56 protein-coding genes, 1 rRNA gene, 1 pseudogene and 1 riboswitch (1 of these 59 running past the window's edge) are annotated in these 57,671 nt (G+C 39.2%); of the genes and pseudogenes, 46 read left to right on the forward strand and 12 right to left on the reverse strand.

All coding sequences use genetic code 11. The features are described from left to right. Positions 1–156 precede the first annotated feature (156 nt). The 4 genes from rrf to gntK (G8761_RS02500) all read left to right on the forward strand — a co-directional run bounded on the left by rrf (position 157) and on the right by gntK (G8761_RS02500) (position 5,780). Positions 157–273, forward strand: a 5S ribosomal RNA gene (rrf, locus tag G8761_RS02485). A 476-nt stretch (positions 274–749) separates the two neighbouring features. Then, the gene (locus G8761_RS02490; protein WP_166023353.1) at positions 750–1,799 is read left to right on the forward strand and encodes a Gfo/Idh/MocA family protein; all 1,050 of its coding nucleotides are present in this window, start codon (positions 750–752) and stop codon (positions 1,797–1,799) included. A gap of 798 nt (positions 1,800–2,597) precedes the next feature. Beyond that, positions 2,598–3,917 carry a GntP family permease gene (locus G8761_RS02495; protein WP_207789070.1) on the forward strand — a complete coding sequence of 440 codons (1,320 nt, stop codon included), beginning with the start codon at positions 2,598–2,600 and terminating at the stop codon, positions 3,915–3,917. A 318-nt stretch (positions 3,918–4,235) separates the two neighbouring features. Continuing rightward, on the forward strand, positions 4,236–5,780 hold the full coding sequence (gene gntK / locus G8761_RS02500; protein WP_338000912.1) for a gluconokinase: 1,545 nt from the start codon (positions 4,236–4,238) through the stop codon (positions 5,778–5,780). A 55-nt stretch (positions 5,781–5,835) separates the two neighbouring features. Here gntK (G8761_RS02500) and G8761_RS02505 read toward each other — a convergent pair whose 3' ends face one another. Then, positions 5,836–6,627 (reverse strand): MurR/RpiR family transcriptional regulator, encoded by a 792-nt coding sequence (locus tag G8761_RS02505; RefSeq protein ID WP_166023355.1) that lies wholly within the window; start codon positions 6,625–6,627, stop codon positions 5,836–5,838. Between the two features lie 170 nt (positions 6,628–6,797). Between G8761_RS02505 and gntK (G8761_RS02510) the strand changes: the two genes are divergently transcribed. Continuing rightward, positions 6,798–8,336 carry a gluconokinase gene (gene gntK / locus G8761_RS02510; protein ID WP_166023356.1) on the forward strand — a complete coding sequence of 513 codons (1,539 nt, stop codon included), beginning with the start codon at positions 6,798–6,800 and terminating at the stop codon, positions 8,334–8,336. A gap of 31 nt (positions 8,337–8,367) precedes the next feature. On the opposite strand, the gene G8761_RS02515 is transcribed toward gntK (G8761_RS02510), so the two are convergent. After that, entirely contained in the window at positions 8,368–9,066 is a 699-nt protein-coding gene (locus tag G8761_RS02515; protein ID WP_338000914.1) for a DUF421 domain-containing protein, read from the reverse strand. A 727-nt stretch (positions 9,067–9,793) separates the two neighbouring features. Here G8761_RS02515 and G8761_RS02520 point away from each other — a divergent pair. From G8761_RS02520 to G8761_RS27795, 6 genes and pseudogenes are all read left to right on the forward strand, one after another. Next, the gene (locus tag G8761_RS02520) at positions 9,794–10,690 is read left to right on the forward strand and encodes a helix-turn-helix domain-containing protein (protein WP_166023358.1); all 897 of its coding nucleotides are present in this window, start codon (positions 9,794–9,796) and stop codon (positions 10,688–10,690) included. Positions 10,691–10,728: 38 nt separating this feature from the next. Further along, positions 10,729–11,097 (forward strand): hypothetical protein, encoded by a 369-nt coding sequence (locus G8761_RS02525; RefSeq protein ID WP_166023359.1) that lies wholly within the window; start codon positions 10,729–10,731, stop codon positions 11,095–11,097. Between the two features lie 140 nt (positions 11,098–11,237). Further along, entirely contained in the window at positions 11,238–11,612 is a 375-nt protein-coding gene (locus tag G8761_RS02530) for a hypothetical protein (protein ID WP_166023360.1), read from the forward strand. Positions 11,613–11,796: 184 nt separating this feature from the next. Next, on the forward strand, positions 11,797–13,026 hold the full coding sequence (locus tag G8761_RS02535) for an MFS transporter (RefSeq protein WP_166023361.1): 1,230 nt from the start codon (positions 11,797–11,799) through the stop codon (positions 13,024–13,026). Positions 13,027–13,073: 47 nt separating this feature from the next. After that, positions 13,074–13,322: a DUF488 domain-containing protein gene (locus G8761_RS02540; RefSeq protein WP_338000906.1), complete on the forward strand. Its 249-nt coding sequence runs from the start codon at positions 13,074–13,076 to the stop codon at positions 13,320–13,322. Between the two features lie 35 nt (positions 13,323–13,357). Further along, positions 13,358–13,441 (forward strand): annotated as a pseudogene (locus G8761_RS27795) (DUF488 domain-containing protein); the annotation flags it as partial. A 311-nt stretch (positions 13,442–13,752) separates the two neighbouring features. Here the strand turns inward: G8761_RS27795 and G8761_RS02545 are convergent. After that, entirely contained in the window at positions 13,753–14,223 is a 471-nt protein-coding gene (locus tag G8761_RS02545; protein ID WP_166023362.1) for a VOC family protein, read from the reverse strand. A 280-nt stretch (positions 14,224–14,503) separates the two neighbouring features. On the opposite strand from G8761_RS02545, the gene katA reads away from it, so the two are divergent. Continuing rightward, on the forward strand, positions 14,504–15,961 hold the full coding sequence (katA, locus tag G8761_RS02550; protein ID WP_166023363.1) for a catalase KatA: 1,458 nt from the start codon (positions 14,504–14,506) through the stop codon (positions 15,959–15,961). An 80-nt stretch (positions 15,962–16,041) separates the two neighbouring features. Here katA and G8761_RS02555 read toward each other — a convergent pair whose 3' ends face one another. Beyond that, positions 16,042–17,313 carry a dicarboxylate/amino acid:cation symporter gene (locus G8761_RS02555; RefSeq protein WP_166023365.1) on the reverse strand — a complete coding sequence of 424 codons (1,272 nt, stop codon included), beginning with the start codon at positions 17,311–17,313 and terminating at the stop codon, positions 16,042–16,044. A 166-nt stretch (positions 17,314–17,479) separates the two neighbouring features. Between G8761_RS02555 and G8761_RS02560 the strand changes: the two genes are divergently transcribed. Continuing rightward, positions 17,480–17,659, forward strand: a complete 180-nt coding sequence (locus G8761_RS02560; protein WP_166023367.1) for a hypothetical protein — start codon at positions 17,480–17,482, stop codon at positions 17,657–17,659. A 77-nt stretch (positions 17,660–17,736) separates the two neighbouring features. On the opposite strand, the gene G8761_RS02565 is transcribed toward G8761_RS02560, so the two are convergent. After that, entirely contained in the window at positions 17,737–18,780 is a 1,044-nt protein-coding gene (locus tag G8761_RS02565) for a DctP family TRAP transporter solute-binding subunit (RefSeq protein ID WP_166023369.1), read from the reverse strand. A 191-nt stretch (positions 18,781–18,971) separates the two neighbouring features. Here G8761_RS02565 and G8761_RS02570 point away from each other — a divergent pair, with 191 nt between their 5' ends. The 13 genes from G8761_RS02570 (at position 18,972) to purD (ending at position 33,029) form a co-directional block, all read left to right on the forward strand. Further along, positions 18,972–20,561 (forward strand): ATP-binding protein, encoded by a 1,590-nt coding sequence (locus tag G8761_RS02570; protein WP_166024171.1) that lies wholly within the window; start codon positions 18,972–18,974, stop codon positions 20,559–20,561. Continuing rightward, entirely contained in the window at positions 20,554–21,231 is a 678-nt protein-coding gene (locus G8761_RS02575) for a response regulator (protein WP_166023371.1), read from the forward strand. The genes G8761_RS02570 and G8761_RS02575 overlap by 8 nt, the downstream gene beginning before the upstream one ends. 136 nt (positions 21,232–21,367) lie before the next feature. Further along, a riboswitch (purine riboswitch) is annotated at positions 21,368–21,469 on the forward strand. Between the two features lie 232 nt (positions 21,470–21,701). Continuing rightward, entirely contained in the window at positions 21,702–22,166 is a 465-nt protein-coding gene (gene purE, locus G8761_RS02580; protein WP_166024173.1) for a 5-(carboxyamino)imidazole ribonucleotide mutase, read from the forward strand. After that, a complete protein-coding gene (gene purK / locus G8761_RS02585; RefSeq protein ID WP_166023373.1) occupies positions 22,159–23,316 on the forward strand; it encodes a 5-(carboxyamino)imidazole ribonucleotide synthase in 1,158 nt (385 codons plus the stop codon). Before purE ends, purK begins: the two co-directional genes overlap by 8 nt. Beyond that, positions 23,313–24,032, forward strand: a complete 720-nt coding sequence (gene purC, locus G8761_RS02590) for a phosphoribosylaminoimidazolesuccinocarboxamide synthase (RefSeq protein WP_166023375.1) — start codon at positions 23,313–23,315, stop codon at positions 24,030–24,032. Before purK ends, purC begins: the two co-directional genes overlap by 4 nt. Beyond that, positions 24,025–24,279: a phosphoribosylformylglycinamidine synthase subunit PurS gene (gene purS, locus G8761_RS02595; protein ID WP_166023377.1), complete on the forward strand. Its 255-nt coding sequence runs from the start codon at positions 24,025–24,027 to the stop codon at positions 24,277–24,279. Before purC ends, purS begins: the two co-directional genes overlap by 8 nt. Further along, on the forward strand, positions 24,276–24,962 hold the full coding sequence (purQ, locus tag G8761_RS02600) for a phosphoribosylformylglycinamidine synthase subunit PurQ (RefSeq protein WP_166023380.1): 687 nt from the start codon (positions 24,276–24,278) through the stop codon (positions 24,960–24,962). Before purS ends, purQ begins: the two co-directional genes overlap by 4 nt. Next, complete coding sequence (purL, locus tag G8761_RS02605) at positions 24,946–27,165, forward strand: phosphoribosylformylglycinamidine synthase subunit PurL (RefSeq protein ID WP_166023382.1); 2,220 nt, start codon at positions 24,946–24,948, stop codon at positions 27,163–27,165. The genes purQ and purL overlap by 17 nt, the downstream gene beginning before the upstream one ends. Beyond that, a complete protein-coding gene (gene purF / locus G8761_RS02610; RefSeq protein WP_166023384.1) occupies positions 27,150–28,565 on the forward strand; it encodes an amidophosphoribosyltransferase in 1,416 nt (471 codons plus the stop codon). The genes purL and purF overlap by 16 nt, the downstream gene beginning before the upstream one ends. Before the next feature lie 24 nt (positions 28,566–28,589). Further along, on the forward strand, positions 28,590–29,624 hold the full coding sequence (gene purM, locus G8761_RS02615) for a phosphoribosylformylglycinamidine cyclo-ligase (RefSeq protein ID WP_166023386.1): 1,035 nt from the start codon (positions 28,590–28,592) through the stop codon (positions 29,622–29,624). After that, complete coding sequence (gene purN / locus G8761_RS02620) at positions 29,621–30,190, forward strand: phosphoribosylglycinamide formyltransferase (RefSeq protein WP_166023388.1); 570 nt, start codon at positions 29,621–29,623, stop codon at positions 30,188–30,190. Before purM ends, purN begins: the two co-directional genes overlap by 4 nt. A gap of 12 nt (positions 30,191–30,202) precedes the next feature. Further along, complete coding sequence (gene purH / locus G8761_RS02625) at positions 30,203–31,738, forward strand: bifunctional phosphoribosylaminoimidazolecarboxamide formyltransferase/IMP cyclohydrolase (protein ID WP_166024175.1); 1,536 nt, start codon at positions 30,203–30,205, stop codon at positions 31,736–31,738. Positions 31,739–31,760: 22 nt separating this feature from the next. Then, on the forward strand, positions 31,761–33,029 hold the full coding sequence (purD, locus tag G8761_RS02630) for a phosphoribosylamine--glycine ligase (RefSeq protein ID WP_166023390.1): 1,269 nt from the start codon (positions 31,761–31,763) through the stop codon (positions 33,027–33,029). A 361-nt stretch (positions 33,030–33,390) separates the two neighbouring features. On the opposite strand, the gene G8761_RS02635 is transcribed toward purD, so the two are convergent. Beyond that, entirely contained in the window at positions 33,391–34,005 is a 615-nt protein-coding gene (locus G8761_RS02635; RefSeq protein WP_166023392.1) for a YitT family protein, read from the reverse strand. 25 nt (positions 34,006–34,030) lie between these two features. After that, positions 34,031–34,309 carry a hypothetical protein gene (locus tag G8761_RS02640; protein WP_166023394.1) on the reverse strand — a complete coding sequence of 93 codons (279 nt, stop codon included), beginning with the start codon at positions 34,307–34,309 and terminating at the stop codon, positions 34,031–34,033. 335 nt (positions 34,310–34,644) lie between these two features. Between G8761_RS02640 and G8761_RS02645 the strand changes: the two genes are divergently transcribed. The 12 genes from G8761_RS02645 to G8761_RS02700 all read left to right on the forward strand — a co-directional run bounded on the left by G8761_RS02645 (position 34,645) and on the right by G8761_RS02700 (position 46,766). Then, positions 34,645–35,373, forward strand: a complete 729-nt coding sequence (locus tag G8761_RS02645; RefSeq protein WP_166023396.1) for an amino acid ABC transporter ATP-binding protein — start codon at positions 34,645–34,647, stop codon at positions 35,371–35,373. A gap of 22 nt (positions 35,374–35,395) precedes the next feature. After that, complete coding sequence (locus G8761_RS02650; protein ID WP_166023398.1) at positions 35,396–36,190, forward strand: transporter substrate-binding domain-containing protein; 795 nt, start codon at positions 35,396–35,398, stop codon at positions 36,188–36,190. 291 nt (positions 36,191–36,481) lie between these two features. Next, entirely contained in the window at positions 36,482–37,132 is a 651-nt protein-coding gene (locus tag G8761_RS02655) for an amino acid ABC transporter permease (protein ID WP_166023399.1), read from the forward strand. Positions 37,133–37,145: 13 nt separating this feature from the next. Beyond that, positions 37,146–37,796 carry an amino acid ABC transporter permease gene (locus G8761_RS02660; RefSeq protein WP_166023401.1) on the forward strand — a complete coding sequence of 217 codons (651 nt, stop codon included), beginning with the start codon at positions 37,146–37,148 and terminating at the stop codon, positions 37,794–37,796. A 217-nt stretch (positions 37,797–38,013) separates the two neighbouring features. Next, positions 38,014–38,403, forward strand: a complete 390-nt coding sequence (locus tag G8761_RS02665; RefSeq protein ID WP_166023403.1) for a VOC family protein — start codon at positions 38,014–38,016, stop codon at positions 38,401–38,403. Positions 38,404–38,659: 256 nt separating this feature from the next. Further along, positions 38,660–40,099, forward strand: coding sequence for a GntP family permease (locus G8761_RS02670; protein WP_166023405.1), 1,440 nt, complete (start codon positions 38,660–38,662; stop codon positions 40,097–40,099). 79 nt (positions 40,100–40,178) lie between these two features. Then, the gene (locus tag G8761_RS02675; protein WP_166023407.1) at positions 40,179–40,964 is read left to right on the forward strand and encodes a 3-hydroxybutyrate dehydrogenase; all 786 of its coding nucleotides are present in this window, start codon (positions 40,179–40,181) and stop codon (positions 40,962–40,964) included. A gap of 128 nt (positions 40,965–41,092) precedes the next feature. Then, the gene (locus G8761_RS02680) at positions 41,093–42,505 is read left to right on the forward strand and encodes a sigma-54 interaction domain-containing protein (RefSeq protein WP_166023409.1); all 1,413 of its coding nucleotides are present in this window, start codon (positions 41,093–41,095) and stop codon (positions 42,503–42,505) included. 123 nt (positions 42,506–42,628) lie between these two features. Continuing rightward, entirely contained in the window at positions 42,629–42,874 is a 246-nt protein-coding gene (locus G8761_RS02685; RefSeq protein ID WP_166023411.1) for a hypothetical protein, read from the forward strand. Further along, positions 42,874–44,025, forward strand: a complete 1,152-nt coding sequence (locus tag G8761_RS02690; RefSeq protein WP_166023413.1) for a GerAB/ArcD/ProY family transporter — start codon at positions 42,874–42,876, stop codon at positions 44,023–44,025. The genes G8761_RS02685 and G8761_RS02690 overlap by 1 nt, the downstream gene beginning before the upstream one ends. After that, entirely contained in the window at positions 43,985–45,562 is a 1,578-nt protein-coding gene (locus G8761_RS02695; protein WP_166023415.1) for a spore germination protein, read from the forward strand. The genes G8761_RS02690 and G8761_RS02695 overlap by 41 nt, the downstream gene beginning before the upstream one ends. Positions 45,563–45,566: 4 nt before the next feature. Then, complete coding sequence (locus G8761_RS02700) at positions 45,567–46,766, forward strand: Ger(x)C family spore germination protein (RefSeq protein WP_166023417.1); 1,200 nt, start codon at positions 45,567–45,569, stop codon at positions 46,764–46,766. A gap of 62 nt (positions 46,767–46,828) precedes the next feature. On the opposite strand, the gene G8761_RS02705 is transcribed toward G8761_RS02700, so the two are convergent. From G8761_RS02705 to G8761_RS02715, 3 genes are all read right to left on the reverse strand, one after another. After that, a complete protein-coding gene (locus G8761_RS02705) occupies positions 46,829–46,954 on the reverse strand; it encodes a 3-methyladenine DNA glycosylase (protein WP_166023419.1) in 126 nt (41 codons plus the stop codon). Between the two features lie 25 nt (positions 46,955–46,979). Continuing rightward, positions 46,980–47,207, reverse strand: coding sequence for a hypothetical protein (locus tag G8761_RS02710; RefSeq protein ID WP_166023421.1), 228 nt, complete (start codon positions 47,205–47,207; stop codon positions 46,980–46,982). A 389-nt stretch (positions 47,208–47,596) separates the two neighbouring features. Beyond that, the gene (locus G8761_RS02715) at positions 47,597–48,397 is read right to left on the reverse strand and encodes a glycerophosphodiester phosphodiesterase family protein (RefSeq protein ID WP_166023423.1); all 801 of its coding nucleotides are present in this window, start codon (positions 48,395–48,397) and stop codon (positions 47,597–47,599) included. Between the two features lie 191 nt (positions 48,398–48,588). Here G8761_RS02715 and ytvI point away from each other — a divergent pair, with 191 nt between their 5' ends. The 7 genes from ytvI (at position 48,589) to G8761_RS02750 (ending at position 54,455) form a co-directional block, all read left to right on the forward strand. Further along, on the forward strand, positions 48,589–49,620 hold the full coding sequence (gene ytvI / locus G8761_RS02720) for a sporulation integral membrane protein YtvI (RefSeq protein ID WP_166023425.1): 1,032 nt from the start codon (positions 48,589–48,591) through the stop codon (positions 49,618–49,620). Between the two features lie 254 nt (positions 49,621–49,874). Next, positions 49,875–49,982 (forward strand): YjcZ family sporulation protein, encoded by a 108-nt coding sequence (locus tag G8761_RS02725; protein WP_166023427.1) that lies wholly within the window; start codon positions 49,875–49,877, stop codon positions 49,980–49,982. A 23-nt stretch (positions 49,983–50,005) separates the two neighbouring features. Next, on the forward strand, positions 50,006–50,149 hold the full coding sequence (locus G8761_RS02730; RefSeq protein ID WP_166023429.1) for a YjcZ family sporulation protein: 144 nt from the start codon (positions 50,006–50,008) through the stop codon (positions 50,147–50,149). A gap of 199 nt (positions 50,150–50,348) precedes the next feature. Continuing rightward, positions 50,349–51,647 (forward strand): ABC transporter substrate-binding protein, encoded by a 1,299-nt coding sequence (locus G8761_RS02735; RefSeq protein ID WP_166023431.1) that lies wholly within the window; start codon positions 50,349–50,351, stop codon positions 51,645–51,647. A 63-nt stretch (positions 51,648–51,710) separates the two neighbouring features. Beyond that, positions 51,711–52,703, forward strand: coding sequence for a carbohydrate ABC transporter permease (locus tag G8761_RS02740; protein WP_166023433.1), 993 nt, complete (start codon positions 51,711–51,713; stop codon positions 52,701–52,703). Then, the gene (locus G8761_RS02745; protein WP_166023435.1) at positions 52,700–53,569 is read left to right on the forward strand and encodes a carbohydrate ABC transporter permease; all 870 of its coding nucleotides are present in this window, start codon (positions 52,700–52,702) and stop codon (positions 53,567–53,569) included. Before G8761_RS02740 ends, G8761_RS02745 begins: the two co-directional genes overlap by 4 nt. 286 nt (positions 53,570–53,855) lie before the next feature. Next, positions 53,856–54,455 carry a cell wall hydrolase gene (locus G8761_RS02750; RefSeq protein WP_166023437.1) on the forward strand — a complete coding sequence of 200 codons (600 nt, stop codon included), beginning with the start codon at positions 53,856–53,858 and terminating at the stop codon, positions 54,453–54,455. A 14-nt stretch (positions 54,456–54,469) separates the two neighbouring features. Here the strand turns inward: G8761_RS02750 and G8761_RS02755 are convergent, their stop codons facing one another. Continuing rightward, a complete protein-coding gene (locus G8761_RS02755; protein ID WP_338000907.1) occupies positions 54,470–54,907 on the reverse strand; it encodes a YkvA family protein in 438 nt (145 codons plus the stop codon). 179 nt (positions 54,908–55,086) lie between these two features. On the opposite strand from G8761_RS02755, the gene G8761_RS02760 reads away from it, so the two are divergent. After that, positions 55,087–56,796: a glycoside hydrolase family 13 protein gene (locus tag G8761_RS02760; RefSeq protein ID WP_166023441.1), complete on the forward strand. Its 1,710-nt coding sequence runs from the start codon at positions 55,087–55,089 to the stop codon at positions 56,794–56,796. A gap of 367 nt (positions 56,797–57,163) precedes the next feature. Here the strand turns inward: G8761_RS02760 and G8761_RS02765 are convergent, their stop codons facing one another. Then, a protein-coding gene (locus tag G8761_RS02765) for a polysaccharide deacetylase family protein (RefSeq protein ID WP_166023443.1) crosses the window boundary here: on the reverse strand, positions 57,164–57,671 show its 3' portion. It continues 431 nt past the right edge of the window; 508 of the gene's 939 nt are visible here — the last part of the coding sequence; its start codon lies beyond the right edge, outside the window — the gene reads right to left on this strand; its stop codon occupies positions 57,164–57,166.

Raw genomic sequence — 57,671 nt, forward strand, 5'->3', positions numbered from 1 at the left:
TCAGGTAGATAGGTCAGAGATGGAAGTGCGGTGACGCATGGAGTTGACTGATACTAATCGATCGAGGACTTAACCAAGTCAGTAATACAAGCGATATTCGGTTTACTTCTTCTTCTATACATTATCTAGTTTTGAGGGAATGAACCTCAAACATAGTCTGGCAGCAATGGCGAGAAGGTCACACCCGTTCCCATACCGAACACGGAAGTTAAGCTTCTCAGCGCCGATGGTAGTTGGGACATGCGTCCCTGTGAGAGTAGGACGTTGCCAGGCAAACGAAAGACAACCTGTATGGGTTGTCTTTTTTCATTGAAATCTAGGCTCTATAAATAATTGTTGTGGTCTAGGTACAACTTTTCGGAAAAAAAATACCCGCAACATCGTCCAACACTTTTATACTTGAATTGTCAAGAAACAAGTAGATCACAGGGGAATTTACGCTACCTCCGTCACCCATTCCCTTATCCTATGTAACACCAAATTCCTTTATCCCTCACGGCTATATGAATTTATGCTCGAAACTACTTATAGCTATTAAAACATTTCTCTTTAATACCTTTGTTGAATTATCGTAAAACCAATTGGGGTATTCTTCCTTTCAGCCCGATAAGCATCTCTCAGATTAAATGACATCTTAAAATATTGTTCCATATGCCAGCGTTATTTCATTAGTCATCACCCCAACATTTCCGCAACATATGAGGTATTATTTAACGTAAAGAAATATTAGTGTTTATTTAAAAGGAGTAATGTATATGAGTATGAGAATAGGAATTATCGGGGCGGGTGGTATTGCTGCTGGAGCCCATATCCCCAATTATCAAAACTATGGGCCGGAAGTTGAAGTGGTAGCAATCTCTAATCATAATATAGAAAAAGCAGAGGTAGTGGCAGAACAATTTTCTATTCCGCATGTGTTTGAAAATTACCAGGATATGCTTAATGAAATGAAGTTGGATGCGGTAAGTATTTGTACTCCCAATAAATTTCATGCTGAACAAACTATTGCTGCATTGTTAGCCGGATGTCATGTTCTGTGTGAAAAGCCCCCAGCAATTACTCCTGAAGAAGCAGCATTAATGGAAGCTACCTCAAAGAAAACCGGAATGATATTAGCTTATGGCTTTCATTATAGGTATTCCCCAGAGGTTCAAACATTAAAAAAATTTATTCAAGAAGATGAATTAGGAGAAATCTACGCAGGCACAGTTAAAGCTGTTCGTCGCAGGGGGATTCCGGGCTGGGGAGTATTTGCTAATAAAGAGCTTCAGGGAGGCGGGCCTCTTATTGATATAGGTGTTCACATGCTTGATAGTGCTTTGTATTTAATGGGTTACCCGGAGCCGGATACTGTTTTTGGTACAGCCTATCAAAAGCTTGGGAATCGGAAGGGAGTAGGCCTTCTTGGAGAATGGGATTGGGAGAATTTTTCTGTAGAAGATATGGCCAGAGGTATGATTACATTTAAAAATGGTTCTTCCCTATTACTCGAAACCGCATTTGCTGCCAATGTGGAAGCATCGGAAGAAATGCAGGTATCCCTATTGGGTGAAAAGGGCGGAGCAAATCTTTTTCCTTTAAAGATTTTTCAGGAAAAGCACGGGACTTTAATTGATATTCAGCCTGTTTTTCTTCCTAAGAAAAATATGTACAAAGAGGAAATCCATCATTTTATAAACGCCATATTAGAAGGAAAACAGAACCTGTCCACACCTCACCAGGGAGTGATTCTTCAAAAGATTGTTCACGCATTATATGGATCTGCTTTAAAAGGGGAAGCCGTCAAGCTGTATTTATAGAATCATCTATGACACCAAAAGATAGTTTTGGATGATTATTATCGAAAAAGTTTTTATTGGGAGGCTTTTTGCAGTTGCTGAGGAGCATGTTGCGACTGGTGTTTGTGATTTCATTATTTCAAGACTATATTCTCCAGCCGAGGAAAAAGGAAAGCATCGGCAAAAAAAGCAATGTTTTTATGTGTAGAAGGGGAAAAGGATTATTTTGGTCTGAAGATTGTGACTCTTATATTCGAAGAAAGAGGCTATGATTTAAAAATAGATAAAAATAGGGTAGAAATTATGAATGACTTGGGTACTCTGGATACTTGGCTAAATTCGAAGGGTACAGAGGATAGAAAAAATGTCCTATCATAGTTATTCATTGCAGTTCCATATTTAATGATACATGAAAGTGCCAAAATTATTGAGTACTCCGGGGAGGCTGCAGAAATTTTTCACCTAAATGAAAAAAGGCTTGGGAGTATTACTGACTCTGACAGCATGGATAAATTATTTCACTTCTCTTTGATTCAAGCCAGTTATATTTGAAAACTCATTAAAAAGCCCACTTGTTAAATACATAAGCAGTTAAACGAGAAGAATCCCAATCAAAATGGGTAAGGATTTTTTTTGGAAAAATTTTTAAGAAAAAAAATTTCACTTTTATGTTGAAGAAAGAAATTTTATTTCGTATAATAAGTATAGGGATTGAAAGTGCTTTCATTTATTGAGCCATATAAAAAGAAAATTGGTTGGGGATAATGAAAGACGTGGGCTAAGCCCATATTTGTTTTTAAAAGAGGAGGGGAAATAATAATGTCTCATTTAATCGTTACATTATTAGCTATTGTTATTGTTATCATTGGGGTTTCATGGTTTAAGTGGCATGCGTTTATCAGCTTAACAGTTGCAACATTATTCCTGGCTATTTTTTCAGGATTATCTATGGATAAGATTGTTAGCGGCATTGAAACAGGTGTCGGAGGAGCACTTGGACACTTAGTAGGCATCTTGGCACTTGGTACTATTTTAGGTAAGTTAATGGCCGAGTCTGGTGCAGGGGTTCAGGTAGCCAATTTCTTTGTACGTACCTTTGGAATCAAAAGGCTGCCTTGGGCAATGCTCCTTGCAGGATTCATTATTGGTCTTCCTGTATTTTTTGAAGTAGGAATTTTAATAGTTCTTCCATTGGTTATTTCATTACAAAAAACTTCTAAGCAGAATCTGCTTCTTATCGGTTTGCCAGCAATTGCAGGGTTATCCATTGTTCATGGATTGGTTCCTCCGCATCCTGGAGCCATTGCTGCAATTGGAATTTATAATGCAAATATGAGCAGAGTTCTTTTATACTCCCTTATTATCGCAATTCCTACGGCCATTCTTGGAGGGCCGGTATTTGCAAAATGGATCTCTAAACGCGTTATTCCAGAAGGAGAACCTGTACTTATTAAAGTTGAAGAAGTGGAAAGAAAGCTTCCTGGCACAGGAATATCTTTCTTCGTCATCCTGCTTCCTGTCATTTTAATGGTATTTTCTGCATTTGCTCCATATATTGGCCTATCGGCTGGGTTAGCAAAATTCCTTGGATTTATCGGAAGTCCATTAATCGCCTTATTAATCTCAGCTTTTGCAGCAATGTATTTCCTTGGTTTCCGTCAAGGATTGGATAAAACTCGAGTTAAAACTTTGATTGAAGAATGCTTTTTGCCAGTTGGCTCTATCATTGCCATCATCGGTGCTGGTGGCGGATTTAAACAAATCCTGATTGACAGCGGTGTTGGTACTACAATTGGAGATATGGCTCAGCATTTCTCACTGTCACCTTTAGTACTTGCGTTTATTATTGCAGGCTTAATCCGTATCGCAACTGGTTCTGCTACAGTAGCCCTAACAACTGCAGCAGGAATTGTTTCTCCAATAATTCAGCATATGACTGGTGTTAATCTTGAACTTCTTGTTATTGCTACTGGTGCCGGTTCATTAATGTTCTCACACGTTAACGATGCTGGTTTCTGGATGGTTAAAGAATATCTTGGTTTAAGCGTACCTGAAACTTTTAAAACATGGACTGTTTTGGAAACAATTCTTTCATTTGTCGCTTTCGGACTTGCTCTAGTATTAGATCTATTTGTTTAATATCATGAAAAGCTGGCTATGGGGTAATAATTATAACCCCATGCCAGTTTTTTCTTTTTGCGAAAAAAATTTTCACCATAGTATTTTTTGTGTTAAAATTATTTTCGCATAATAATTAGTAAATGAAATATTTTTTCAGAAGGATTTCAGTTAAAAGAAGATGTGTGGATATTGTTAATGCTGAGATATTCTTGGTAACTTTTTTAAAAAAGTGGCTGCTGCTTTAAAAGGAAATTTTGCTGTGTGAAAAGCACCATAGATTAATTAAAAAGTTCTAAAAGGAACATCCTATTGGTGTTGTAGGTTTAAGGAGGAAAAATTATGGGCTCAAAATATGTCATAGGTGTAGATATCGGAACTACCAGTACAAAGTCAGTTTTATTTTCTGATAAAGGAAAAGTTATTTCAAGCCATGGAATTGAATATCCGCTTTATTCTCCTACACCTGATACGGCTGTGCAAGATCCTGAAGAAATTATGAATGCAGTGGTAAAAACGATTAAAGAAGCAATAATAAAAGGCGGAGTTCCTTCTTCTGATATTGTGTGTGTTTCCTTTAGCTCTGCTATGCATAGTGTCATTGCAGTCGATCAAGAGGGAAAACCAATATCACCATGCATTACATGGGCAGATAATAGAAGTGCAAAATGGACTGAGAAAATAAGAAATGAGATGGATGGCCATAATATTTATCTTCGGACAGGTACACCTCTTCACCCGATGGCTCCGCTTTCCAAGTTATTATGGATGAAAAATGAGGAACAGGAAATTTTCTCAAAAGCCTCAAAGTTCATTTCTATTAAAGAATACGTTTTTTATAAACTGTTTGGACGATATGTAATTGATTACTCTATTGCATCAGCAACAGGAATGTTCAATTTGAAGGAATTAAAATGGGATGAGGAGGCATTAAAGGTAGCGGGAGTAACTGCTGATAAATTATCTGATCCTGTCTCTACAACCTTCAGCCTTACGGGTATAAACGCTATGTACGCGAATGAAATGAACCTGTTGGCTGACACTCCTTTTGTGGTAGGGGCTAGTGATGGGGTGCTGTCAAACCTGGGAGTCAATGCGATTGAACCAGGGTCACTTGCCGTTACAATCGGAACCAGTGGTGCAATTCGCACAGTAACGGAAAAACCGGTAACAGATCCTAAAGGACGTATTTTCTGTTACGCTTTAACAGAAAATCATTGGGTTGTAGGCGGTCCTGTTAATAATGGAGGCATGATTTTTCGTTGGGTAAAAGACCAGCTTGGAGCTTCTGAAATTGAAACGGCGAAGAGATTAGGAATGGATCCTTATGAGGTTCTCACCCAGATTGCTGCAAAGGTAAAACCAGGAGCTGATGGATTGCTGTTCCATCCTTATTTATCCGGCGAACGTGCCCCTTTATGGGATGCAAATGCGAGAGGATCCTTTTTCGGGCTAGGCCTTCACCATAAAAAAGAGCATCTTATCCGTGCTGTCCTAGAAGGTGTTATTTTTAACCTCTATACGGTCCTTCTTGCTCTTAAAGAGTTAATCGGGGAACCTAAAAAGATACAAGCTACTGGTGGCTTTGCAAGGTCTCAGTTATGGCGGCAGATGATGGCTGATATATTTAACCAGGAGTTATATGTCCCGGAAAGTTTTGAAAGCTCTTGTTTGGGAGCAGCTATTTTAGGTTTGTATAGTCTTGGACTGGTGGACTCTTTAAATGTTGTTTCTGAAATGGTAGGAGCAAGCCACTATCATAAGCCTATCCAAAAAAATGTTGAGATTTATGAGGAGCTTGCCCCTATTTATATCCATGTTTCTCGGTCGTTAAATGAAGACTACCAGAGAATAGCATCATTCCAAAAGAAATGGGTACATTAATATGTAAAGAACCTCACCTTTAATAGGTGAGGTTCTTGCGGTTAAAGAACTAGGTTCATTTATGATTTGTTTGTGATAAAACAGTCATATATAAGGCGTCCAGCAGGGTTAACAGCACAATTCTCGAAGAAAGTGAAGCAGGCTCATCTGTTCGATCAGTAAAAGAATAGAGAGCTACGTCTGTGTTTAAACTAACCGGTGATTGAGAAAAACCGGTTATGCCAATCAATGAGGCACTGGTTTTTTTTATTGTTTCAAGGATAGAGACTGTTTCTTGACTGCTTCCCGATTTTGAGACAATAACTGCCACATCATTTTTGGATAATTGAGAAGCTGTTGTTAACTGAAACTGAGTTTCAAGGAACGCTGATGCTTTTATTCCTGCACTTGAAAATCTTTGAAAGGCATCGAGTGCAAGGAAGGAAGAGGTGCCTGTTCCGAAAAATTGCACCCTATCTGCATTTAGAATCAAATCCGCAGCTTTAGAGAAAGCATTATCATCCAGACGTTCGAGAGTATTTTCAAGGGATGTTATGGTAGTTTTAAATATAGTTTGGCTAAGGTTATCATTATCATTGTTATCGTTTTGAGAGCTCACTTTCTTAGGGTCAGAACTTATTATTTCTGAAGCAAGAGAGATTTTCATGGCCTGGAACCCTTTAAAACCAATCCTTTTTGAGAAACGAAAAACAGTGGCATCTGCAAGATTTAAATCATCGGCTACTTCATTAATAGTCCGATGGATCACAATCTCCGGGTTTTCCAGTATATAATCTGCAATTTTTTTTTCTTTCTCGCTTAACTTTGGATAAATGGAACGAATAGTTCCTAAACAATTTTGTGCCATTGCTATTTCCCTTTCTAGCGTTCCTAATTGGAGTATAGCATAATTAAAGGATGAAAAAAATTTTATTGAAAACGTTTGCTGTAAGAAAATAATTTTTAATGATGTATAATTAATAAATAAGATAGATTTTGACATGGAATCGAAGAGGTTTTTCGAGGAGGCATTAGATTGTGCACACAACATATGTAATTGGTGTAGACATTGGAACAACAAGTGCAAAAGCAGTTTTATTTTCGAAGGATGGTACCGTAGTTTCCAACTATAGTATTGAATATCCGCTGCACTCGCCTACACCTGAAACAGCTGAACAGGACCCGGAAGAAATATTCAGGGCTGTTATAAATTCAATTAAAAAAGCTATACAGGGAAGCAATGTTTCCCCAGATAAAATCCAGTGTGTATCATTTAGTTCTGTGCTTCATAGTGTTATAGCAGTTGATACAGCTGGAAAACCATTGACAGAATGTATTACCTGGGCAGATAACAGGAGTTCTGAATGGGTGGAAAAAATCAAAACTGAAATGAACGGCCATGAAATTTACCTGCGTACAGGCACCCCTATTCATCCCATGTCCCCGCTCTCAAAATTAGTGTGGCTAAGGAATGATTATTCAGAAGTGTTTAACAGTACATATAAGTTTATTTCGATAAAAGAGTACATTTTTAACAAGTTATTTGGCAGGTATTTTGTTGATTACTCCCTTGCTTCTGCAACAGGATTGTTTAATATACATACATTAACCTGGGACAGTGAAGCACTGGCAATAGCAGGGATTACACCTGAAAAACTGTCTGAACCAGTACCTACCACCTACAAGATTGAAGGGCTTAAAGAAGAGTATGCAAAAGAAATGAATCTGCTTCCGTCAACTCCTTTTGTAGTAGGAGCAGGGGACGGGGTTTTATCCAATCTTGGTGTTAATGCCATTCAGCCAGGTGTTGTAGCAGTTTCCATTGGCACGAGCGGGGCAATTAGGGCTGTCGTAGACAGGCCAATGACCGATCCAAAGGGCAGGATCTTTTGCTATGCTTTAACTGAAAAGCATTGGGTCATTGGAGGGCCTGTTAATAATGGCGGCATGATCTTCAGATGGGTCCGGGATCAGCTAGGTGATACGGAGGTTTCTGCAGCTAAGAGACTAGGCAAGGACCCGTATGAGGTATTAACTGAAATCGCTGACAGGGTAACTCCTGGTTCTGACGGGCTGCTATTTCATCCTTATTTGGCTGGTGAAAGAGCTCCCTTATGGAACTTTAATGCTAGAGGATCTTTTTTCGGATTGGGTATGCATCATAAAAAGGAACATCTTATAAGAGCTGTCCTTGAGGGTGTTATATTTAACTTATATACGGTTCTTCTCGCTTTAACAGAGTTAATTGGTGAGCCGCAAAAAATTCATGCTACTGGCGGTTTTGCTAGATCTGAACTTTGGCGCCAGATGATGGCTGACATCTTTAATCATGAGGTATACATTCCGGAAAGCTTTGAAAGCTCCTGTCTCGGAGCAGCAATTCTTGGCCTTTATAGTCTTGGGGAAGTGGAATCAATAGAAGTGGTCGATAAGATGGTAGGTGCAACCTTTCATCACACTCCAAATTGTGAAAATGTCGCCATCTACCAGGACTTGACCCCGATTTATATAAGGTTATCTAGATTGCTGCAGGAAGAATACGAAAGCATTTCCGCGTTTCAAAAGAAATGGGTATAAAGGATAGAGGCTGTCGAAGCATAGACAGCCTCTATTCCTTGTCTAAAGGGGATTTAATATTATCATCATAAACATCAATGATAAGAGCCCCATTCGAAGAAATGACCGCATAAAAGATGTCCTCCATTTTCAGTTTTCTCTCCGAAAGCTCCTGTTCAAGCCAAGATTTTGTATATTGTGAATTAAAATTTTTCTCAACAGTTTTTCCATCCATGATAATTTCTAAAGGCAGGTTTTCCTGTTCAATTCTCCTTTGGTAAAAATCCTGTTTGGTCAAGGCCAGATGCTGGGGTTTTTTCATCACAGATAATTTGCCGCTTACCTCCAACAAAGCATAATCGACCTCAGAAAAATTAAAAATCCCTTGTTCTCTAAGCTGCTGGTTTAAATCGTCCAGGGAATATCTTATCTTTTTCATATTTGAGTCGAGAATTTTTCCATCTTGTATAACAACCGTTGGTTCTCCAGAAAACCATAACCGAAGTTTTCTGCTTCTTGATGAAATAATAGATGCCAATAAATACAGTAATATGAGAGTAAAGAAGGACATCAGCATTGGAGTGAAATGTAATGTAGTGTGAAAACTCATATTCGCTATAAATGACCCAATGGTTATCGATAAGGCAAAATTATAATGATTGTTATGGGAATTAACCTGTTTTCCTATCCATGTGGAAATGACCATCAAAATAATGAAAGAAACACCAGTACGAAAAATCGAATCAAACACATCTTCCAATCTTTACCCATCCTTTACAAAGAATTATCCATTCCATTATTGACCAAAAGATTAGATAATATGAAAATTAATTAAAGGGGAGAGGAATGGAAAAAGTGTTTTTGAAATTTATCCAGCCACCTCCATGCTCAGAGACACCAATGAACTGCATGCAGATGAGAAGGCCCTTCAAATCGGAGGCATGCTTAAATGTCATTCCAGATATGAATTGCAAGCGGATGAATAGGAGGCTTTAATCATTCCAGGAGGGGATTTACAGACGTAGTCCAATCCCTGATCGCGCTAAATAAATTTGTAGAATTGGGAAAAATAGAGTGAGCCATTTGCGATGGGGTATTCATGCTTGGTAAAGCTAATTTATTAATGAATAACCCCTAGAGAGTAACCCTGCTTTAATGAGGAAAATTTTTCTATGAGCCTGTTGTGTTAAATATCATAAGTACAGCTCAAAGTAATGCTTTTATTGAATTTTCTATAGAAGTCCGTAAAAGCTGGGTGATGTAAGTAATGACTCCATGAACTTTTATAGACGGCTATCTTTTAAAATGATGGAAAATTGACCTCGTGTAAAAAATTTTTCCCAACATCTTTAAAAGGATTTTGTCGATTTTGAAGGGAATACGACAGAGCAAGTTGAATAATAATGTAATACCTCTAATAAATTCAACATAACAAAATATATAGAGATAGAGTTTAAAGAGAGAGGAGCCAATAAATAATGGGGACAGAAAACATTAATTTTGGTGAAATACTGCATTCATTAAGAGTTTACAAGGGAATCGAGATTAAAGAATTAGCTCAGGGAGTATGCTCAGAAGAAGATCTTATCGAAATTGAAAAAAACAAAAAATATCCTGCCCTTGATCAAATTTATAAATTGGCAGAAAAGTTAAATGTCGAAGTAAGCGACTTTTTTGACTTTGCTTCAGCTGGTTCTGTCAATTATGTTTCAGCTGTATTTGATCTAATCGAAAAGTATAAAAGAGATAGGAATTATTCTGCTATCCATGATATCGTGTTACAGGAAAAGGAAAACCCGATATTTTCACATCCGTCTAGTAAACAGTTTTTATTATGGCATGAAGCAATTTCTGAGTATTATCTTGAGGGAGATAGTAAAGGCAATAAAGATGAAGTTATAAAAAAACTCTATGAAGCCATTGAAATCACAAATCCTTCAAGAAAAGGTTTAACAGAGAGAGAAATCGAGATATTAGTTGCGATTGCTTTAATAGAAAAAGATGCAAGCAATTTTGAGGAGTCAATTAATTTATTAAAAGAAGCCTTAGAGGATATGGATAATTTGCCAAGCATGTCTGTTCCAAGGGTTCGTTTAAGAGCTTTATTTGGCCTATCACAGGCATTATCAGGTCTAGAGAGATTTGAAGAATCCTTGACGTATAGTCAAAAGGGAATCAGCCAATGTATTAATGATGAGGTTATGTATTTATTTGGAGAATTCTTTTATCAAACTGGATTTAATTTCCTAAGCCTTGGAAAAATGAAAGAAGGGAAAGAGAACTTAGGAAAATCACTCCAAGTCTTTGAAATACAAAATCATTCAAAATATGTAGACTTTATTAAGCAAGAAATGGAAAAAGTTATTCTATTATGATAATATTTACACAATTAAAAAATTTAGGGGGATAAAATATGAAAAAACTTCTAAGAGCCTCAATTTGTGCATTTGGAATTCTTACTTCATCGGTTTCTATAGGAGCAACAGTAACATTCCATCATCAGTTATCACAATATGCTGGGATTATTAGTGACTTTCCAACCCAGCATGTAGTAACACCAGAATATGCAGGAATCATCAGTGACTTTCCAACCCAGCATGTAGTAACACCAGAATATGCAGGGATAATCAGTGATTTTCCAACCCAGCATGTAATAACGCCAAAATATGCGGGAATCATCAGTGATTTTCCAACTCAGCATGTAATAATGCCAAAATATGCAGGGATCATCAGTGATTTTCCAACTCAGCATGCGATTACTACTGGTTCTGACTTAGCGTAAAAGAAGCATACTAATAAATTACTAGGGACTGGATAACTATATCCAGTCTTTTTAATTTTAATTACAATTACCTAGAGATATTTATTCTGAATAGTTTTATAATTATATTAATAATTCCATATTCAGGAAGGTGCATCTGATTGGTTAATTTCGATCTTAGATATTGTCCCCAGTGTCTGGCGAAGCTTTTTATTAGAGAAGAGTTTAAGAAAAGACTTACAGAAATCTTAGAAGAGCAAGATATGGACAGAGAACTTTTTCTGGAAAAAGCGGAGGAGTTGCTGCTATGTGAGAATGCACCTTTTGAATTACTGATGGATATTCGATTTGCGATAAAAACTGTAAATGCTAATCGGAATAATCTCATAGCAAAGGCTCTGGAGACAATAGGACATGATAAACTATGTTTTACTTGCGGATATAGCAATGCAGAAATTGAAATGCCAAAACCAGCCCTGAAATCAAGATTCAGTCTGCTAAGCTTTTTTCTAAAAGCTCAACAGAAAAATATCTAAAACGGATTCCCTTTCTCTAAATTGCAGAGCAGGGGAATTTTTTTCTTCCTGATTGTGAAAAAAGTAATTGGTTCTCAATTGAGAAGGTATGCTATTATAACTGTTTTTTGCTGCTTGTATTGCCTTTAGAAAAGCGCCGATATACAATCCATTTCGGCACATTGAAAAAGGAGAGACATCAGCATTGAAATTAACAGCAAATGAAAAATTAAGTATACAACATGGAATAGCTTCTACGGTATCTACTACATCAGTAAATGGATATATTCCACTTTTCGCCCTGAGCGTTCTTGGAGCAACCAACCAGCAGATGGGTCTTATAACATCTTTGCCATCCATCATTGGCATGCTTGCACTTATACCCGGTACCATGTGGTTAAATCGCTCCCAAAATATAAAGAATATAGCGGTAGGAACAACTTTTTTTACTAGATTTCTTTTTATGCTCATTATGTTTGTTCCGTTCTTATCACATTCCTGGGCTGCATGGGCCCTAGTGGTATTAACAGGTTTATTAAACTTTCCAGGAGCGCTCTCAGGGCTTTCATGGCAGTCGCTGATTGGGGATGTCGTGGAAGAAAAGAGAAGAGGGGAATTTTTTAGCACCCGCAATCGATTAACGACGATTACTGCAATGGCAGTAACTTTTGGTACAGGATTATACCTGCAGCACTTTGATAAAAATAGCGCTTTCCCTTATCAAATATTATTTGTGGCTGGCTTTTTATTTGCCCTGGCCGAAGTTTACTTTCTAATGAAGCACAAAATAGATCCAATCCAATCCGCCAAACAAGAAAAGAATGAGTTTTCAAAACGAAAATTATCATTTGCAGTATTTACCTATAAGCCATATCTATCCTTTGTGATCTGTGGTCTTTTATTTAACTTTGGAGCACAAATGGCCTGGTCACTTTTTAGTATCTATCATATTAGAGAAGCTCACGCTACTGCATTATGGTTCAGTTTATTTTCAGTAACGAATCAGCTTGCCCAAATAGTCAGCATCAAGTGGTGGGCAAAAGCAGCAGACCGCTGGGGCAACACGATGGTATTATTCGTTGCTGCAGCAGGGATGGCAACAGCTCCTGCTTTGACTATTTTATCGGTTAATCTCGTGTATATTGCGTTAATCAATCTATGGATAGGGCTTTTTGTTTCAGGAACAAACCTTCTTCTTTTCAATCAGCTTTTAAAGGCTTCACCTGAAAAAAATCGAACCTCTTATATTGCCAACTATAATTTTCTCTTATCTGTGATTGGCTTTATAGCACCACAATTTGGTGTACACCTATTGAACCTTTATGGAATGGACTCTGCTATGATATTAATTTCACTAATAAGGTTTACGGCAGGTTGTTCATTTCTTTTTGTAGCGTTAAGGGTTGAAAAAAGGCATGCGATTAGACCAGCTTAAATGGAGTAAACTAAGGTCATGGATAAAAAATATAAATTAGGTGTACTATGACTGGAATCTATTTAAAAAGGATATATGAGCCTTATAGTGAAGAGGATGGAGAGCGAGTTCTTATAGATCGTATTTGGCCAAGAGGAGTCAGCAAGGCGGAAGCAAGATTGTCTTTTTGGGAAAGGGATATTGCACCAGATACAGAATTGAGAAAGTGGTTTAATCATAACCCTGAACGCTTTCAAAAGTTTAAAGAAAAATACCTGTATGAATTGCAAAATGATGAAACAAAAAGCGTAAATTAAAAGATTTAGTTCAATTAAGCAAAGAAAAAACCGTTACTCTTTTATTTGCTGCAAAGGATCCTATTTTTAACCACGCCCAGGTTCTTAAAGAGGAACTGAACAGAAGGCTGGATTCCTGATGAAAACACTTTATTAAAGTTCTTTTTCTAAGAGGGGTTCTAGAGGACATTTAAATGGACCCTTTATGGGATTTCTTCCAATAGAGGCGGTATAACGGACATTTTGGTGGTCCCTTTATGAAGTGGTATCCCAGAGAGGGCCTCGACATTTTACCAGTCAACTAGAGAGGATTTAGTCATTGAGCGTGCTTCTAAAATACATTCTTCTTGAAGCTCTGCCCGCTTTTGTTACTCAGCAATGCTCCGGATCTTTATATTATTCTAAAAATCAAAAAGGCTGTCTCGCTTAAACCCGAGACAGCCTTTTGCATTTACCCGTTATCGGCTTTTTTACTTAATTTCTCCCATTCGCTTAAATGTACCACATGCATATCCGGCCTTGGTTTCCCATCAATCAAAGCCAAATACTCGAGTGAATTTCCATTAGGATCCTTAAAATAATAGGCGGCAGCTGGCATCCAAGGATGCACGACTGGTTCTGTTTCATCCAGCCCAAAGGAAGAGACGACGGAGATGCCTCTTGCTCCCAGGAAACCAGGCACCTTCAGCAGCTCTTCAAGGGAAACATAAAAGGCGAAGTGTGATCGGAAAAATTCTTCTTCTGGAACCTCCCACACACCCAGCATTTGTTCTTTAATTCCTGGATCACCAAGCCAAAAGAAAGCTACTCTTCTTTCCTCAATTAAATGAGCTAGTTCAAGGCCAAGCCTTTTATAAAATTCTACTGCAGTTTCCAAGTTCGACGTATTTACATGTGTTTCATATAACTTTGCATTTCTCATAATAATCCCCCTCCTGGTAATATATTTATTATAAAAGACAAAAGACAGCCAAGCATTCTCCTTTCGAAGGAACATTTCTACACCAAAGGTCTGAATTTTTTCAATGAAAACCTGTGATACTTTTTGTACATATTGAATAGATTTATAACTATAAGGCTAGTATTAATAATTTTATACCAGTTATTTATTTAAAATTATTATAGATAAGTATTGATTTTTAATTGATAGATGTTATCATTGGGTTTATAGAAGGAAATTAGATAAAAGAGGAGATGTTAAAATGACGAATAACGATCAAAAGCTTACAACAAGCTGGGGAGCACCTGTCGGGGATAATCAAAATTCAATGACTGCTGGTTCACAGGGTCCGACTTTAATTCAGGATGTTCACCTTCTTGAAAAACTTGCCCATTTTAACAGAGAGCGTGTTCCTGAAAGAGTTGTACATGCTAAAGGTGCCGGTGCACATGGTTATTTTGAAGTAACGAACGATGTTTCCAAATATACAAAAGCAAACTTCTTATCCCAGGTAGGAAAACGTACACCATTGTTTGTCCGATTCTCAACTGTAGCAGGTGAAAACGGTTCAGCTGATTCTGTACGGGATCCACGAGGCTTTGCTGTAAAGTTTTATACTGAAGAAGGAAACTATGACCTTGTTGGCAACAATACACCCGTGTTTTTTATTCGTGATGCGATTAAATTCCCAGATTTTATACATACACAGAAGCGTCACCCGGTCACTCATTTAAAGAATCCTACAGCGATTTGGGATTTCTGGTCTTTATCACCTGAATCACTTCATCAGGTAACGATTCTTATGTCAGATAGGGGAATTCCGGCAACCTATCGCCATATGCATGGTTTTGGAAGCCATACCTTCAAATGGGTTAACGCTGAAGGTGATGGAGTTTGGGTGAAATACCATTTTAAGACTGAGCAGGGCATTAAAAACCTGACAGAGGAAGTCGGAACTCGTATTGCTGGAGAAAATCCTGATTATCATACACAGGATTTGTTTAATGCCATTGAAAAAGGTGATTTCCCGGCCTGGAAGCTGTATGTTCAAATCATGCCGCTGGAGGATGCGAATACGTACCGCTTTGATCCATTTGATGTAACGAAGGTTTGGTCTCAAAAGGATTATCCGTTAGTAGAAGTAGGACGTATGGTACTTAACAAGAATCCGGAAAATTACTTTGCGGAAGTAGAACAGGCTACATTCTCACCAGGAACCTTGGTGCCAGGTATTGATGTATCACCGGATAAAATGCTTCAAGGACGTTTGTTCGCCTATCATGATGCCCACCGCTATCGTGTTGGGGCAAATCATCAGGCGCTTCCAATCAACCGTCCGCGAAATGAGGTAAATAATTATCAGCGTGATGGACAAATGAGGTTTGATAATAATGGCGGGGGAGCTGTTTATTATGAACCAAACAGCTTTGGAGGGCCAAAAGAAACACCAGAAAATAAACAGGCACCATTCGCAGTAACTGGTGCAGCTGACAGCGTTGGATACGATCATAATGATCATTATACACAGGCAGGAGATTTATACAGGCTGCTGGGTGAAGAGGAAAGAGAGCGCCTTGTTAACAATATTGTTGGCGCTATGAAGCCGGTGGAAAGTGAAGAAATTAAACTTCGCCAGGTACTGCACTTCTTTAAAGCAGATCCAGACTACGGAACTCGTATTGCAAATGGATTGGGGCTTGCATTGCCTCAGGAAGTTTAAAGATTATAAGGAAAAGCCGTTCCACATGAGAACGGCTTTTCTTTATAATTGTCTAGCTTCTGTGTCTGCACATTTCTGATTTAGTTAGCTATTTTTATAGATGGATTTAATGGTTCGGTTTCAGTAACTGTTTGTGGATGGAATTCATTTTCGGTTTTAGCAATTACTACAGTTGCAACCCCATTACCAATAAGGTTTGTAATGGCACGTGCTTCAGACATAAAGCGGTCAACACCTAGAAGCAGGGCAATACCTTCAACTGGAATGCTTGGGAATGCAGCTAAAGTAGCAGCAAGTGTGATAAAGCCAGAACCGGTTACGCCTGCAGCGCCCTTAGATGTAAGCATTAGGATACCCATCAGAGTAAGTTGCTGCCATATAGACATATCAACACCATAAGCCTGTGCGATAAACATAGCCGCCATTGATAGATAGATAGCAGTTCCGTCAAGGTTGAAGGAGTAGCCTGTTGGAACAACTAACCCTACCACTGACTTCGAACATCCATATTTCTCAAGTCGCTCCATCATTTTTGGTAATGCAGATTCAGATGATGAAGTACCCAAAACAAGCAGAATTTCTTCTTTAATATAAGCGATAAACTTTAAGATATTAAACTTGTAGAACTTTGCTACTGCTCCCAAAACAACTATGATAAACAAGGCCATTGTAATATAAACGGAGCCCATTAATTTTCCAAGTGAAAGCAGCGAAGCTACGCCGAACTTTCCGATTGTAAAAGACATCGCACCATAAGCAGCGATTGGTGAAAATTTCATAACCATGTTTGTAATTCCGAAGAATACATCTGCCAGTTTTTCAAAAAGTGTAACAACAGGTTTCCCTTTCTCGCCCATAGCGGCAAGTGCAAATCCAAACAAAACTGCAAAAAAGAGAATAGGAAGCAATTCGCCTTTTGCCATAGCCGCAATGATATTATCTGGAATGATATTCATAAAGAATTCAACTGCTCCGTGGCTCGCTGCTTTTGCCTGCTCAGTATATTGTGAGATATCTCCGCCCTTAGCTCCAGCAGTATTGAACCCTTGACCAGGCTTAATGACATTCACAATAAGAAGACCTATTGCAAGAGCAAATGTCGTAACAATCTCAAAGTACAGCAAGGCTTTTCCCCCGATTCGCCCTACCTTTTTCATATCTCCCATACTTCCGATTCCTATTACGACAGTAAAGAATACGATTGGCGCAATAACCATTTTGATTAATTTAATAAATGCATCTGCAAGAAGCTTTAGTGAATCGGCCCACTGAGGAAAGATAATTCCTGTGATGATACCAAGAACGATTGCAATAAGAACGCGCACCGTAAGATTATTTAGTGCTTTTTTCATTTAAAGTCCCCCTTTGTCTGATTTGGTAACGCTTTCATCCCTTTCTTTAATATTAGCCAAATATTTAGAAAAGTCGTGTTTTAGGTGCTATTGTTCGTTTTGTTCATTTTGGTCATGGGAAATTTTTAAATAAAGGCGTGTATAAACTTATGGGTGATTTTGCAATATGTTGATTGTTCCGCAGCGCAAAACTCCAGCGGGGGGAGACCCCACAGTCGTAAAGAGCGGAGGAGAAAGAGGAATGGAAGTTCCTTGTTCAGCCTCGACAAGCGATGGAGGGCCTGAAGATGAAGTCGTTCTTTTACTTCAACGTCTGGTACTGAAGCTTCCTCGTGGGGCTAGGTGATCCGCCCGCGGAAAGCGAGCTCCGGAAGCAAAAATCAACAGAACAGATAAAAAAGAGGGGAAATCCCCCTCTTTGTGCTATTTAGTATTCTGTATTTTTTTTATTAAGTCATTGCTTTTCTCATCGTTAAAATCACGATAGAGAGGATGGAAAACCTTCATCCATTCCTTTTTTTCATCATTGCTTAAAGAATGAATCTGTATAGGTGAACTATCTTTAATTTCTTTAAGCTGTATAGTGTTCATTTTCGTAGATTCATGTAAAATCCAAACAGTAGTTTCCTCCATAGCATTCTGAATCTCGTCTTGAATCTCAGGGGGGAGGCTTTTCCAAAACTTTTGATTGATAATTACGATATATCCTAGATATCCATGATTGCTGATAGTCATATATTTCTGGAGCTTATAAATCCTTTTAGAGTAGATATTAGATATAGAATTTTCCTGTCCATCAACCTTGTGATTTTCCAGAGATTGATAAACCTCGTTAAACGAAGTAACGACAGGTTTAGCGTGCAGTAGGTTAAATTGTTCTGTAATCACTTTGCCAGGCATTACCCTGAAAGATTGACCTTTAAAATCAGAAGGGTGAATAAGAGGCGTTTGGCTTGAAGTCATTTGCTTAAATCCATTACTCCAGAAAGCCATTCCCTTGATTTGCTGCTGGTCCACCATACCTAGAAGCTGACGGCCGACCTGGCCGGTGAAAATAGCTTTTACATGCCGGTCATCCCGGAAAATAAATGGCAGATCTAGCACCTCGAGGCTCGGGACAATATCTGTCAGTTTAGAATAAGAGGGAGCAATCATTTGAATTTTCCCATCCTGAAGAGCTTTAAGCTCATCAGTGTCAGAGTAAAGAATCCCATTAGGATAAACTTCTACTCTAACTTTTCCGTGAGTCTTTTTCTGGACGAGCTCAGCAAATTTCTGAGCAGCAAGACCTTTAGGGGTATTTTCAGCAACTACATGGCTGAAACGAATAACTACTTGATCTTTTAATCCTTTTTGCTCATCGTCTGCCGGGATTTTACTGCGGTCAAAAAAAACCTCCGTACTGTTCATTACAAATATTATAAGAAGAGATAAAATTAGGCATGATGAGAGAATATACCATTTCATTCTAGAAAACTCCAATTCTCAATTACTATCTTTATAAAAGTATAAAATTGCACTAGGATGATTTCTTTTTTCAAATTCATAATATCACTTTTTCTATTAAATGATTTAAGAAATCAGCTGGGATTGCTACAATATAGTAAAAAAGATTTTTATACTGGCGGTTGAGCGCATTGAAAATAAATCTTGGCAGAATGCCAATCCACTGGAAGATTACGATTTTAACATTTTTTATTGTTTTCGTTACTTTGCTTCTCCTGGGCCTTTTTCTAGTAAATGAATTTATCCAGTCAAATGAAAACGAATTGAAGGAAAGGGCCATGATTACAGCCAGGAATGTGTCGGAGCTTCCTGGAGTTCTGCCCAATATGTTTAATTCGGGGAAGCCGTCGGCATCACTAAATAACATAGTTGAAAAAATAAGAATGAATAACAAAGCAGAGTATATTGTGATTTTAAATATGGATCATGAAAGGCTGACACATCCGCTTCCTCAGATGAGAGGCACCATTTCAAAAGGAGAGGATGAAGGCCCGGCATTTGCGGAAAGCTCATATACCTCTAAGGCGAGAGGTGAAATAGGGACGGTAATTCGCGCTTTTGTACCCATCATGGATAAGGACCATCAGCAGGCGGGAGTTGTTATCGCAGGGTATCGTCTTCCAAGTGTTTGGGAAACCCTTCTATCAATAAAAAAAGAGCTGCTTTTAATAGGTGGAATGTGCCTGTTTCTTGGAGGGTGGGGGGCTTGGCTCCTGGCAGCACAGATTAAGAAGCAAATGTTTTATCTGGAGCCATATGAAATTGCCAGACTAGTAACAGAAAGAACGGAAACCTTCAACGCTATGCATGAAGGTATTATTGCTATCGACAGCAATGAAAAAATTACTCTCTTTAACCGCAAAGCCTATGAAATTTTAGGAATTACAGGAAATGTTATTAGCATGCCGATCAGAGAGATTTTGCCTGATACTTATCTGCCGGAAATACTTGAATACAATAAGGGTATTTATAATAAAGATCTTTATATTAATAACAGGACAATAATCAGCAACCGTTTCCCGATTATTGTCAATGAAGAGACAATTGGCGCAATTGCTGTTTTCCAGGATAGTACTGAAGTAAGAAAGCTTGCAGAAGAACTTACTGGAGTAAAAGCGTTTGTCAGTGCACTTCGGGCTCAGACTCACGAATATCTGAACAAGCTTCATACGATTGCGGGTCTTATTCAGCTGGGGAAAAATGAAACGGCGCTCGAATATGTTTTTGATGTCTCGGAAACACATGGAGAAATAACTAGATTTCTAAGTAAAAATATAAAGAATGACAGTATTTCTGGTCTCCTTTTAAGTAAGATTTCGAGAGGGAAGGAGCTTGGTATTCTAGTGTCAATTGACCGAAGCAGCATTCTGCAGCAGCTTCCGGATACTTTAGATCATCATGATCTTGTATTGATTCTTGGCAATCTGATTGAAAATGCCTTTGATTCTTTTAAAAGTATGGACAGCGGGGAGAACGAGATTTATCTGAGCATTCAACAAACCGACGAATTTTTATCTATATTGGCTGAAGATAATGGCTGTGGAATTTCAGAGCAGGACCTTCCGCATATTTTTGAATACGGCTTTTCTTCAAAAAGGGCAGAGGGCCATGGAATTGGCTTGTTCCTTATTAAGCAGATTATCGAAAAGGGGAGAGGGGATGTCCATGTGGACTCGACCGTTAACCGGGGAACAGCCTTCACGATTACCTTCCCCATGAAAATAGGAGGCACTTATGATTGATGTAGTTTTGATTGAAGATGATCCAATGGTTCAGGAGGTTAACCGGCAATTTGTGAGTATGGTTGAGGGATTTCAGGTCACAGGTATTGCTTCAAATGGTAAAGAAGGTATGGAGCTAATAAAGTCCAAAAGACCTGATTTAGTTTTAATCGATGTGTATATGCCTAATCTAAATGGACTCGAAACAATGACACTCCTTAGGGCTGAACAAATTTCAGTGGACGTCATTGCGATTACCGCTGCCAGTGATATAGAAACCGTAAAGGCATTCCTTCAGAATGGGGCTTTTGATTATATCATGAAGCCCTTCAAGTTTGATCGATTGAAAATGGCTCTTAAAAATTACAGAAACTACAATGAAAAAATAAACAGGCTTGAAAATGTGTCCCAAAAAGAATTAGATGCATTGCTCCTTACACTGCCGCAGGAGAATTCAGCCCCAAATCAGCTGCCAAAAGGTCTGCATGAGGTTACTTTTAAAAAAATTTATGCTCATTTAAAAAATACCAAAGCTCCCCTGTCAGCTGAGGAGGTAGCGGATGAAATTGGGATTGCCAGGGTCACAGCGAGAAGGTACCTGGAATACTTAGAAGGCAGCGGGCAGGTCATCCTTGATGTGACATACGGAGGGATAGGCCGGCCCATTAACAGATATATCATAAAAGGATAATGGCTTGCATATTCTTTTGCAGAGGATTATATTAAAAAGAAATAAAGATGATTCATAATCGAACGTTTTAAGTAAAAACATCTTGAATGTTCGTAATTTGGTTTGACATTACCCGTTTTAGATTGCTATGATAGTATTAATCAAATAATTTGTACCTCGTATAATAATGGGAATATGGCCCATGAGTCTCTACCCGGCTGCCGTAAATAGCCGGACTATGAGGGAGAGTTTTTCTATTCTGCATATAAGCTGTATGCATAGGCTTGTTTATTTGCATACTTTTTCTATTGCCCGGAATGGTTGCTTTCTCTTATAGAGAAGACAATCCATTTCGGGCTTTTTTATTTTAAAGCTGTGTTACGGATAATGTTGGTTTTTTGATTATATATCGTGAGTGAAAATCCACAGAGACGTTTAACATAGCCATAATTAAAGGGAGAGTGGAAGTTTTGCCGGATGTTTCAGTCATTATGGGCAGCAAATCAGATTGGGAGACTATGAAAAATACATGCTTAATATTGGAAAAGCTTCATATTGAGTATGAAAAAAAAGTGATTTCAGCTCATAGAACTCCTTCTTATATGTTTGACTATGCTGAAAAGGCGAGAGAAAAAGGCATTAAAGTTATTATCGCCGGAGCCGGTGGTGCCGCACATTTGCCGGGGATGGTTGCTGCTCTCACTACCTTGCCGGTAATCGGAGTTCCGGTTCAGTCAAAAGCATTAAACGGTCTGGATTCTCTGTTATCCATTGTACAAATGCCCGGCGGGATTCCGGTAGCAACAACAGCCATTGGAAAAGCAGGAGCTGAAAATGCAGGGTATTTGGCGGCTCAGATATTGGGTGCTTTTGATTCAAATGTGGCAGCCAGAATATCTGAAGTCAGAGAAGAAATGAAAAGCAAAGTAATGGAAAGCGGTGAGGAGCTTGTCTAATAAAGTGATTCTACCAGGACAAACAATTGGGATAATCGGCGGTGGCCAGCTTGGCAGAATGATGGCACTGGCTGCTAAAGCACAGGGGTTTCGAATAGCTGTTCTTGATCCGGAGGAGAATTCACCATGCGGCCAGGTTGCTGACATCGAAGTTACAGGCGGGTATAACGATATGGAGGCAATTCGCACGCTGGCAGAAATTAGCGACGTTATTACATATGAATTTGAAAATATAGATGCTGAAGCACTTAATTGGCTTTGTCAAAATGCCTATGTTCCCCAGGGAGAAAGAGTATTGAAAATTACTCAGGACAGGCTGAACGAAAAACAAGCAATCCTCGAGGCGGGCCTTTATCCTGTTCCATTCGAAAGAGTGGATGAAGAGGAGGAATTGGGACAGAAAATAAATAGAATCGGTGGTTTTCCAGCGGTTTTAAAAACCGCAAAAGGAGGCTACGACGGAAAAGGCCAATATGTTATCAGGCGTGAAGATGATATAGAAAATGCATTAATACTACTGGCACATGGATCATGTGTACTTGAAAAATGGATTGAGTTTGAAAAGGAAATATCAATAATCGTTACTAGAAAAATAGATGGAGAGATGAAATTCTTCCCTGCCGCTGAAAATGTCCACAAAAATAATATTCTGCATAAAACCATTGTGCCTGCTCTAATTTCGGATGACACAGAGCATAAAGCCAAAAGAATGGCTGGCAGGCTTGCTGATTATCTTGAGCTGGTCGGGACCCTGGCTGTTGAAATGTTTGTTGGAAAAGATGGTGAACTTTATATAAATGAAATGGCTCCACGCCCACATAATTCTGGCCACTATACCATTGAGGCCTGTGAAACATCTCAGTTTGAGCAGCATATCCGTGCTCTTTGCAGCTGGGAATTGGGAAGTACAGAGCTTTTAAAACCGGCAGTTATGTATAACATATTAGGCCAGCATCTTGAACCCCTTTTGGAAACGATCCCTGCACCGGCAGATTGGAAGATTCATTTATATGGAAAAAAAGAGCCTAGAGAAAATCGGAAAATGGGTCATATCACCATTTTAGAAGAATCTCTAGAAAAGGCAGAGGCGTCCGCCGCAGTAAGTCTGATTTGGAATGAAAAAAAAGCAGAAGGGATGAAGTTGGCATGAACAAAGGTGAGCTTTTATACGAAGGAAAAGCAAAGAGAATCTATTCCACCGAGGATGAAGGCATAGTATGGGTTGAATATAAAGACTCAGCGACTGCTTTCAATGGTGAAAAAAAAGCGAGTATTGCAGGTAAGGGCATGCTGAATAACCAGATTACTAGTTTGCTATTTTCAATGCTTAACGACAAAGGTGTTAAATCCCACTTTATCAGCAAGTTATCTGAAACAGAACAGCTGGTAAAACGGGTGAAAATCATCCCTCTTGAGGTAGTAGTTCGAAATCTGGCTGCCGGCAGCCTTTCAAAGCGGCTTGGAATTCCAGAGGGAAAAGCTTTCACCAGGCCAATGGTTGAGTTTTATTACAAAAACGATGATCTTGGTGACCCAATACTGACAGAGGACCATATCAGAGAAATGGAATTAGCCACACCTGAAGAATTAAAGGAACTTAAGGATAAAGCTTTGGAAGTAAACTCGGTTTTATCACTGTATTTTAAAGAACTTGGTATTCGTCTTGTTGATTTTAAACTTGAATTTGGGATAGACCAGAACGGCAATATTCTTCTAGCAGACGAAATTTCACCTGATACATGCAGGCTTTGGGATATAGCTACCAATGAAAAGCTGGATAAGGATGTTTTCCGCCGGGATTTAGGAAGCCTTACAGAAGCATATACAAAAATTTTGATGAAAGTGGAGGGCAAGCAGCATGTATAAAGTAAAAGTTTATGTAACTTTAAGGGAAAGTGTATTGGATCCACAGGGTGAAGCTGTTAAAAATGCTCTTCACTCCATGAATTACGGAGAAGTTGGAAGCGTTCGAATCGGTAAATATATGGAGCTTGAAATTGAAAAAGGCAGCAAAGAAGTTGAGGAAACAGTTAATGAAATCTGCAGCCGTCTTCTATCTAATCCTGTAATTGAGAATTATCGTTATGAAATTGAGGAGTGTGTGGCCCTGTGAAATTTGCTGTGATAGTTTTTCCAGGATCCAATTGCGACCTTGATATGTTTCATGCCATTAAGGATGAATTAGGTGAAGAGGCAGATTATATTTTTCATGACAGTGAAAGTCTTGATGGCTATGATGCCATCCTTCTTCCAGGTGGTTTTTCTTACGGAGACTATCTTCGAACAGGTTCCATTGCCCGTTTTAGCAATGTAATGAAGGAAATTATCAAGGCAGCTGATGCAGGAAAGCCTATTCTGGGTGTTTGCAATGGATTTCAAATCCTCCTCGAGACAGGCCTTCTTCCTGGCGCTATGCTTCGCAATGAAAATATGAAGTTTATTTGCCAGGATGTCCAATTGAAAGTACAAAACAATGAAACGTTATTTACCACGGGGTATGAAAATGGAGAAATTATCACAATTCCTATTGCTCATGGTGAGGGCAATTACTTTTGCGACACAGACACCTTAAAGGAACTTAAAAATAACAAGCAGATTGTTTTTTCATATGAAGGTGTAAATCCCAATGGCAGCATTGAAAATATCGCTGGCATTACGAATAGAAAAGGCAATGTACTGGGGATGATGCCACATCCTGAGAGAGCAGTAGATTCTTTGCTTGGAGGAGCAGATGGCTTAAAGCTCTTCAAATCAATCGTCAAAAACTGGAGGGAAGCAAATGTTATTAAAGCTTGAGCCAAGTCCGGAGCAGATTAAAGCAGACCGTCTTTATCGTGATATGGGTTTATCTGATCAGGAGTTTTCGATGATTGAAAGAATCATAGGAAGATTGCCTAATTTTACGGAGACAGGACTATTTTCAGTAATGTGGTCAGAACACTGCAGTTATAAAAATTCCAAACCTGTTTTAAAAAGATTTCCAACAACTGGTGAGAGGGTACTCCAGGGGCCAGGTGAGGGTGCAGGAATCGTTGATATCGGGGACGGTCAGGCAGTTGTTTTTAAAATTGAAAGCCATAATCACCCTTCGGCAATTGAGCCCTATCAGGGGGCGGCAACAGGTGTAGGAGGAATTATCCGAGATGTCTTTTCCATGGGTGCAAGACCTATAGCCATTCTTAACTCTCTGCGTTTCGGGGAGCTTGATAACGAAAGAGTAAAATATCTTTTTAAAGAAATAGTTGCCGGAATCGCTGGTTATGGTAACTGCATCGGTATCCCAACTGTTGGAGGAGAAATACAATTCGACGCTTCCTACGAAGGGAATCCTTTGGTAAATGCCATGTGTGTTGGATTAATCGACCACGATAGCATTAAAAAAGGCCAGGCACATGGCGCGGGAAATACCGTTATGTATGTTGGGGCCAAAACCGGCAGAGATGGAATCCATGGTGCCACTTTTGCTTCAGAAGAACTGACTGAGAAATCGGAAGAGAAAAGACCAGCCGTACAGGTTGGCGATCCATTTATGGAAAAGCTCCTTTTGGAAGCTTGTCTTGAGGCAGTTAAGTCAGACGCTTTAGTCGGAATTCAGGACATGGGAGCAGCAGGGCTAACCAGCTCCTCAGCCGAAATGGCCAGCAAAGCAGGCATGGGAATAGAAATGAATCTGGACCTTATTCCGCAGCGTGAAACTGGTATGACTCCATATGAAATGATGCTGTCAGAATCCCAGGAACGCATGCTTTTGGTGGTGGAAGCAGGAAGAGGGAAGGAAATTAGCGATATCTTTTTAAAATATGGATTGGAAGCTGTCAGGGTTGGGCAGGTAACAGAGGATAAAATGCTCAGACTCCTTCATCACGGTGAGGTAGTAGCTGATGTACCAGCGGATGCACTTGCTGAAGAAGCTCCTGTATATCATAAGCCTTCCTCAGAACCAAAGTATTTCCGTGATTTCCAAAGTATCGGAGAAGCGATTCCTTCTGTTGAAAATTATAAGGATACATTTCTGAAGCTATTGGCACAGCCAACCATTGCAAGCAAAGAGTGGGTTTACAGCCAATATGATTATATGGTCCGGACCAGTACCGTTGTATCCCCTGGTTCTGATGCAGCCGTTGTACGCATCCGCGGCACAAGAAAGGCATTGGCTATGACAACGGATTGTAACTCCCGTTATTTATATCTTGACCCTGAAATGGGAGGGAAAATAGCCGTTGCAGAAGCAGCAAGGAATATCGTCTGCTCAGGTGCAGAGCCGCTTGCGATTACTGACTGCCTGAACTTCGGTAATCCAGAAAAGCCTGAAATTTTCTGGCAGATTGAAAAAGCCGCGGATGGAATTAGTGAGGCATGCCGTACCCTTGCTACTCCGGTCATTGGAGGGAATGTATCTCTTTATAATGAAACAAATGGAACAGCGGTTTATCCAACACCCGTTATTGGAATGGTCGGCCTTGTGGAGGACATTAACCATATAACAACTCAAAGCTTTAAAAATGCAGGGGACCTTATTTATTTAATAGGTGAAACTGCAGCTGAATTTGGAGGAAGCGAGCTGCAAAAGCTTACTACCGGCAGGATTTATGGAAAGTCGCCAGCTATAAATTTGGAAAAAGAACAGCAAAGACAGTCAGAAATTCTAGCAGCGATCCGCTCAGGGCTTATTTCCTCGGCACATGATCTTTCAGAGGGCGGCTTGTCTATTGCACTGGCTGAATGCCTAATGGGAACAAAGGGGCTTGGAGTGAAGGTCCAGATTGAAGGGGATCCTGTCACTAATCTTTTCAGTGAAACTCAATCACGATACCTTTTATCTGTCAAAAAAGAACACCAATCTAAAATAGAGGCAATGATTGAGGATTGCGTACTGATTGGTGAAGTAAACGACTCTGCAGCTCTTGCAGTCTTCTCGGGAGACCAGGAACTGATTAAAGCGGACGTTAAAGACCTTGAAACAATCTGGAAAGGGGCTATCCCATGCTTGCTGAAATAAAGGGTTTAAATGAGGAATGCGGCATATTCGGTATCTGGGGACATCCTGATGCTGCGCAAATTACGTATTATGGACTTCACAGCCTGCAGCACAGGGGGCAGGAAGGAACAGGCATGGCTGTTTCCGATGGAGAGCAGCTGAAAGGCTATAAAGATGAGGGGCTTGTGACAGAGGTTTTTACCCAAGAGGCACTTCAGGGATTAACCGGAAAAGCTTGTATAGGGCACGTGCGTTATGCCACGGCAGGCGGAAGCGGCTATGAAAATGTCCAGCCGCTGCTATTCCGCTCTCAAAGTGGAAGCCTTGCCCTTGCCCATAACGGGAACCTTGTAAATGCTAATTCCTTAAAACATCAGCTTGAAGCACAGGGAAGTATTTTTCAGACTAGTTCAGACACAGAGGTTCTCGCACATTTAATTAAAAGAAGCGGATTTTACGAAATAAAGGATAGGGTTAAAAACGCCCTTACAATGTTAAAGGGTGCTTATGCATTTCTTATTATGACGGAGAAAGAAATGCTTGTGGCACTCGATCCAAACGGTCTGCGTCCGTTATCTTTGGGTAAATTAGGTGATGCATATGTAGTTGCATCAGAAACCTGCGCCTTTGATATTGTTGGTGCAGAGTTTGTTCGGGATGTGATTCCTGGTGAGCTGTTGATTATTTCTGATGAAGGGATTAAATCAGAGTTCTTCTCCATGAACACTACAAGAGCAATTTGTACGATGGAATATATTTATTTTTCCAGGCCGGACAGCAATATTCATGGGATAAATGTCCATACAGCCAGAAAGAATCTTGGAAAACGGCTGGCTGAAGAAGTGTCAATCGAAGCAGATGTCGTGACCGGGGTTCCGGATTCAAGTATTTCAGTCGCAATTGGCTATGCGGAAGCAACCGGAATTCCTTACGAATTGGGGCTTATTAAGAACCGTTATGTAGGCCGAACCTTTATTCAGCCATCTCAGTCACTGAGAGAGCAAGGGGTAAAAATGAAGCTTTCTCCTGTAAGGGGAGTGGTCGAGGGCAAAAGAGTCATCATGGTAGATGATTCCATTGTCCGCGGTACTACAAGCAGGCGTATTGTCTCTATGCTAAAAGAGGCAGGAGCATTGGAGGTACATGTTGTTATCAGTTCACCGCCTATTAAAAATCCTTGTTTTTATGGAATTGACACCTCCACAAAGGAAGAGCTAATCGCCTCAAGACATTCAGTTGAGGAACTACGGGAAATCATTGGAGCAGACTCTTTAACCTTTTTAAGTGTAGAAGGAATGCTTGAAGCAATCGGGCATCAAGGCGAGGGCAGTTCATGCGGACAGTGCCTTGCTTGTTTTACAGGCAACTATCCAACAGAAATCTATCCAGAAACAATGGAAGTTCCAATTCAAAAGTGTTAATAAAGGGGTCCAGGAGGTCACAAAATGGCAAACGCATATAAACAGGCTGGGGTAGATATTGAAGCAGGCTATGAGGCGGTTTCAAGAATGAGAAAACATGTTAAAACAACCTGGCGCCCGGGATTAATGGGTGGCCTTGGGGGGTTTGGAGGAATGTTTGACCTTTCTGCACTTCATTTAAAGGAGCCAGTTTTGGTATCGGGTACTGATGGCGTAGGGACTAAACTGATGCTCGCATTTATGGCAGACAGACATGATACCATTGGGATTGATGCGGTTGCGATGTGTGTGAATGATATTGTGGTTCAGGGTGCCGAACCCTTATATTTTCTAGACTATATCGCATGCGGAAAAGCACTTCCAGAAAAGATAGAAATGATTATTAAAGGAGTTTCAGAAGGCTGTGTACAGGCAGGATGTGCTCTCGTTGGAGGAGAAACGGCAGAAATGCCGGGAATGTATGCTACAGAGGAATACGATCTTGCAGGCTTTGCTGTAGGCGCCTGTGAAAAATCAAAAATTATAACTGGAACTGATATTAACGAAGGAGACGTACTTATCGGCCTTTCATCGAGCGGGCTTCACAGCAATGGATTCTCCCTTGTGAGGAAAATTCTCCTTGAGGACGCTCAAATTGGTCTTAACAGTATGGTTGAAGAACTTGGCTGCACTCTTGCAGTGGAATTGCTAACACCTACCAAAATTTACGTAAAGCCAATTTTAACATCTTTAGAAAAGTTCAAAATTAAGGGAATGGCCCATATAACCGGCGGCGGATTTATAGAAAATATCCCCCGCATGCTTCCGGATGGTCTTGGAGCGGAAATTTATGAAGGCCAATGGCCAATTCAACCAATCTTTCATCTCCTGGAACAAAGAGGCCAACTGAAGAGGTCGGAAATGTACAATATTTTTAATATGGGAATTGGCATGGTAATAGCAGCAGCTCCTGAAGATGTTCCGAATCTAATAGCTCATTTTGAGCAGCATGGCGAGGCAGCATATAAGATTGGAATAGTTAAATCGGGCAAGGGCATAGATATTGGTGACATGCTATGAAAAAGATAGCAGTCTTTGCGTCAGGGAGCGGCAGCAACTTCCAGGCAATTGCCGATGCAGTCGTTTCCGGTAAACTGCAGGCTGAGTTAAAACTGCTTGTATGTGACCGGCCAGGCGCTCAGGTCATAAATCGAGCCCAAAAGCTGGGAATTGATCAATTTGTTTTTTTATCAAAAAACTATAGCAATAAGGAAGAATTTGAAAGGGAAATTCTAAAGCAGCTAAGAGAGCGGGAGATTGATTTTCTTATTCTGGCTGGATATATGAGATTAATAGGACCAACTCTTTTATCTGAATATCCGGAGAGAATTATCAATATCCACCCCTCTTTGCTCCCGGCTTTTCCTGGGAAAGATGCTATCGGCCAGGCGCTTGAAGCAGGTGCATCGAGAAGCGGTGTTACCATTCATTTTGTTGATGAAGGAATGGACACCGGGCCCGTTATCGCCCAGCAAACAATAGAAATTGGGTATAATGAAACCCGGGAAAGCTTACAGGAAAAAATACATAGCCTTGAACATCAGCTTTATCCTGTAACCTTACAAAAACTACTAACTAGTATATAGAGGAGTGTCATGATGAAGAAACGTGCATTAATAAGCGTATCGGATAAGGAAGGAATCATTGAATTTGCGGCTGGTCTGGAAAAACTGGGATTTGAAATACTTTCTACCGGCGGAACTAAAAAAACCCTTCAGGAGAATGGCATTTCCGTTAAAAGTGTAAGCGAAATAACTGGATTTCCGGAGATTTTGGAAGGGAGGGTAAAAACCCTTCATCCGATGATTCACGGGGGGCTTCTAGCAAAGGCGGATGATCCATCCCATAAGGAGCAGTTAAACGAGCATGGAATTGTTCCTATACAGATTGTTTGTGTAAATCTTTATCCTTTCAAAAAGACGATTGAGGTGCCAGGTACAACCTTTGAACAGGCAATCGAACAAATTGATATTGGCGGGCCTGCCATGCTAAGAGCTTCAGCTAAAAACCATAAATATGTAGCTGTTACAGTAGATCCCGCAGACTACCCTTCAATATTAGGTGAACTGAATGAGTACGGAGAGGTGCAGCCTGCAACGAAACAGAGATTAGCAGCGAAGGTTTTCAGACATACTGCCGCTTACGATGCTCTGATTGCTGAATATATGACAGGATTAACTTCTGAAGAAGCACCAGAAAAATTAACAGTTACGTATGAATTGAAGCAGGGGCTGCGATATGGCGAGAATCCGCACCAGAAAGCATCCTTCTACCAAAAGCCGCTAGGCTCATCTTTTTCGATTGCTAATGCGGAACAGCTTCATGGAAAAGAACTGTCTTACAATAATATTAATGATGCTGATACGGCCCTTAAAATTATTAAGGAATTCTCTGAACCTGCAGCTGTGGCTGTAAAGCACATGAATCCTTGCGGTGCGGGAACGGGAGAAACGATTTATGATGCCTTTACTAAAGCTTTTGCAGCAGATCCTGTTTCCATTTTTGGAGGTATTGTGGCATTAAATCGTGAGGTAGATCGTGAAACTGCTTCAAAACTGCACGAAATATTCCTTGAAATTATTATTGCACCCGGATTCTCGGAGGAAGCTCTCGAAATCTTAAAAGGAAAAAAGAATGTCCGCCTGCTGGCTATTCCTTTTGAGGGTGAACCGAAGAAAGAGATTCGCTTAACATCTATCGAAGGGGGCCTCCTAGTACAGGATAACGATGAATTCTCTATAAAGGATGCCGAAATCAAGGTAGCGACAAAAAGAGAACCGACTGAAGCTGAGTGGAAGGCTTTAGAGTTTGGCTGGAAAATGGTGAAGCATGTTAAGTCTAATGCAATCGTAGTTAATGGAGAAGATATGACTTACGGAATCGGCGCTGGCCAAATGAACCGTGTCGGTGCGGCAAAAATCGCCCTCGAACAAGCAGGTAAAAAAGCAAATGGAGCAGTTATAGCATCCGATGCATTTTTCCCAATGGATGACACAGTAGAAGCTGCAGCAAAAGCCGGGATTACAGCTATTATTCAGCCTGGCGGATCTATCCGCGACGAAGATTCCATCAAAAAAGCCGACGAATATGGTATTGCAATGGTATTAACCGGAATTCGACACTTTAGACATTAAAATAGCCATGGAGGTGCCGTTTGTGAATGTGCTGGTAATTGGCCGCGGTGGCCGCGAGCATGCGATTTGCATGAAACTAAAGGAAAGCAGACTAGTTGAGACCGTTTATTGCGCACCTGGCAGTGAAGGCATTGGAAATTCAGCTGAGACCGTTAATATCCAGGAAAATGAGCAGGACAAACTTATTGAGTTTGCTAAAAAAAATAATGTGGAATTAACGATTATCGGCCCGGAGGTTCCTTTGCTGGAAGGCCTCGCCGATCGTTTCTCCGCAGAAGGTCTCCGTGTTTTTGGTCCGAGCCGTGAGGCAGCCTTGATAGAAGGAAGCAAAGGATTTGCAAAGGATTTAATGAAACGTTATAGAATACCAACGGCGGATTACCGCACCTTCGCTGATTACGAAGAGGCGGCTGAATATATTAGAGTAAAGGGCGTTCCCATTGTCATAAAAGCAGATGGCGTGGCGGCTGGAAAAGGTGTATGTGTTGCTTTTACATTGGAAGAAGCTTTGGATAGTCTGGCAGAGATGATGCTGGATAAAAGATTTGGTTCTTCTGCGGATAAGGTTGTAATTGAAGAGTTTTTACAGGGAGAAGAGTTTTCCTTTATGGCTTTCATCAATGGAGAAACCGTTATCCCATTGCAAATAGCTCAGGATCATAAACGTGCATATGATAATGATTTGGGACCAAATACTGGTGGAATGGGTGCTTATTCACCAGTACCTCAAATTGGTGAAGAAACCATTGCAGAAGCTCTGGAAACTATTTTATTACCAGCCGCTGCCGCCATGGTAAAGGAAGGGAAAAGCTTTTGCGGAGTCCTTTTTGCAGGCCTGATAAAAACAGAGCACGGACCAAAAGTGATTGAATTTAATGCGCGATTTGGTGATCCTGAAACACAGGTAGTTCTCCCCAGAATGAAGTCCGATCTCGCAGAAATAATTCTTGATATTTTGGAAGGGAAAGTTCCTGAGATTGAGTGGCATGAAGAAGCAATGGTTGGCGTTGTTCTGGCATCTGGGGGTTATCCTGAAGCCTATGAAAATGGAAAAATCATTAATGGGTTGAACTCTCTTCATGAAAGCACTTATCTTTTCCATGCAGGGACCAAAGCTGGTAAGGGACATTGGATTACTAACGGAGGCCGCATCCTTCTCGTTGGATCCAAAGGAAACACAATTGCCAAGGCACAAGAAAAGGTATACGGAGAAATGAAGAAAATTATCTGTTCTGAAGCATTTTATCGTAAAGATATTGCAAACCGTGCTATTGGTGTTACCCTTAATTAAAAATACATAAATATCGAGAACTCTGTCCCTTTCAGGACAGAGTTTTTTGATTTACCTGCCAATGTTTCTTTGACATTAAATTGAGTTTAAAAAAAGGGAAATGTGATGTTACTAGATCACTTTAACATCACTTTGATTTTTAAAAAGAGAAAATGTGAAGTTACCAGATCACATTAACATCACTTTGATCTAAAAAAAGAGAAAATGTGAAGTTACCAGATCACATTAACATCACTTTGGTCCCAAAATAGAGAACATGTGATTTTACTAGCCCCCATGTACGCCATTATGATTCTAACAAAGAAAAAGTGAAGCTGAAAAATGCTCCTATCAACACCGAAATGGAAAAGTTCCCCTTAAATTAAATCAGAGGAAAACCTCTCCAATAAAAATAAGCTTTCCTGTGTTGTACCACTGTAAATCTGGAGGTTACTGCGCCTACTATTAGTATGGTTAATGCTGAATAGAGAAAGCTTTTTAATCCCAGTATGTTATATCCCAATAAAGCTACAAATCCATCAAGAAGAAATATCATAAGACCGATATTGATGGGAGAAGACTTAGATATTATATAAGCTAATAAATCGGTTCCTCCCGTACTTGCCTCATATCGGAGCATCAGTCCAATTCCCAATCCGATGATAGAGCCTCCCAAAACTGAACTCAATAAAATAGGAAGCATAAAAAAGTGCTGCAAGGGTGCCAATGAATCAATAAAAGTGGAGGAAACTATAAGACCCAGCAGGCTGGTATAGAGTAAATGGCGACTTACAAACCATGCAAATATACATAGGGGTAAGCTAAGCAAAATCATACATAGTCCAACCTGGATACTGTATTGGTAATGAATAATTAGGGCAAGTCCAACAATGCCGCCATCCAATAAATGGTGAGGGACTAAAAAGCCATTGATACCTGTTCCAATTAATAGACTTCCAAGGAATACAGTGACGATTTTTATAAGGATGGTAATCACCTAGCTTTCATTTAACAAATGCAAATTAACGTTTATTGACTAGAATAATAGAAATTCCAAAAAGCAGAGAAATGAAGGTGACGATCCAGGTAATATTAAAGGCTAAGCCAATATCCAGATTCATTAATGATTTATTATTTATTCTTTCACAATAAAGAGCATAGATAAGGGGAATGGAACCGATAAGTACTAAAAGATTAAATGATACCTTTTTAAGTGGTGATCTGGAATTGAACTGGTTAAATAAGAATGAAAATGAAGTATATAAAAGCCCAAGGGATACAACAATTTTAACAATCAGCACCTCATACATCTCTCCTTTAAAATCTCCATTTACTTTAAAGCTTGTTTCTTTTATAAATATTTCCAGCTGCCCAAAAATATTCGTTGAATAAAAGAATAGGAGAAACGATTCATTTTTTTGATTGAATCACACAATAAGACTAATTTATATAATTTTAAAAATTTAATAATCAATTGACTTTACAACTAATTATCATAATTTGGTTTGTGAGGTAAAAAATGGGGGTAATATTTCTCAGTGTAATGTATAGAGCATGGAGTCGCTTTTTTAAGTGTTATTATCTGAAAATTTTAAATACACTAAACAGTAGACGCAAAATGGGAGAGGGAAAATTTATGATTGTCTTTGATAATGTTAATAAATACTTTGGTCATTTTCACGTTTTAAAAGATATTAACCTTACCATTAATCAGGGGGAAGTTGTAGTCATTATTGGCCCTTCGGGTTCAGGGAAAAGCACCCTGCTTAGGTGCATTAATAGACTCGAGGCTATTTCTTCTGGATCTCTAACCGTTAATGGCGTCCCTATTCATGATAAAACAACTGATATTAATAAGCTAAGGCGTGGTATTGGGATGGTCTTTCAGCATTTTTATCTATACCCCCATAAAACGGTCCTGGAAAATATCACACTTGCCCCGATAAAGGTTCTTGGGAAATCTGAAAATGAAGCAATAAAAACAGCAGAGTTTTACCTTGAAAAAGTAGGAATACAGGATAAGGCGAATGCCTATCCCGCCCAGCTCTCCGGTGGGCAGCAGCAAAGGGTGGCTATTGCCAGGGGGCTTGCTATGGAGCCAGAGATTATGCTATTCGATGAGCCAACCTCAGCATTGGATCCTGAGATGATTGGTGAAGTTCTGGATGTTATGAAAAAGCTGGCCAATGAAGGGATGACAATGGCTGTTGTTACCCATGAAATGGGATTCGCCAAAGAAGTAGCAGATAGGATTGTATTTATGGATGAAGGAAGAATTCTGGAAGAGGCAATACCGGCCGAGTTTTATGTAAATCCCCGTGAAGAACGGGCCCGCATATTCCTTAGCCGTATTTTAAATCATTAAACTGTTATAGGGAGGAAAAGGAATGAAGCGTTTTTTGAAATTGACCCTAATTTCTATTTTAGCGGTTATGATGCTGGGTGCATGCGGAAAAGAGAAGGTGGGGGGAGGGGCAAAAAATGTAGATGCCAAAATTAAGAAACAAGATAAAATCATCTTTGGTGTTAAGAATGATACCCGCTTATTTGGTTATAAGAATCCTAGTACAGGAAAAGTGGAAGGCTTTGATATTGACCTTGCCCATGCCCTTGCTAAAGAAATGCTGGGTGATGAGAATAAAGTAGAGTTTAAAGAGGTTACCTCAAAAACGAGAATACCGATGCTGAATAATGGAGAGGTAGATGCGGTTATAGCAACTATGACCATTTCTGAGGAAAGAAAAAAGGAAGTAGACTTTACTGATGTTTATTTTCAGGCAGGACAATCGCTGCTTGTTAAAAAAGGCAGCAATATTAAGGGCATTGAAGATTTAAAGAAAGGGACCAAGGCTTTGGCGGTAAAAGGGTCCACCTCAGCTATTAATATCAGGGAAAAAGCACCTGAAACACAAGTCCTTGAGTTCGAAAATTATGGCGAAGCATTTACAGCTTTAAAATCCGGCAAAGGAGACGCATTAACTACAGATGATGCAATCCTTTATGGAATGGCGGATGAGGATCCGGATTATGAATTGGTGGGTGGCACATTTACCGAGGAACCATACGGAATAGCAGTAAAGAAAGGAAATACAGCCTTAGTTGATAAGCTTAACAAAGCACTAAAGGCAGTAAAAGATTCGGGCAAATATGAGGAGATAAAGAGTAAATGGATTAAGCATTAAATAGGTTTAGAAGTAATCATAAGTCAACTGAACTTCGTAACTACAGGGTGGGTTCAGCCCATCCTGATTAGCTTAGCTAATCAGAATTTAATCCATAATTCTAACGCGCGACGAACATCATGTCCTAGTCAGGCGAATGGCACAGGACAAGAAAGGTTTCGTTATCTTTGCTTCACACGAAAAAAAAGCATAGCCTTTTCGAGGATGTACCGTTCTGAGCGTGATAAGAAAAACTAGGGCATCCGCCAAAAAGATTTGGAGCAGGCCAAGTTTTTTTAAAGGAGTGAGGCAATGGATTTTTCAATCTTAACAGATAATTTTGGCCTTTATTTGGAGGGTTTTAAGAATACTATTATTGCGAGTGTGATTGCCCTTGTTTCCAGTTTTTTTCTTGGTGTTATAGTCGCGGTCATGAGAATATCCCCGGTTAAAGTTCTAAATTGGCTTGGTACCGGCTATGTAGAATTTTTCCGGAACATACCAGTGCTTATTATTACGTTCTTCTTTTATTTTGGATTAGCTTCTATCGGTATAGAACTTGACGGATTAAAAGCAGGAACAACGGCATTGTCGATTTACACATCAGCCTTTATAGCAGAGGCTATCCGAGCTGGGATTATGTCTGTTCCAAAGGGGCAGATGGAGGCGGCCCGGTCATCTGGCTTAAGCTATAACCAGTCCATGAGGCTGATTATATTGCCACAGGCCATAAAAATAGTCATCCCATCGCTTGGCAATCAGTTTATAAATCTGGTTAAAAACTCTTCTATTTTAGGAGTTGTTGCAGGCCTGGACCTGATGTATCAGGCTGACCTAATATCAGCCCGTGCGTTTGTAACCTTCGATGTTTACTTGTTTGTTGCCATGTTTTATTTAGTTTTAACTATTCCTTTGAGTCTCGGCGTACATTATCTTGAAAAGCGCCTCGCAAGGAGCCATTAAGGGAGGGATTGTAATGGATTTTGCCGGCGCATATTCTGCAGGGCATCTTAAGTTTTTATTAAAGGGCTTTGGTGTTACACTCGAGGTTGCTATTATTTCAATTATCCTAAGTTTTATCATCGGCGGGGCTATAGCAACTGTAAGATATTCTAGGATAACTTTTATTTCATCGCTGCTTGCAGTTATTGTAGAAACAATACGGAACCTGCCGCTGCTGTTAATTATATTTTTCACCTATTTTGCATTACCGGAAATTGGGCTGAAGATGCCCATCACAGCAGCAGCAATAACGGCATTGACATTATTTGAATCTGCCATGCTCGCTGAAATTATTCGGGGAGGGCTTAATTCTATAGACAAGGGTCAAATTGAAGCGGCCCGTTCCTCAGGATTAAATTTTATTCAAACCCTTAGATATATCATTCTTCCCCAGGCACTGCGAAGAATGGTGCCCCCAATTGTAAGCCAGTTTATTTCTCTCTTAAAAGATACCTCCCTTGCAGTCGTTATTGCCTTGCCAGAATTAACACATAATGCCCAGATTATTTATGGCCAAAAAAACAGCTATGTAATCCCGATGTTAATCATGCTTGCCTTAATGTATTTTATAGTAAATTTTGGTCTATCCCAAATAGCTCGGAGGCTAGAATTAAAGAGAGTTTAAAAACCTGACTCGTCAAATGGGTCAGGTTTTTTATGTGTTAAATAGTCTCTGAGATCCAAACCTGTTTTTGAAGCCTCTTAGTTAACAGCTGCCTGCTCCGGAAATGATGGGGGTACCCATAAATGTACTCGGCAATTCTTCTTCAGGTCATTAAAAATAAAAGGTTAATTGGAAGTTTCCGGTGAATACCTTAGAAAAGAAAAGGAGGGAAAGTGTCATGAATATTAAGAGTCTGGATCATTTTGTTTTAACTGTAAAGGATGTTGAAAAAACCTGTACCTTTTATTCCTCCATTATGGGAATGGAAATTATTACATTCGGTGATAACCGAAAGGCTCTTAAATTTGGAAATCAAAAGATTAATCTTCATCTCTGGGGAAATGAATTTGAACCGAAGGCAAATAAGCCGACTCCAGGTTCTGCTGATTTATGTTTCATTTGTGGAACTCCCATTGATCAGATTTTAAAAGAAATAAAAGACCAGAAGATTATAATTGAAGAAGGACCGAATGAACGAACTGGAGCTCTGGGGAAAATAACTTCTATATATTTTAGAGATCCAGATTTAAATCTTATAGAAGTCTCCAACTACATTAAAGAAAAATGAAATTCCGATCTGACGGAATTTTTCCGGAAAACCGGACTGATTAGTTGGTTTTTCCGGAAAACCGGATTTTATGTCTGGAAAGAGAATTTTAATTAAAGGGAAATATATTCATTTTTTTGACAATTAAAAGATACAAAATTTTTGGCACGAATCTTGCAAATAAACTAGTGTAAGCAGTAAGAAAGGAGGAAGGCTTGAGAGATTTGTAAACGCTTACTATCCTGTTAGAGTTAAAGAACGATTAAGGGGGATTTAAATGGATTTAATTGTAATTTTATTGGCATTAGGACTATTAATGTTTGTGGCGTATCGCGGGTTTTCTGTTATTTTGTTTGCTCCACTATGCGCACTTTTTGCTGTTTTATTAACACAGCCAGGTTACGTTCTGCCATTCTTTTCTGGTGTATTCATGGTTAAGATGGTCGGCTTTATTCAATCTTATTTTCCTGTATTTTTATTAGGTGCAATCTTTGGTAAGGTAGTTGAGATGTCAGGACTTGCGGAATCAATTGCTAAAACAATCGTAAAAGCAATTGGTGCAAAGAGAGCCGTTTTGGCTATCGTTCTTTTGGGAGCCATCTTGACTTATAGTGGCGTAAGTTTATTCGTTGTTGTATTTGCTGTTTATCCTTTCGCTGCACACTTGTTTAGAGAAGCAAATATCCCAAAACGACTTATTCCAGGAACTATTGCATTAGGTGCCTTTACCTTTACAATGGATGCATTGCCGGGCACTCCGCAAATTCAAAACGTAATACCGATTGCTTTCTTTAAAACGGATATATATGCAGCTCCTGTATTGGGTATTTTAGGAGGAGCTTTTGTCTTTTTAATTGGTTATTTATATTTGGAATCAAGACGCAAGAAGGCAGAAAAAGCTGGAGAAGGCTATTTTGGTTTTGGAACTGAAACTGCGGCGGCTGCAGACGGCCAGGCAGCTTTGCAGAAAGGGGAGTCTGTTCCTGACTTTTCGACCCAGCAATCACTTGGCAAACAAATCATGGCCTTTGTTCCACTAATACTAGTAGGTGTTATGAATAAAGTATTTGTAACCTATATTCCAAAATGGTACCCTAATGGCTTTGATTTCTCAGCAATCGGATTAAAAACCTATGCTGTTGATGTACCAGCAGTTGCTGCAATCTGGGCAGTAGAGTTGGCGTTAGTAGTAGGTATTTTTGCTACTATGGCATATGATTGGAAACGGGTAAAAGCTAATTTCAAAGAAGGTCTTAATTTAAGTATCGGAGGCGCACTCCTTGCAACTATGAACACAGGATCAGAATATGGTTTTGGAGGAGTTATTGCCTCACTTCCTGGTTTTAAAACGGTTAGTGATGGAATTTCCGGAACTTTTTCTGACCCGTTAGTGAATGGTGCTGTTACTACAACTACTTTGGCAGGTATTACAGGCTCTGCTTCAGGCGGTATGGGTATTGCATTAAGCGCAATGTCTGAAAAATATAATCAGGCAATCCAAGCAGCCAATATTCCTCCAGAGGTTATGCACCGGGTTATCTCTATGGCATCAGGTGGTATGGACTCACTTCCGCACAATGGTGCTGTTATCACGTTACTTGCGGTAACTGGTCTGACACACAGACAATCTTATAAAGATATTTTTGCCATAACGGTTATTAAAACAGTTTCTGTTTTCTTCATTATCGCTCTGTATTCATTGTTTGGAATTGTGTAACCACAGACTAACAGTGAGGTTACAATCACTGGCAGTCGGTTAGCAAATCTAAATATTGATTAAGAGAGGAAGAAGAAGAATGGGGAATTTGCTAGAAGGAAAAGTAGCTTTTATTACCGGTTCCGGAAGTGGAATTGGCCTTGAAGTAGCTAAGTCATTTGCAAATGAAGGCGCAAAGGTGGTTATTTCTGATTTAAATAAAGAAAGCAGTGACAAAGCAGCAGAGGAATTAAAAGAGCAGGGATATGATGCTCTTTCTGCTCCTTGTGATGTAACGGACGAAGCGGAGTTTAATGCGAGTCTGGAACATGCTCATCAAACATATGGAAGATTGGATATTTTGATCAATAATGCAGGACTTCAGTATGTGTCACCAATTGAGGATTTCCCGACTGAAAAATTTAAATTATTGATTAATGTCATGCTTACTGCTCCTTTCATTGGAATAAAAACTGTTTTTCCCATCATGAAGAAGCAGGGGTATGGAAGAATTATAAACATGGCATCCATTAACGGCCTTATTGGATTTGCCGGAAAATCTGCTTACAATAGTGCCAAACACGGTGTTATTGGTTTGACTAAAGTTGCCGCTCTTGAAGGAGCAGAGCATGGGGTAACGGTAAACGCCCTTTGCCCAGGTTATGTGGATACACCGCTCGTAAGGAACCAAATGAAAGACCTTGCGGCAACTAGGAATGTAGCCCTTGAAAGTGTTTTAGAGGAAGTCCTTTATCCGCTGATTCCACAAAAGAGGCTCTTATCTGTTAATGAAATTGCTGATTATGCTGTTTTTCTATCCAGTGATAAAGCCCGCGGAGTAACCGGTCAGGCTGTTGTTTTAGACGGAGGATACACGGTCCAGTAACCTAATAAACGAAAGGATCCCGATTAATGGGGTCCTTTTATTTTTCGAAGATTGAAAATTTTATCGGATTATCCCATAGACCTCTGATATAATGGTAATAATTTGAACGAGTAAAGGGGATATTTGCTATGAAATTAGGTATCGACCATATCCCATATGAATGGATAGAACAAATTATTAGTCTCTCAGCTGAAAGAATTGTGGTTGTTGACCGTGATGGAGTTATCCGTTACATCAGCGATTCCTATTGTGATTTCCTTGGTACAACTGTTGAATATGCAACAGGGCGTTATGTGGGGGAAATTATTGAAAACACTAGGATGCATATCGTTGCGCGCACTGGACAGGCAGAATTAGCTTCAGTTCAGCCGATTAATGGAAGCGAAATGATTGCAAACCGATACCCTTTGATTGTTGACGGAGAGCTTGTCGGTGCTTTCGGGACTGTTATGTTTCGTACTCCAGATGAATGGCGGGATTATAACAGGAAAATTCAGCCTCTTATCCAGGAGCTTAAATTTTATAAGACCAAATTCGAGAATGAGCTGAAAAGTAAGTATAGTTTCGATGATATTATCGGAAATAGCCCATCCTTTATGGCTGTAAAGCAGTTTGCCGAGAGAATTTCTGTAAGCCAGTCAGGTGTTTTGCTATTAGGAGAATCTGGAACTGGAAAGGAACTCTTTGCACATGCTATCCACAATAACAGTACACGGGCTGCATTTCCTTTTGTGCCGATCAATTGTGCGTCGATTCCCGATCATTTATTGGAATCGGAATTATTTGGCTATGAAGAAGGTGCATTTACAGGAGCTAAGAGGGGCGGAAAAAAAGGACAATTACAGGTGGCTAACTATGGAACTATTTTTCTTGATGAAATCGGTGATATGCCGCTGGCCATGCAGAGCAAGCTTTTAAGAGTCCTGCAGGAGAAGGAAATTCAGAGAATTGGCAGTCAAAAAACAATACCCATTGATGTGCGGGTTATTGCAGCGACACACCGGGATTTAGAGAAAATGGTACTGGTGGGAGAGTTTCGCTCTGATTTATATTACCGGTTAAATGTTATAAAAATCGAGATTCCTTCCCTAAGGAGAAGAACAGAAGATATTGTTCCTATAGCTCTTAATCTTTTAAAAAAGCTTGAGAAAAAATTCAACCGCCAGGGAATCGAGCTTTCAAAAAAAGCCTCAGAAAGGCTTAAGCTTCATTCCTGGCCCGGTAATATACGTGAATTAGAAAACGTTCTTGAACGCGCGTTAAATGTCCTGGATGGAAAGATGATTGATCTTTTTCACCTGCCACTCTACCTTAGGGATATAGAGCCTGTAATGCAGGAAACAAGAATCCATATTGACTCAATCTGCCAGGAAAAAAGGGAAGAACTAAAATCTTTAAAAGAAGAAATTGCACTTGCTGAAAAGAATACCATACTGAGGGCAATTAATGCTTCCGGCGGAAATAAGGTGGAAGCTGCAAGACTTTTACAAATTAGTAAAACTACTCTCTATGATAAATGCAAATTGCATAATATTAAATAAATCAGCTGAAAACCTTCCTCTCGGGAGGTTTTTTTATTTTAGGTCAATCGGCGGGATAAAATCCGGAAGGGATTGGAAAGATAGGAGAGATAATGAAAATCCACTTAAAAAATAGGTGTTTCTATGATTACCTTATCATACTTTCTTACCTTTTCCTCTTTATGGGTCCTGACTGCTTTATTTGATTCTGCCCTATACCATTACTCTATTTGGGAGGGGCTGAAATATCTTCTTTTCAACGAGATTAGCATGGATATGGTTTATCTTATAAGCGGACTGCTTATTGGTCTCGCCTTTTGTATTGTGACGGATATCAGACTCTATCGGAATAAGAAAAAGGGTAATCAGGCAAAGGGGAATAAAAATTAATGCTTAAAGAAAATATTTCACTTACACAACTCGAAGCTTTGCTGCTTAATTTTCTTCTCGGGAGTGCAATCGTAATAGGGATTGGAACAGATGCAAAAAATGACGCGTGGATCGCTATTTTAATTGCAACTTTAATTGGTGGCGGCACTATCCTGTTTTATTGGTTTTTAATGAACCGTCTCCCGGGGAAAACACTTTATGAGCTGTTGGAGTTCTGTTTTGGAAGGAAGTTCGCAATTCTTCTTTCCCATGGATATATTGTTTACTTTTTGTACAATTCCGGCAGGGTTATAAGAGATTTTGGTGAATTAATGGCATCAGCCCTCATGCCTAATACCCCGATTGAAATCATTTCACTGACCATTTGCTTTGTTATTGGATATATTTTGTACCTTGGGTTGGAGGTTTTAGCCCGAACCTCGGAAATTTTCACCCCTTATTTATTTGGTTTTATATTTTTGTTAACCATTTTTCTGTTGGTAAGTGGGCAGATTGAAATGACAAGATTGCTTCCGGTTCTGGGAGAAGGATTTAAGCCTATTTTAAAATCTTTGTTCCCTGGTCTGCTGACATTTCCTTTTGGGGAGTTAATTGTTTTTACAGTTATCTTTTTAAATGTAACTGATACTAAAAAAGGACAAAAGGCATCGTTAATAGGAGTCGGGGTGGCATCGTTTCTCCTGATTTTTTCTTCAATATTAATGATTGTAACGCTTGGCGTGGATGGAATTCTTCGTTCTAATTTCCCTTTGCTAAGTACAGCAAGGGAGGTAGCCATCGGCAACTTTATAGAAAGAATTGATGCTATTGTTGTTTTTATTATGATGCTTGGGATTCTAGTAAAGGGCTCAGTTTTTTTATATGGGGCCTTAAAAGGATTGGAATATATATATAAGAAACCATTCCGCTACTTTTCCATTCCCTTTGCGATGCTCGTGGCATTTTATTCCGTATTAATATCTGTAAACTTTGCTGACCATCTTCAGGAAGGTTTAAAATTGGTCCCTTACTTTCTTCATTTACCATTCCAATTCGGAATCCCTGCTGTAATGCTGGTTATCCTTTTATGGAAGCAAAGGAAAGGTAAAAAAAATAAAACGGGGTGGAATTATGGCTCCAATCAGAAGGCTAAGAAAAACCCGGGCACTTAAAAAAATAGGAGAAATAAAAGAAGGCAAGGAAATAGTGAAGCAGGAACCATCCAACAGCTTGCTAAGCTTGAAGAAGACCTTATCAGGTGCGTTTGGTAAATCTTCTGATTTTCGGGTGATTGAGGGATTTATCAATGGACGGGCTGGTATTCTTTTTTATCTGGAAAGCATGATTAATCCGAAACAAATGATTAAAACCACGAGCAAATTGTTTGCCAGTAAAAAGGATGCACAACCCTTTAACACATTGGATGAGTTTCGTTCTTTTTCCAGAGAGATATTTGGAGGGGTTAGATGCAAATCTCTTAAGGATGACGAGTCTGTCTCACAAGCTATTCTGAATGGAAGCCTCGTTATTGTCATAGAAGGGCTCACAGAAATTGTTTCCTTCCATATGTTAAATACTGAAAAAAGAGCGTTAGCGGAACCTAGCACACAAACGGTAATAAGAGGGCCAAAAGACAGTTTTATTGAGGCTGTATCTACTAATATTAGCCTTATTAGAAGAAGAATTAAAAATCCAAAACTAACATTTGAAAAATTCACCATTGGTAAGGACACTCAAACCTCGGTTTTTATAGGCTACATGGACGGCATTGTAAATGAAAAAGTGTTAAAGGAATTAAAAGATAGATTAAATGGCATTGAAGTGAGTGCCATTTTTGATTCTGGAAATATTGAAGAGCTTATTACAGATAAAACCTTTACGTTTTTTCCATTGGCTCTAAACACCGAACGGCCAGATAGTGCTGCAGCGAATATAATGGATGGCAAAGTAGCCATTCTGGTGGATGGAAGCCCTTTTGCCCTTATGGTTCCCGCTGTGTTTGTAAACTTCTTCGAGATTTCTGAGGATTTTTATCAGCCATTATATTTAGGCTCATTCCTAAGGTTTATTCGTTATCTTTCCTTTATGATTGCCCTTATCACTCCTTCTGTTTATGTTGGAGTATTAACTTATCATCAGGAATTGCTTCCAACCAGCTTTTTGCTGAGTATCATTGCCCAGCGCGAAGGAGTCCCTTTTCCAGCCGTAGTTGAGGTGCTTTTAATGGAAATAACCTTCGAAATTCTTCGGGAGGCAGGCATACGAATGCCCAAAGCAGTAGGGCAAATGGTGTCCATTGTAGGAGCGCTGGTAATTGGTCAGGCTGCTGCAGAAGCAGGGATCATTTCAAATATCATGATTATTATTATGGCGATTACCGCTATTGCAAATTTTGTTGCTCCGGTATACAGTTTTTCCTCTGCTTCAAGGCTAATTCGATTCCTGCTTATTATTTCTGCAGCAATACTTGGTCTGTATGGCGTTTTCCTGATGCTTATTTTAATGGTGGCCCATCTCTGCTCACTGCGGTCTTTTGGGATACCCTACCTTTCTCCTTTGGCCCCTTTCATTTTGGAAGACCAGAAGGATGTCTTCATTCGCTTTCCATACTGGGCCATGAATAATAGACCAAAATACCTGGAATCGGAAAAAGCTATCAAGGCAAATCCAGTTGCAAGTCCTTCACCGCCTCCAATGAAGGGAGAATAGGATAATGTATAACCGAAAATGTGGACTTGCGGCCGCTTTTCTTTCTGTTTTTCTATTAACAGGCTGTTGGGACCAGCGCGAACTTTCAACAATATCAGTAGTTACAGGAATGGCAGTAGACAAGGGGGAAAAGGGAAAATATATTCTCACCATAGAAGCTGTTAATGCACAGGAACTGAATAACAGGACCGCTAGCGGGTTTGCCCCATCCACTGTCTACGGCTTGGAAGGAGACTCACTGGAAGGCTTGGCTCAAAAAATGAATGTTGCTTTTTCCAGGAATTTAATTTATTCGCATATGAAAACACTCATCATTAGTGAGAAGGTTGCGAAAAAGGGAATGCTTGATTTTCTTGACTTTTTGGAAAGAGACAGAGAGATACGGGATGATTTTAATATCCTTATTGCCAGAGGAGTTAAGGCATCAGACATTTTAAGAGTTACTTACCAATTTCAAAAATCATCCCCCCTTAAGCTGCACGCCCAGCTTGATTCGATGGTAAAAAATTGGGGCGGTGACCCTGACGTTCGTTTAAATGATATGATTGAAGCCCTGACTTCCACAGGACGTGAACCTGTAATGGCTGCTGTTACGATTAAGGGCAATCCCAAAAAAGGTAAGAGTATTGAGAATATGCAAAAGGTTACACCAGATGCCATTGTTACTCTTGATTCGATGGCCATTTTTAAAGCTCAAAAATTAAAAGGATTTTTAAATCTAAATGATACAAGAAATTATATATGGATAGAGGATAAATTAAGGCGTACCTCCTTAACCGTTCCATGTAAAAAAAATCACTATTTTGATGCAAGGGTATATGATAACGGTACTAAAGTAGAGGGCTATCTGGATAATGGCAAAGCAAGGATTACTGTCAGAGTTAGGACTGAAGCGTATCTTAACGGGACCCAATGTGCTGCAGATTTGGTTAAGGTTGAAGTATATAAGAAATATGAAGACCTATTGGAAAAGACAATAAAAAAGAATTTGCTGAACACTATTACTAAGGTACAGAAACAGTATGGTCTTGATATTTTTGGATTTGGGGAAAAAGTAAGACAGCAGGACTATCAAGACTATAAAAAGGTAGAAAATAATTGGGAATACTATTTTAAAAATGCTGAAATTAATGTCAATGTCACTGCGAGATTAAGAAGGTCAGGCATTCGCACAAAAAGCTATTTAACAAATATAAAAAAATAATAAATCCAAGAATTCCTTATTAACAGAAACTAAAAGAAAAAGGGCCTTATGCCCTTTTTCTTTTAGTTATTGCTACATTCTTCCTGGGGTTTTTTAGGGTCTCGTTCTGGCTCTATATCCTGATTTTGCTGGTTCTTTAAATTTTGTTCCACTGAATTATTTTGATTATCGTTTTGTTTTTGTTCCATGATATCTGCCTCCTTGAAGTTGTAATTACATACCTGTTTTGTATTTTTTATCACTTGAAGAAGTATGCTTAGACACATGTTCTTCTTTTTCTTCAATTTGTTCTTCCCTTAAATCCTCCATAGGAATGGGATCAACATTTTGTTCACTTTCAAATTTATCAAATAGACTTTCTTTATCTGTGGGATATTGCTCTGGACTGTCCATGTCTTTTGGAGGATTGGCCATATATCGTTCTTTTTTGTCTTTTTCCATTTGAATATCACCTCACTAGTTTTTATATACCCGCCATCTTTTCAAAAAAACAAAAATAATAGGATTCCGGCCAATTTTGAACATGGATAAATTTTACAGTATTCTTAGATAAAGATTTAAGAGGAAGAAAGCCATATGAGACAGCAGTTAAAATGCAAAATGTAGCCTTCACTGAAATGGCAGGTTCAAACAAAGAACTCAACATTCAAGCAGATGAATAGGATGCTTATTTGAAAGCTTGGAAGACGACCGGGTGAGGAGTACAATTAATCTTCCTTATTGAAAATTCAATAAATTGTAAGCTCTACTAAAGCTAACTTGAAAAAAGAGATCTTATAAATAAAACGGCAGCTGTCTTACAGACAGCTGCCGTTTTACATGATAAGAAATTACAGCAAATCTGGAAAGTCGCTGATAATTCCATCGGCGTTTAGTAGGTTCATTTTGATCGCTTCCCGCTTATTATTTATGTTCCATACGAGCATTTTCATTCCAAGACTATGGATAATATCAGCAAGATACCGATTGACCATAGTAATCTTAGGATTTACATACGAAGCATATTGGGATATTTCCATTAGCTCAGTTTCAGTAATTCCACGGACAGAATTTTTTATCAAAACACCGACTGGAATAGAAGGGCACAAAGAATGAAAATGCTGAATGGCTTGGCGGTCAAAGGATTGGACGATAAACCTGCATCTATCGGTAGTATACCCTTTGAACTGTTCAGAAAGTACTTCTATTATACCGGGATATTGATAGGGTTTTTTTATTTCGATTAACAGACCGGCTTTGCCACTGTATCTTTCTAAAACATCCTGAAGCTCAGGGATGCTTTCACCAGCAAACCTGGAATGAAACCAGCTGCCGGCATCCAAATTTTTTAATTCGTTCATTGTAAAGTCGGAAATCTTACCCTTGGCGTTAGTGGTTCGATTCACGGTACTATCATGAATAACCGCAAGCTTTCCATCCTTCGTCAAATTGATATCCAATTCAAGGAACTCTGCTCCTAGCTCAATTGCATGATCAAATGAAGCTATGGTATTCTCCGGGCAATAACCAGCAGAGCCTCTGTGGCCAATTTTAAAAAAAGGGGGTACTGGAAATTTTAATTTTCCCTTTTTATAGCTTCCTCTTGAAAAAGAACTTAAAAAGATAGATCCGTATCTTTTATTTCTCCCCACTATCAGCACTCCGATCATTGTAAAAATGGATATTGTTTCGTTCCACACCCGGCAAGACTATTTTAGTGAATAATAAAGGCGAAATATTAAATTGTCAAAAACTTAGCATTCCACCGTTTAAAAAGATATAATAAACACATGTTTGCTGCACTCTGTTTGGAGGCGGAATAGCTTTATAGGAGAGAAATATTATGTGGAAAAAATGGATTATTATACTGGCGGCCGTGGCGGGGGTTATCTTTTTTATTCCGTATAGTCTTCCGTTAATTTTTGCTTTTTTAACAGCGATTTTGCTGGAAGGGCTAGTTAGTTATTATCAGCGTAAGTTAAATTTGAGCAGAGTTAAATCCGTACTCGCTTCCTTTTTTACCTATTTACTGGGTATCACCGTTATCGGATATAATTTGTTTTTGCTGCTTTTTCAGCAGGCCCTCAGGCTTTCTGAGAAAACACCAACGTATGTAAAGGATCTTTATTCTACCGGGATAAAACCTTTAATAAAAAAATGGGAGTCTTATTCTAAAACACTTCCGCCCGATGCAATAGATTCTGTTGAAAAGTCAATAAATAATGCGATTAATTCTCTTGATTCCTTCTTACAGGCAACCGTTCAGTTCTTAATTCACTTTTTAACTGGCATTCCCGGATTTTTGATTGAACTTCTTGTATATATGATCGCTCTTTTTCTTTTCAGTCTTGAATTGCCGAATATAAAAGAAAAAGTGAAAGCCCATCTTACTCCTCAGACAAAGGAAAAGCTGTCCATTGTCATTAACCAGCTTACAATGGCTGGGGTAGGATTGATCAAGACACACATCTTTTTAAGCCTTCTCACTTTCATTTTGGCATTGCTAGGTTTGGCGATTCTAGGAGTTAAATATGCTGCCTTGATTGCATTATTAATAGTAATCGTCGATATTCTTCCCATTCTTGGGACAGGCTCAGTACTCGTTCCATGGGCAATTATTTCTCTTCTTCAGGGTCAGAAATTTTTAGGAATTGGTCTAATCATTCTCTTTTTGGTCATAACTATTGTCAGAAGGATTATCGAGCCAAAAATGTATGCAACCAACCTTGGCATTTCACCGTTATCTGCCCTAATCAGTTTTTATATAGGCTTTAAGTTGCTTGGATTTATTGGTTTGTTTGCAGGTCCAGCCATTGTCATTTTGATCGAGGCATTAATCAAGGTAAACATCATACGATTCAACTTTAAGCTGTAACCGAACGCTCCCTAACCGGGGAGCGTTTTTTTAGTCTGTGCATTTCTTGTCTTTACAATCTTAAGGACGGTGAGAATTTACACTTTTAAGTTTTTAAACCCTATAGATCGATGCATTTCACATATCTCACATGAGGGAAAACAAATTAAAAAAACTAACGAATTGGGCGTTTTCACTATTTTATATATCCGGCAATAGCACATTTTCTTTAACCTGAATAGGATATATAGACTTCAAATAAGGAGGTAATGAAAATGTCTGGTGGCGCTTTCGGCTACGGCGGCGGATTTGCCCTTTTGGTGGTACTGTTTATTCTTTTAATTATCATTGGTGCTTCTTGGGGCTGCGGCGGTTGGTATTAAAAAATAAAAGGAGGTAAATAAATATGTATGGTTATGGATGGGGCGGCGGCGGATGCTGCGGCGGTTATGGTTATGGCGGTGGCTTTGGCTACGGTGGCGGATTTGCCTTAATCGTAGTACTGTTTATTCTATTAATTATTGTTGGCGCAGCTTGCTTTAGATGGTAATTGGGTAATGGAAAGAGGCAGGGATGTATATACCCTGCCTTTTTTATCTTTAAACAGATTTTACCTAATATTGATAAAAATGTAATCTTTGTTTAAAGCTTTTAAAAAATTTGTAGGTTTATTGGTTTATTTGTCATTTCGCCGGGTATTTAAATATAGTCAAATAGATAATTACATTTTTAGGGAGGAACCCGGAAACATGAAAAGGGGATTAGCTTTATTTATTTCAATTTTCTTTATTATCAGCCTACTGGCTGGTTGTTCTTCAGGGGAACAAGCAAATCAAGCCGAGGCAAAAACTAAAGACGGAAAAACCGTCGTTAATTTCTGGTCTTTCTGGGGCTCAGAAACTCGCCGGCCAATTATTGATAAAATCGTGAAGGATTTCAATAATTCGCAGGACAAAATTGTAGTAAAACATACTTTCTTGCCTTGGGGGGATATCTGGACAAAGAATTTGGCATCTGTTGCTGCAGGAAATCCTGCTGATGTAGTTATTAATGACATCAATACTGTTGCACAGCGTGCAAAAAACAACCAGGCAGAAGATTTAAGTAAATATGTAGATGATTCGTTCAAGAATGAATTCTATCCGCACTTATGGCAAACCGTTCTTTATAAGGACAAGCCTTATGGAGTACCTTTTAATACTGATACAAGATTACTCTTCTATAATAAAACAGCCTTTAAAGAGGCCGGGCTAGATCCTAATAAGCCGCCACAAACTTGGGCTGAGCTTGAGGAATACGCTAAAAAGCTGGACAAGAAAAACGGTAATCGGTATGAACGAATTGGTTTTTATCCGTTATGGGGAAGTATTGGTGCTTCATCTTGGATGGCAAGTGCTGATGGCGGAAAAGGCTTTATTGATAATGGTAAGTTAAACATTAATACACCGCAAAAAGTAAAGGCTTTAAAATGGCTTCAGGGCTGGAAAGAACGTTTAGGAGATAAAACCGTTCAATCCTTCCAGGCAGATTTCGGAAGCCAGCAGGCTAATCCATTTATTGCTGGCAAAGTAGCAATGTGGGCTGATGTCGGTACATTCTATACTCAAATTCGTGATTATGGTAAAAACATGGACTTTGGTGTAGCTCAAATCCCTGCTTATAATGATCAAAGTAAACATTGGGCGGATGGCGGCGGCTTCGTAGCGGAAGTACCTAAGGGTTCAAAGCATCCAAAAGAAGCTATGGAGTTTATTAAGTACCTGACAGGTGAAAAAGCTCAAAAATACTGGGCTTTAAAAAACTATGACAATGTTGCAAACAAAAAGGGAGCAGAAGCTGCTGCCAATGAACTTTCTAGACAAGCGAAGGATATCTATAAGATGTCAGTGGACAATTTGAAAGTAACAAACCTTTATCCTACGCCAGTTGAATATCCGGATTATCAAAATCGAATTAATCCATATATAGACAACGTTATGCTTGGGAAAGTCTCACCAGAAAAGGCCTTAAAACAAGCGGAAGAAGACGTTAAAAAAATGAAAAAGTAAGTTAAAGAGAGAAGGTTTTGCCTTCTCTCTTTACTTAAAGTTCTAAGAAAGGGGAAAAGGGGAATGAAACCTTCTCAATCAGTACATGTACTCGAAGATAAATACATCGAAAAAACTTCCACAGCAGCAGATACCCCTACCATTGCCAAAAAAGGCCTATCCAAGAAAACGAGAGAAAACATATGGGGTTATCTATTTATTAGCCCATGGATAATCGGGTTCCTTGGATTAACGCTTGGACCTTTGCTCTTTTCACTAGCAGCGAGCTTTACAGATTATAACATTACCTCAACTATGAATTTTATTGGGCTTGATAACTATAAGCAGATGTTTACTGTAGATACACTTTTTTGGACTTCCTTATGGAACACTTTATATTATGTGATTTTTTCTGTTCCTCTTACAACAGCAGGAGCAATCCTTCTCGCTGTTCTTTTAAATCAAAAAGTGTACGGCATGAAAATATTCCGTACGATCTATTATTTGCCTGCGGTTTTATCCGGTGTTGCCGTGTACTTTTTATGGATGCAGCTTTTAAGTCCGTCGGCTGGTCTGGTAAATACGTTTTTGGGCTGGTTTGGAATTGATGGCCCGGCATGGCTTTTTGATCCTAAATGGACAAAACCTGCCTTACTGTTGATGAAAATGTGGAGTGTTGGCGGAGGTATGCTTTTGTATCTGGCCAGCCTTCAGGGTGTTTCACAGCAAATGTATGAAGCAGCAGAGATTGAAGGAGCGACTGCCTTTCAAAAGTTCCGCTATATTACCCTTCCAATGATCTCGCCAGTTATCTTTTTTGATTTGGTAACCAGTACGATTGGGGCATTTCAAATTTTCCAGGAAGCTTATGTAATGACGGAAAACGGAAGCGGCGGCCCGTCAAATTCCCTGCTTTTCTATAATCTTCATATGTGGAACAATGCTTTTAAAAACTTCAACATGGGATATGCCTCTGCAATGGCATGGCTCCTGTTTATTATTGTGATGGCCCTGACGGTCTTTAATATGAAATTCGGAAAAAAATGGGTTCATTATGAGGGAGGAGACAAAAAATGAGTCAGTATGTCTCACCAAAATTCTATCAAACGAGAAGTTTCAAAAAAAAATCAAAAAGCCTTTTGATTACACTTTTATTGGCGGCAGGCAGTATTATTATTCTTTCGCCATTATGGTGGATGATTTCAACATCTTTAAAGACCCCGGCAGAAATAGCTCAATTTCCACCATCTTTTATGCCGGTTAAATTCCAATTCTCAAATTATCTAAAAGCATGGCAAACCGCCCCCTTTACAAGATGGACCTTAAATACATTATTTATTGCCACTTGCGGTACATTGGGAAGCGTGTTTATTAATTCAATTGTAGCGTATGCTTTTGCTAAAATTAATTTTAAAGGGCGCAATGTATTGTTTACAATTGTATTATCGACCATGCTTATACCTGGATTTGTAACCATGGTTCCACAATATATATTATTTTCAAAGCTTGGCTGGATTAACACCTATCTTCCATTAATTGTTCCTGCATTTTTTGGAAGTGCATTTTTTATATTTTTACTTAGACAGTTTATGATGTCTATTCCAAATGAATTGATGGAAGCGGCAGTACTTGATGGCGCAAACCATTGGAAGATTTGGTGGCATATTATGCTGCCTTTAACAAAGCCAGCTTTAATTACAGTAGCTATTTTTTCCTTTACCGGTGCTTGGAATGATGTACTTGGACCGCTGTTATACATTAATGATGAAAAGCTTTATACCCTGCAAATTGGTCTCCAGACCTTCAAAGGAACTGTTCAGACTCAATGGCATTATCTAATGGCTATGTCAGTCATGGTTCTTATTCCGATTGTTTTAATCTTCTTCTTTTTCCAGCGTTATTTTATCGAAGGATCCAATATTTCATCAGGAACAAAGGGCTAAATACACCCTATATTGGCTGCCAATTGGCAGCCAAATTTTTATTATAAGCATGTGTTAAAACTTAGTGTTGATTCAGCAAAATATGGATGTTAACGAGTGGTGAGAGATTCTTCAAAAATCCTCCATTAACCTTCATAAAGAGTCGTATTTTAAACACAATTTACAAATTGGTTATCTTGGTTGGTATTTCCTCCATTTCCTTGGTAAGTTTTTGGGGTTGGGTTGAACATATCATCCATGTTACGGTTATTGAGGTGGAAAAATAAAGGATAAGGGAGGAAGACAAATGAAAAAGATAGCCATCTTTACGGCCGCTATTTCTTTTTTATTCCCGTTTGCCAATCTGTTTCCTGAAACCCGCGCAACTGCAAAAACTTTAGATACAGTTAAAGTTCATAAAGCAAAGTCAGGAGAAACCGTTAAAGAAATCGCGGTAAAATACGGAGTTCCTGCTCAGGAAATAAAAGATAGTAATGATGACGGGAATACAAAATTGCCTAATGGGGAAAAAGTGATTGTGCCGGAATCGGTTAGCCCACAGGAGAAAGAACTTTTGGCACGACTTGTTCAAGCTGAAGCGAAAGGGGAACCTTACCAAGGTAAAGTAGCTGTAGCAGCAGTGGTACTTAATCGTGTTAAAAGTGATAAGTTTCCCGATACCATAAAGCAGGTAATATATCAAAAGAATCAATTCCAGCCAGTTGATAATGGAATGATTAACAAACCTGCCGGACCGGATGCCAAAAAAGCAGTAAATGAAGCAATTGCAAAAGATGGGGAAGTTACAAAAGCCCTGTTCTTTTTTAACCCTCATAAAATTAAACAAAGCTGGCTTTATTCAAGACCAGCCATTAATGATATTGGTAATCACAGGTTTACCATGTAAAGCCCTCTTGATTTTTACTCAAGAGGGTTTTGTGCATTTATTAAAGGCGAAGAAGAATCTCTCCATTCCCTGAACTTTTCCAGGTCCCCTGAAATTTTCTTTAGTGTGAATCCTATAACTGCTGCATCATCAAAGATCCCAAAACCAACAAGGAAATCGGGTATAATGTCTATAGGAGAGACAAAGTAAATTACAGCTCCAATAACAGTCATAATTGTTCCTTTCGAAATATCCCGATAATCGCCCTTTGTCCACGCTTTAATTAGGTCGAAAAAAAGCTGGAGCTTGTCCCATGTTTCCCCAAGAGTCCCCTTTTTATCATTTGCTTTCTTTACTGCACTTTTTAAAAGACCCTGTGTCTTTTTAGGGTTATTAATATAATCTTTAGCTTTTAATTCATATTTTTGCTGTTCTTTTTCAATGCGATCCTTTTTAAAACCAAACAAAATCACCACAACCCTTCTTGGTAAAAACTTATTGCTTATTTAAGTAATTTTCCACTAAATAGCGGATTTAAACTTTTGAAAAGTATTCTCCTTTTTTCAGGGGGAGGTTTTTGAGTAATTGCTTTTCTTCTCATTTAAAAGAAGGTATCTTTAATAAAAGGTGCACCGTTAGGAGGAATAGATATATGGAGAAAAAATGGTGGAAAGAAAGTGTTGTATACCAGATTTATCCACGAAGTTTTATGGACAGCAATGGTGATGGAATTGGTGATCTTCAAGGGATAATCTCACGTCTTGATTATTTAAAGGAATTAGGTATAAACGTAATATGGCTATCCCCGGTTTATAAATCACCGAATGATGATAATGGATATGATATTAGTGATTACCGTGATATTATGGATGACTTTGGAACAATGGCTGATTGGGAGGAACTGCTAGCCCAGGTACATAATCGCGACATGAAGTTAATTATGGATTTGGTTGTAAATCACAGTTCTGACGAGCATGCCTGGTTTGTTGAGTCCCGTAAATCAAAAGATAACCCATATAGAGATTATTATATTTGGCGTCCTGGCAAGGAAGGCAGAGAGCCGAATAACTGGGGTTCTTTTTTCAGCGGGTCAGCCTGGAAATATGATAAAGCTACAGATGAATATTTTTTACATATCTTTTCAAAAAAGCAGCCTGACTTAAATTGGGAGAATCCGAAACTGCGCAATGAAGTTTATGACATGATGAAATGGTGGCTGGATAAGGGAATTGACGGTTTCCGAATGGATGTTATAAATTTTATATCCAAAGAGGAAGGTCTGCCAGATGGAGAGGCTGGACCAGGACACCGCTATGGCGACGGCAGCCCACATTTTATGAATGGTCCGCGAATTCATGAATTCCTTCAGGAAATGAATAAGGAAGTACTCTCAAAGTATGACATCATGTCAGTGGGCGAAATGCCTGGTTCAGACCCTGAAATCGCCCGTCTTTATACAGACTCCAGCCGTAATGAAGTCAATATGCTGTTCCAGTTTGAACATGTTGATCTTGATAGCGGCCCGGGAGGAAAGTGGAACCTAAAACCACTTAATCTGCTTGATCTAAAAAGAAATTTAACCAAATGGCAAAATGCCCTTGAAGAGGTTGGCTGGAACAGTCTATATTTTTGCAATCATGACCAGCCTCGAGTTGTTTCCCGATTCGGTAATGACAAGGAATATCGGCTGGAATCTGCCAAAATGCTTGCAACCATCATCCATATGATGAAGGGAACCCCATATGTATATCAGGGGGAAGAGCTGGGAATGACAAATGTTTCTTTTTCTTCAATTGAAGACTATCGTGATATTGAAACACTTAATTTTTATAAAGAAAAAGTGGCAGAGAATGTTTCGGTTGAAAGCATCATGAAAAGTATTTATGTAAAGGGCCGAGATAATGCACGGACACCTATGCAATGGGATGATTCGGAGAATGCGGGTTTTACAACAGGAACACCATGGATTAAAGTAAATCCAAATTATAAAGAAATCAATGTAAAAAAAGCAGTGGAGGACAAAAATTCAGTTTTCCATTACTTTAAGCAGCTGATACAATTAAGAAAAGATCATGAAATAGTTGTTTATGGAAAGTATAATTTGATTGAAGAAAATGATCCGGAGATTTTTGCTTATACAAGAGAATATAATGGCAAGACATTGCTGGTAGTCTGCAATTTCTATGGAAATGAACCATCCTTTGAAATTCCTGGAGAGCTCCAAAGACAAAGCTATAAACACATTCTTGGAAACTATAGCTGGGAGGAAACAGGCTCTGTATCACTATTAACTTTGAGACCATATGAATCGCAAATTCTTTTATTTGAAAATTTAAAATTAAAGAACCTTCTCTCTTCGTGAGGGGAGGTTCTTTAAATAAGAAAGTATAAAGTTTTACCTTTTAAATTGTCTAGCTCCAGCACCCAGCGCCTAGTGTCCATCCCGCTTCTCCCTACGATAAGTCAACATCGAAATGCTTTGCATTTCGTGTATCCTTTATCTCAGTCGAAGTGGGCCCCAGTCCATACGTCCCTGAACGGGCGCTTGCGCTTTTCTTATATGGATCGACAATTTAATTGATACGTTTCTGAAAATGATCAATAAAGAGTGCAAAATGATTGATTAAGTTTCTAAAATGATCGATTTATCCCGAGATATGATTAATAATTACCTGGCGAATGTAGGATTATATTCTTATTTAATCTGGAAAGGATACAAGAGTTTAGCTTCATTTCAGTTGGATGTCAGCCAGCCTGACAAATTTAAATCCTCTGTTTTTTAACTCGGGTATTGCGAGTTTCAATCCTTCAAAGGTTTCTCCCTCCGGGTGATTCATGTGCATAAGCACAATTGAACCTGGTGCGGCCTTAAACAAGGCATCTCGGACCTGCTCCTTTTTAAAGGTAGCTCCGGCGTCTCCGAGAACATTATAATTAACCGGCTGCTCTCCAATTTCCTTTGCAACTCTTATTCCGGTTTCATCATAATATGCAGTGCCTGAACGAAAAAAATAGGGTGTTCTTCCTATAAGCCTTTTTATTTTACGATCGTTGTTAAGCACTTCATCGGTGATTTCATTCACATTTTGAGTTCCCTTTATTCCCCATGCTTCTCGGCCATTCATTGAAAGAGGGCGATGCTGGGTGCCGTGGTTTTCTATCTCGAATAAAGGAATCTTACTTAAAGCCATGAAGGTATTATAATTTGAATCAATCCAGCGGCTGTTGATAAAGAGG

This window comes from Neobacillus terrae (assembly GCF_011393025.1).
Classification (GTDB): Bacteria; Bacillota; Bacilli; order Bacillales; family Cytobacillaceae; genus Neobacillus_A; species Neobacillus_A terrae.

Bases quoted from the DNA above. Each gene is read 5' to 3' on its own strand.
- G8761_RS02695 (WP_166023415.1), top strand. From the start codon at position 43,985: ATGGCTCCAATCAGAAGGCTAAGAAAAACCCGGGCACTTAAAAAAATA.
- G8761_RS02685 (WP_166023411.1), top strand. From the start codon at position 42,629: ATGATTACCTTATCATACTTTCTTACCTTTTCCTCTTTATGGGTCCTG.
- G8761_RS02705 (WP_166023419.1), bottom strand. From the start codon at position 46,954: ATGGAACAAAAACAAAACGATAATCAAAATAATTCAGTGGAACAAAAT.
- purH (WP_166024175.1), top strand. From the start codon at position 30,203: ATGAAGAAACGTGCATTAATAAGCGTATCGGATAAGGAAGGAATCATT.
- G8761_RS02730 (WP_166023429.1), top strand. From the start codon at position 50,006: ATGTATGGTTATGGATGGGGCGGCGGCGGATGCTGCGGCGGTTATGGT.
- G8761_RS02710 (WP_166023421.1), bottom strand. From the start codon at position 47,207: ATGGAAAAAGACAAAAAAGAACGATATATGGCCAATCCTCCAAAAGAC.
- G8761_RS02555 (WP_166023365.1), bottom strand. From the start codon at position 17,313: ATGAAAAAAGCACTAAATAATCTTACGGTGCGCGTTCTTATTGCAATC.
- purE (WP_166024173.1), top strand. From the start codon at position 21,702: ATGGGCAGCAAATCAGATTGGGAGACTATGAAAAATACATGCTTAATA.
- G8761_RS02650 (WP_166023398.1), top strand. From the start codon at position 35,396: ATGAAGCGTTTTTTGAAATTGACCCTAATTTCTATTTTAGCGGTTATG.
- G8761_RS02655 (WP_166023399.1), top strand. From the start codon at position 36,482: ATGGATTTTTCAATCTTAACAGATAATTTTGGCCTTTATTTGGAGGGT.
- purF (WP_166023384.1), top strand. From the start codon at position 27,150: ATGCTTGCTGAAATAAAGGGTTTAAATGAGGAATGCGGCATATTCGGT.
- G8761_RS02675 (WP_166023407.1), top strand. From the start codon at position 40,179: ATGGGGAATTTGCTAGAAGGAAAAGTAGCTTTTATTACCGGTTCCGGA.
- G8761_RS02700 (WP_166023417.1), top strand. From the start codon at position 45,567: ATGTATAACCGAAAATGTGGACTTGCGGCCGCTTTTCTTTCTGTTTTT.
- G8761_RS02740 (WP_166023433.1), top strand. From the start codon at position 51,711: ATGAAACCTTCTCAATCAGTACATGTACTCGAAGATAAATACATCGAA.
- G8761_RS02520 (WP_166023358.1), top strand. From the start codon at position 9,794: ATGGGGACAGAAAACATTAATTTTGGTGAAATACTGCATTCATTAAGA.
- G8761_RS02505 (WP_166023355.1), bottom strand. From the start codon at position 6,627: ATGGCACAAAATTGTTTAGGAACTATTCGTTCCATTTATCCAAAGTTA.
- G8761_RS02565 (WP_166023369.1), bottom strand. From the start codon at position 18,780: ATGAAATGGTATATTCTCTCATCATGCCTAATTTTATCTCTTCTTATA.
- G8761_RS02545 (WP_166023362.1), bottom strand. From the start codon at position 14,223: ATGAGAAATGCAAAGTTATATGAAACACATGTAAATACGTCGAACTTG.
- G8761_RS02525 (WP_166023359.1), top strand. From the start codon at position 10,729: ATGAAAAAACTTCTAAGAGCCTCAATTTGTGCATTTGGAATTCTTACT.
- G8761_RS02745 (WP_166023435.1), top strand. From the start codon at position 52,700: ATGAGTCAGTATGTCTCACCAAAATTCTATCAAACGAGAAGTTTCAAA.
- G8761_RS02660 (WP_166023401.1), top strand. From the start codon at position 37,146: ATGGATTTTGCCGGCGCATATTCTGCAGGGCATCTTAAGTTTTTATTA.
- G8761_RS02670 (WP_166023405.1), top strand. From the start codon at position 38,660: ATGGATTTAATTGTAATTTTATTGGCATTAGGACTATTAATGTTTGTG.
- G8761_RS02725 (WP_166023427.1), top strand. From the start codon at position 49,875: ATGTCTGGTGGCGCTTTCGGCTACGGCGGCGGATTTGCCCTTTTGGTG.
- G8761_RS02760 (WP_166023441.1), top strand. From the start codon at position 55,087: ATGGAGAAAAAATGGTGGAAAGAAAGTGTTGTATACCAGATTTATCCA.
- G8761_RS02490 (WP_166023353.1), top strand. From the start codon at position 750: ATGTATATGAGTATGAGAATAGGAATTATCGGGGCGGGTGGTATTGCT.
- purM (WP_166023386.1), top strand. From the start codon at position 28,590: ATGGCAAACGCATATAAACAGGCTGGGGTAGATATTGAAGCAGGCTAT.
- ytvI (WP_166023425.1), top strand. From the start codon at position 48,589: ATGTGGAAAAAATGGATTATTATACTGGCGGCCGTGGCGGGGGTTATC.
- purN (WP_166023388.1), top strand. From the start codon at position 29,621: ATGAAAAAGATAGCAGTCTTTGCGTCAGGGAGCGGCAGCAACTTCCAG.
- G8761_RS02750 (WP_166023437.1), top strand. From the start codon at position 53,856: ATGAAAAAGATAGCCATCTTTACGGCCGCTATTTCTTTTTTATTCCCG.
- purL (WP_166023382.1), top strand. From the start codon at position 24,946: ATGTTATTAAAGCTTGAGCCAAGTCCGGAGCAGATTAAAGCAGACCGT.
- katA (WP_166023363.1), top strand. From the start codon at position 14,504: ATGACGAATAACGATCAAAAGCTTACAACAAGCTGGGGAGCACCTGTC.
- G8761_RS02665 (WP_166023403.1), top strand. From the start codon at position 38,014: ATGAATATTAAGAGTCTGGATCATTTTGTTTTAACTGTAAAGGATGTT.
- G8761_RS02575 (WP_166023371.1), top strand. From the start codon at position 20,554: ATGATTGATGTAGTTTTGATTGAAGATGATCCAATGGTTCAGGAGGTT.
- purC (WP_166023375.1), top strand. From the start codon at position 23,313: ATGAACAAAGGTGAGCTTTTATACGAAGGAAAAGCAAAGAGAATCTAT.
- G8761_RS02560 (WP_166023367.1), top strand. From the start codon at position 17,480: ATGTTGATTGTTCCGCAGCGCAAAACTCCAGCGGGGGGAGACCCCACA.
- G8761_RS02495 (WP_207789070.1), top strand. From the start codon at position 2,598: ATGTCTCATTTAATCGTTACATTATTAGCTATTGTTATTGTTATCATT.
- G8761_RS02680 (WP_166023409.1), top strand. From the start codon at position 41,093: ATGAAATTAGGTATCGACCATATCCCATATGAATGGATAGAACAAATT.
- G8761_RS02690 (WP_166023413.1), top strand. From the start codon at position 42,874: ATGCTTAAAGAAAATATTTCACTTACACAACTCGAAGCTTTGCTGCTT.
- G8761_RS02645 (WP_166023396.1), top strand. From the start codon at position 34,645: ATGATTGTCTTTGATAATGTTAATAAATACTTTGGTCATTTTCACGTT.
- G8761_RS02735 (WP_166023431.1), top strand. From the start codon at position 50,349: ATGAAAAGGGGATTAGCTTTATTTATTTCAATTTTCTTTATTATCAGC.
- G8761_RS02570 (WP_166024171.1), top strand. From the start codon at position 18,972: ATGCCAATCCACTGGAAGATTACGATTTTAACATTTTTTATTGTTTTC.
- G8761_RS02540 (WP_338000906.1), top strand. From the start codon at position 13,074: ATGACTGGAATCTATTTAAAAAGGATATATGAGCCTTATAGTGAAGAG.
- purS (WP_166023377.1), top strand. From the start codon at position 24,025: ATGTATAAAGTAAAAGTTTATGTAACTTTAAGGGAAAGTGTATTGGAT.